This window comes from Ruegeria sp. N8 (assembly GCF_056531325.1).
Map to the genome: position 1 here is coordinate 1 of NZ_JBQFLQ010000011.1, position 56614 is coordinate 56614.

Annotated in this window: 56 protein-coding genes and 1 pseudogene (1 of these 57 cut by a window edge); 25 read left to right on the plus strand and 32 right to left on the minus strand. The window is 56.0% G+C overall.

From position 1 onward, the window contains the following. The 4 genes from ACR0C5_RS16935 to ACR0C5_RS16950 all read right to left on the minus strand — a co-directional run. A partial coding sequence (locus ACR0C5_RS16935; RefSeq protein ID WP_480878049.1) for a class I SAM-dependent methyltransferase occupies positions 1 to 604 on the minus strand: 604 nt, incomplete at its 3' end. Positions 605 to 1169: 565 nt separating this feature from the next. Next, positions 1170 to 1511 (minus strand): copper-binding protein, encoded by a 342-nt coding sequence (locus ACR0C5_RS16940; protein ID WP_170417920.1) that lies wholly within the window; start codon positions 1509 to 1511, stop codon positions 1170 to 1172. A gap of 29 nt (positions 1512 to 1540) precedes the next feature. Continuing rightward, on the minus strand, positions 1541 to 4720 hold the full coding sequence (locus ACR0C5_RS16945; protein WP_170417917.1) for an efflux RND transporter permease subunit: 3180 nt from the start codon (positions 4718 to 4720) through the stop codon (positions 1541 to 1543). Next, positions 4717 to 6912, minus strand: coding sequence for an efflux RND transporter periplasmic adaptor subunit (locus tag ACR0C5_RS16950; RefSeq protein ID WP_170417912.1), 2196 nt, complete (start codon positions 6910 to 6912; stop codon positions 4717 to 4719). The genes ACR0C5_RS16945 and ACR0C5_RS16950 overlap by 4 nt, the downstream gene beginning before the upstream one ends. Positions 6913 to 7035: 123 nt before the next feature. Between ACR0C5_RS16950 and ACR0C5_RS16955 the strand changes: the two genes are divergently transcribed. After that, a complete protein-coding gene (locus tag ACR0C5_RS16955) occupies positions 7036 to 7227 on the plus strand; it encodes a hypothetical protein (RefSeq protein ID WP_170608328.1) in 192 nt (63 codons plus the stop codon). Between the two features lie 302 nt (positions 7228 to 7529). Here the strand turns inward: ACR0C5_RS16955 and cueR are convergent, their stop codons facing one another. Both cueR and ACR0C5_RS16965 read right to left on the minus strand, forming a co-directional pair. Then, a complete protein-coding gene (gene cueR / locus ACR0C5_RS16960) occupies positions 7530 to 7916 on the minus strand; it encodes a Cu(I)-responsive transcriptional regulator (protein WP_152460772.1) in 387 nt (128 codons plus the stop codon). A gap of 15 nt (positions 7917 to 7931) precedes the next feature. After that, positions 7932 to 10442: a heavy metal translocating P-type ATPase gene (locus ACR0C5_RS16965; protein ID WP_170417908.1), complete on the minus strand. Its 2511-nt coding sequence runs from the start codon at positions 10440 to 10442 to the stop codon at positions 7932 to 7934. A gap of 173 nt (positions 10443 to 10615) precedes the next feature. On the opposite strand from ACR0C5_RS16965, the gene ACR0C5_RS16970 reads away from it, so the two are divergent. Continuing rightward, a complete protein-coding gene (locus ACR0C5_RS16970) occupies positions 10616 to 10813 on the plus strand; it encodes a heavy-metal-associated domain-containing protein (protein WP_170417905.1) in 198 nt (65 codons plus the stop codon). A gap of 37 nt (positions 10814 to 10850) precedes the next feature. On the opposite strand, the gene ACR0C5_RS16975 is transcribed toward ACR0C5_RS16970, so the two are convergent. The 9 genes from ACR0C5_RS16975 to ACR0C5_RS17015 form a co-directional block, all read right to left on the minus strand. Next, the gene (locus ACR0C5_RS16975) at positions 10851 to 11579 is read right to left on the minus strand and encodes a DsbA family protein (RefSeq protein WP_414478956.1); all 729 of its coding nucleotides are present in this window, start codon (positions 11577 to 11579) and stop codon (positions 10851 to 10853) included. A gap of 1 nt (position 11580) precedes the next feature. Then, a complete protein-coding gene (locus tag ACR0C5_RS16980; RefSeq protein WP_170418019.1) occupies positions 11581 to 12054 on the minus strand; it encodes a c-type cytochrome in 474 nt (157 codons plus the stop codon). Further along, positions 12054 to 13424: a multicopper oxidase family protein gene (locus ACR0C5_RS16985; protein WP_170417903.1), complete on the minus strand. Its 1371-nt coding sequence runs from the start codon at positions 13422 to 13424 to the stop codon at positions 12054 to 12056. Before ACR0C5_RS16985 ends, ACR0C5_RS16980 begins: the two co-directional genes overlap by 1 nt. A 39-nt stretch (positions 13425 to 13463) precedes the next feature. Further along, positions 13464 to 14363, minus strand: coding sequence for a c-type cytochrome (locus ACR0C5_RS16990; RefSeq protein ID WP_480878054.1), 900 nt, complete (start codon positions 14361 to 14363; stop codon positions 13464 to 13466). A gap of 9 nt (positions 14364 to 14372) precedes the next feature. Beyond that, entirely contained in the window at positions 14373 to 14942 is a 570-nt protein-coding gene (locus ACR0C5_RS16995) for a c-type cytochrome (RefSeq protein WP_170417895.1), read from the minus strand. Between the two features lie 60 nt (positions 14943 to 15002). After that, positions 15003 to 15155: a hypothetical protein gene (locus tag ACR0C5_RS17000; RefSeq protein WP_170746572.1), complete on the minus strand. Its 153-nt coding sequence runs from the start codon at positions 15153 to 15155 to the stop codon at positions 15003 to 15005. Between the two features lie 183 nt (positions 15156 to 15338). Then, positions 15339 to 15788, minus strand: coding sequence for a c-type cytochrome (locus ACR0C5_RS17005; protein WP_170417891.1), 450 nt, complete (start codon positions 15786 to 15788; stop codon positions 15339 to 15341). Positions 15789 to 15855: 67 nt separating this feature from the next. Then, positions 15856 to 16446 carry a L,D-transpeptidase gene (locus ACR0C5_RS17010; protein WP_170417888.1) on the minus strand — a complete coding sequence of 197 codons (591 nt, stop codon included), beginning with the start codon at positions 16444 to 16446 and terminating at the stop codon, positions 15856 to 15858. Between the two features lie 634 nt (positions 16447 to 17080). Further along, complete coding sequence (locus ACR0C5_RS17015) at positions 17081 to 17734, minus strand: L,D-transpeptidase (protein WP_050605720.1); 654 nt, start codon at positions 17732 to 17734, stop codon at positions 17081 to 17083. A 374-nt stretch (positions 17735 to 18108) separates the two neighbouring features. Here ACR0C5_RS17015 and ACR0C5_RS17020 point away from each other — a divergent pair, with 374 nt between their 5' ends. From ACR0C5_RS17020 to ACR0C5_RS17030, 3 genes are all read left to right on the plus strand, one after another. Continuing rightward, a complete protein-coding gene (locus ACR0C5_RS17020; protein WP_255612174.1) occupies positions 18109 to 18420 on the plus strand; it encodes a DUF2933 domain-containing protein in 312 nt (103 codons plus the stop codon). A 39-nt stretch (positions 18421 to 18459) separates the two neighbouring features. After that, positions 18460 to 18633 (plus strand): hypothetical protein, encoded by a 174-nt coding sequence (locus tag ACR0C5_RS17025; protein ID WP_170417885.1) that lies wholly within the window; start codon positions 18460 to 18462, stop codon positions 18631 to 18633. Positions 18634 to 18750: 117 nt separating this feature from the next. Next, positions 18751 to 20847 carry a protein-disulfide reductase DsbD family protein gene (locus ACR0C5_RS17030; RefSeq protein ID WP_170418009.1) on the plus strand — a complete coding sequence of 699 codons (2097 nt, stop codon included), beginning with the start codon at positions 18751 to 18753 and terminating at the stop codon, positions 20845 to 20847. Between the two features lie 9 nt (positions 20848 to 20856). On the opposite strand, the gene ACR0C5_RS17035 is transcribed toward ACR0C5_RS17030, so the two are convergent. From ACR0C5_RS17035 to ACR0C5_RS17055, 5 genes are all read right to left on the minus strand, one after another. Further along, positions 20857 to 21315, minus strand: a complete 459-nt coding sequence (locus ACR0C5_RS17035) for an ATPase (RefSeq protein WP_170417881.1) — start codon at positions 21313 to 21315, stop codon at positions 20857 to 20859. 114 nt (positions 21316 to 21429) lie between these two features. Beyond that, entirely contained in the window at positions 21430 to 22578 is a 1149-nt protein-coding gene (gene ccmI / locus ACR0C5_RS17040; protein WP_170417878.1) for a c-type cytochrome biogenesis protein CcmI, read from the minus strand. Further along, entirely contained in the window at positions 22575 to 23063 is a 489-nt protein-coding gene (locus ACR0C5_RS17045; RefSeq protein WP_170417876.1) for a cytochrome c-type biogenesis protein, read from the minus strand. Before ACR0C5_RS17045 ends, ccmI begins: the two co-directional genes overlap by 4 nt. Then, on the minus strand, positions 23060 to 23629 hold the full coding sequence (locus ACR0C5_RS17050) for a DsbE family thiol:disulfide interchange protein (protein ID WP_170417873.1): 570 nt from the start codon (positions 23627 to 23629) through the stop codon (positions 23060 to 23062). The genes ACR0C5_RS17045 and ACR0C5_RS17050 overlap by 4 nt, the downstream gene beginning before the upstream one ends. A 4-nt stretch (positions 23630 to 23633) precedes the next feature. Continuing rightward, positions 23634 to 25628 (minus strand): heme lyase CcmF/NrfE family subunit, encoded by a 1995-nt coding sequence (locus ACR0C5_RS17055; protein WP_170417870.1) that lies wholly within the window; start codon positions 25626 to 25628, stop codon positions 23634 to 23636. 326 nt (positions 25629 to 25954) lie between these two features. Between ACR0C5_RS17055 and ACR0C5_RS17060 the strand changes: the two genes are divergently transcribed. Beyond that, positions 25955 to 26974: a transporter gene (locus tag ACR0C5_RS17060; protein WP_170775027.1), complete on the plus strand. Its 1020-nt coding sequence runs from the start codon at positions 25955 to 25957 to the stop codon at positions 26972 to 26974. 4 nt (positions 26975 to 26978) lie between these two features. Here ACR0C5_RS17060 and ACR0C5_RS17065 read toward each other — a convergent pair whose 3' ends face one another. Continuing rightward, positions 26979 to 27644, minus strand: a complete 666-nt coding sequence (locus ACR0C5_RS17065; RefSeq protein WP_050605729.1) for a hypothetical protein — start codon at positions 27642 to 27644, stop codon at positions 26979 to 26981. Between the two features lie 230 nt (positions 27645 to 27874). Here ACR0C5_RS17065 and ACR0C5_RS17070 point away from each other — a divergent pair, with 230 nt between their 5' ends. Continuing rightward, complete coding sequence (locus ACR0C5_RS17070) at positions 27875 to 28930, plus strand: tyrosine-type recombinase/integrase (RefSeq protein ID WP_170702624.1); 1056 nt, start codon at positions 27875 to 27877, stop codon at positions 28928 to 28930. 84 nt (positions 28931 to 29014) lie between these two features. Here the strand turns inward: ACR0C5_RS17070 and ACR0C5_RS17075 are convergent, their stop codons facing one another. Together ACR0C5_RS17075 and ACR0C5_RS17080 are read right to left on the minus strand one after the other, a co-directional pair. Then, positions 29015 to 30067 carry a ParB N-terminal domain-containing protein gene (locus ACR0C5_RS17075; protein ID WP_170702625.1) on the minus strand — a complete coding sequence of 351 codons (1053 nt, stop codon included), beginning with the start codon at positions 30065 to 30067 and terminating at the stop codon, positions 29015 to 29017. Further along, positions 30064 to 31374: an AAA family ATPase gene (locus tag ACR0C5_RS17080; RefSeq protein ID WP_170702626.1), complete on the minus strand. Its 1311-nt coding sequence runs from the start codon at positions 31372 to 31374 to the stop codon at positions 30064 to 30066. Before ACR0C5_RS17080 ends, ACR0C5_RS17075 begins: the two co-directional genes overlap by 4 nt. 373 nt (positions 31375 to 31747) lie before the next feature. Between ACR0C5_RS17080 and ACR0C5_RS17085 the strand changes: the two genes are divergently transcribed. Beyond that, positions 31748 to 32446, plus strand: a complete 699-nt coding sequence (locus ACR0C5_RS17085) for a DnaA N-terminal domain-containing protein (protein WP_170702627.1) — start codon at positions 31748 to 31750, stop codon at positions 32444 to 32446. A gap of 55 nt (positions 32447 to 32501) precedes the next feature. On the opposite strand, the gene ACR0C5_RS17090 is transcribed toward ACR0C5_RS17085, so the two are convergent. Both ACR0C5_RS17090 and ACR0C5_RS17095 read right to left on the minus strand, forming a co-directional pair. After that, entirely contained in the window at positions 32502 to 33521 is a 1020-nt protein-coding gene (locus tag ACR0C5_RS17090) for a nucleotidyl transferase AbiEii/AbiGii toxin family protein (protein WP_170702628.1), read from the minus strand. Beyond that, positions 33512 to 34108: a DUF6088 family protein gene (locus ACR0C5_RS17095; protein ID WP_170702629.1), complete on the minus strand. Its 597-nt coding sequence runs from the start codon at positions 34106 to 34108 to the stop codon at positions 33512 to 33514. The genes ACR0C5_RS17090 and ACR0C5_RS17095 overlap by 10 nt, the downstream gene beginning before the upstream one ends. A gap of 386 nt (positions 34109 to 34494) precedes the next feature. Here ACR0C5_RS17095 and ACR0C5_RS17100 point away from each other — a divergent pair, with 386 nt between their 5' ends. Next, a complete protein-coding gene (locus ACR0C5_RS17100) occupies positions 34495 to 36156 on the plus strand; it encodes a caspase family protein (RefSeq protein ID WP_170417841.1) in 1662 nt (553 codons plus the stop codon). 122 nt (positions 36157 to 36278) lie between these two features. Here the strand turns inward: ACR0C5_RS17100 and ACR0C5_RS17105 are convergent, their stop codons facing one another. Next, complete coding sequence (locus ACR0C5_RS17105; protein ID WP_093037018.1) at positions 36279 to 36911, minus strand: tyrosine-type recombinase/integrase; 633 nt, start codon at positions 36909 to 36911, stop codon at positions 36279 to 36281. A 520-nt stretch (positions 36912 to 37431) separates the two neighbouring features. On the opposite strand from ACR0C5_RS17105, the gene ACR0C5_RS17110 reads away from it, so the two are divergent. From ACR0C5_RS17110 to ACR0C5_RS17125, 4 genes are read left to right on the plus strand one after another with little or no spacing between them, the layout of a single operon-like run. Beyond that, positions 37432 to 38490, plus strand: a complete 1059-nt coding sequence (locus tag ACR0C5_RS17110) for an ABC transporter substrate-binding protein (RefSeq protein ID WP_170417838.1) — start codon at positions 37432 to 37434, stop codon at positions 38488 to 38490. A 60-nt stretch (positions 38491 to 38550) separates the two neighbouring features. Further along, positions 38551 to 39639 (plus strand): ABC transporter ATP-binding protein, encoded by a 1089-nt coding sequence (locus ACR0C5_RS17115; RefSeq protein ID WP_170417835.1) that lies wholly within the window; start codon positions 38551 to 38553, stop codon positions 39637 to 39639. Beyond that, positions 39636 to 40538, plus strand: coding sequence for an ABC transporter permease (locus tag ACR0C5_RS17120; RefSeq protein ID WP_170417832.1), 903 nt, complete (start codon positions 39636 to 39638; stop codon positions 40536 to 40538). The genes ACR0C5_RS17115 and ACR0C5_RS17120 overlap by 4 nt, the downstream gene beginning before the upstream one ends. A 10-nt stretch (positions 40539 to 40548) precedes the next feature. Continuing rightward, the gene (locus ACR0C5_RS17125; RefSeq protein ID WP_170417829.1) at positions 40549 to 41352 is read left to right on the plus strand and encodes an ABC transporter permease; all 804 of its coding nucleotides are present in this window, start codon (positions 40549 to 40551) and stop codon (positions 41350 to 41352) included. Between the two features lie 8 nt (positions 41353 to 41360). Here the strand turns inward: ACR0C5_RS17125 and ACR0C5_RS17130 are convergent, their stop codons facing one another. Further along, entirely contained in the window at positions 41361 to 42068 is a 708-nt protein-coding gene (locus ACR0C5_RS17130; protein ID WP_170417827.1) for an IclR family transcriptional regulator, read from the minus strand. A 178-nt stretch (positions 42069 to 42246) separates the two neighbouring features. On the opposite strand from ACR0C5_RS17130, the gene ACR0C5_RS17135 reads away from it, so the two are divergent. The 8 genes from ACR0C5_RS17135 to ACR0C5_RS17170 are packed head-to-tail and all read left to right on the plus strand — an operon-like array spanning position 42247 to position 49627. Next, the gene (locus ACR0C5_RS17135; RefSeq protein ID WP_170474326.1) at positions 42247 to 42924 is read left to right on the plus strand and encodes an arginase family protein; all 678 of its coding nucleotides are present in this window, start codon (positions 42247 to 42249) and stop codon (positions 42922 to 42924) included. Further along, a complete protein-coding gene (locus tag ACR0C5_RS17140) occupies positions 42917 to 43591 on the plus strand; it encodes a hypothetical protein (RefSeq protein ID WP_170417821.1) in 675 nt (224 codons plus the stop codon). The genes ACR0C5_RS17135 and ACR0C5_RS17140 overlap by 8 nt, the downstream gene beginning before the upstream one ends. Next, positions 43591 to 44466 (plus strand): arginase family protein, encoded by an 876-nt coding sequence (locus ACR0C5_RS17145; protein ID WP_170417818.1) that lies wholly within the window; start codon positions 43591 to 43593, stop codon positions 44464 to 44466. The genes ACR0C5_RS17140 and ACR0C5_RS17145 overlap by 1 nt, the downstream gene beginning before the upstream one ends. Further along, positions 44463 to 45473, plus strand: a complete 1011-nt coding sequence (locus tag ACR0C5_RS17150; protein WP_170417815.1) for an agmatinase family protein — start codon at positions 44463 to 44465, stop codon at positions 45471 to 45473. The genes ACR0C5_RS17145 and ACR0C5_RS17150 overlap by 4 nt, the downstream gene beginning before the upstream one ends. Further along, positions 45470 to 46165 carry a hypothetical protein gene (locus tag ACR0C5_RS17155; RefSeq protein WP_170417812.1) on the plus strand — a complete coding sequence of 232 codons (696 nt, stop codon included), beginning with the start codon at positions 45470 to 45472 and terminating at the stop codon, positions 46163 to 46165. The genes ACR0C5_RS17150 and ACR0C5_RS17155 overlap by 4 nt, the downstream gene beginning before the upstream one ends. Next, positions 46162 to 47607, plus strand: coding sequence for an aldehyde dehydrogenase family protein (locus ACR0C5_RS17160; RefSeq protein WP_170417809.1), 1446 nt, complete (start codon positions 46162 to 46164; stop codon positions 47605 to 47607). Before ACR0C5_RS17155 ends, ACR0C5_RS17160 begins: the two co-directional genes overlap by 4 nt. After that, the gene (locus ACR0C5_RS17165; protein ID WP_170417806.1) at positions 47607 to 48803 is read left to right on the plus strand and encodes a CaiB/BaiF CoA transferase family protein; all 1197 of its coding nucleotides are present in this window, start codon (positions 47607 to 47609) and stop codon (positions 48801 to 48803) included. Before ACR0C5_RS17160 ends, ACR0C5_RS17165 begins: the two co-directional genes overlap by 1 nt. Then, the gene (locus ACR0C5_RS17170; protein WP_170417803.1) at positions 48800 to 49627 is read left to right on the plus strand and encodes a citryl-CoA lyase; all 828 of its coding nucleotides are present in this window, start codon (positions 48800 to 48802) and stop codon (positions 49625 to 49627) included. The genes ACR0C5_RS17165 and ACR0C5_RS17170 overlap by 4 nt, the downstream gene beginning before the upstream one ends. 464 nt (positions 49628 to 50091) lie before the next feature. Here the strand turns inward: ACR0C5_RS17170 and ACR0C5_RS17175 are convergent, their stop codons facing one another. Further along, entirely contained in the window at positions 50092 to 51003 is a 912-nt protein-coding gene (locus ACR0C5_RS17175) for a homocysteine S-methyltransferase family protein (RefSeq protein ID WP_170417800.1), read from the minus strand. Between the two features lie 84 nt (positions 51004 to 51087). Between ACR0C5_RS17175 and ACR0C5_RS17180 the strand changes: the two genes are divergently transcribed. Continuing rightward, positions 51088 to 51387, plus strand: coding sequence for an MBL fold metallo-hydrolase (locus tag ACR0C5_RS17180; protein WP_170417797.1), 300 nt, complete (start codon positions 51088 to 51090; stop codon positions 51385 to 51387). Between the two features lie 482 nt (positions 51388 to 51869). Here ACR0C5_RS17180 and ACR0C5_RS17185 read toward each other — a convergent pair whose 3' ends face one another. The 4 genes and pseudogenes from ACR0C5_RS17185 to ACR0C5_RS17200 form a co-directional block, all read right to left on the minus strand. Continuing rightward, entirely contained in the window at positions 51870 to 53276 is a 1407-nt protein-coding gene (locus ACR0C5_RS17185; RefSeq protein WP_174819503.1) for a DUF7986 domain-containing protein, read from the minus strand. Positions 53277 to 53391: 115 nt separating this feature from the next. Then, positions 53392 to 53532: pseudogene (locus ACR0C5_RS17190) on the minus strand (DUF6429 family protein); the annotation flags it as partial. A 155-nt stretch (positions 53533 to 53687) separates the two neighbouring features. Continuing rightward, the gene (locus ACR0C5_RS17195) at positions 53688 to 53990 is read right to left on the minus strand and encodes an SH3 domain-containing protein (protein WP_152460662.1); all 303 of its coding nucleotides are present in this window, start codon (positions 53988 to 53990) and stop codon (positions 53688 to 53690) included. A gap of 102 nt (positions 53991 to 54092) precedes the next feature. Further along, positions 54093 to 54485: a GFA family protein gene (locus tag ACR0C5_RS17200; RefSeq protein ID WP_152460663.1), complete on the minus strand. Its 393-nt coding sequence runs from the start codon at positions 54483 to 54485 to the stop codon at positions 54093 to 54095. Positions 54486 to 54700: 215 nt separating this feature from the next. Here ACR0C5_RS17200 and ACR0C5_RS17205 point away from each other — a divergent pair, with 215 nt between their 5' ends. The 3 genes from ACR0C5_RS17205 to ACR0C5_RS17215 form a co-directional block, all read left to right on the plus strand. Continuing rightward, on the plus strand, positions 54701 to 54988 hold the full coding sequence (locus tag ACR0C5_RS17205) for a WGR domain-containing protein (RefSeq protein WP_237215935.1): 288 nt from the start codon (positions 54701 to 54703) through the stop codon (positions 54986 to 54988). Between the two features lie 527 nt (positions 54989 to 55515). Next, complete coding sequence (locus ACR0C5_RS17210; RefSeq protein ID WP_152460664.1) at positions 55516 to 55920, plus strand: DUF3768 domain-containing protein; 405 nt, start codon at positions 55516 to 55518, stop codon at positions 55918 to 55920. Positions 55921 to 56138: 218 nt separating this feature from the next. Then, positions 56139 to 56614 carry the start of a ParB/RepB/Spo0J family partition protein gene (locus ACR0C5_RS17215; RefSeq protein WP_170417794.1) on the plus strand. The gene runs 1390 nt beyond the window's last position, so the window shows 476 of its 1866 coding nt (coding positions 1-476); its start codon is at positions 56139 to 56141; its stop codon lies beyond the right edge, outside the window.

Consider the following 56614-nt stretch of genomic DNA (forward strand, 5'->3'; position numbering starts at 1 on the left):
GAACACTGAACTGGAAAGACTGACTTTCCCCCCAAGAGGTTTGGTGCAGGTGATGGCGATGCGCGACGAGTTCAAAGTGTTCCTCAAAAAGCACGGCGATATCGCTCGGACTATAGCGGGCGACAGGGAGACCACTGCAAGTCTCCGGCCCATCAAGTGCAAACGTAGCAATGATCACATGGCCGCCAATTTTTACCCCTTTCTTCACGCTTTCCAGATAGGCCGCGCGTTGCGATGTATCCACGAGAAAGTGAAAAACCGCCCTATCATGCCAGACGTCATATCTGCGATCGGGGACCCAAGAAGTTATATCTGCAGAAATCCAAGTGACTGTTTCAGCGGCGCGCCCCAACCTTTCCCGGGCCGTGTCCAACGCGACCTGCGATAGATCGAGAACTGTCACGTCATGGAGCCCCTTCGCAAGCAACGCTCCAGCAAGACGAGATGTACCTCCACCAATGTCGATGACGGATGAAGGCTTAGACACTCTGATCAACTCGATGAGTTCAAGCGATATCTCTGGATCATCCTCGTGCCAACTCAATTGGGTGTCAAACTTCTCGCCATAGACATCGTCCCAGTGCTCTCTTGTGTTAGCTGTCATGTCGTATCGTTTTCCCAAGTCGTCGCCCTGGAGATATCCTCATTTTGACCGCTCCGCGCTGCGTTTTCGACTGAAGCAAAAACCAACAAGGCAACGCCCCAGACAATTCGACGCTGGTCCGTTGAATGGCCGCGTGAAGTCATCTCGGCGACAATGTAGTACACACATTCCAATTGTGAAATGTTTTAGGTGGGATTTGCTTGTCGGTCAGATTTCCACTGGGCTGCGCAAGTAGCTCCAGAATTTTGCGCAGTTTAACTGCAGTGGCGCGGGCCGGAGATACCGAAGCGTTGGCAGTTTGTGTACTGCTTGCCTGGATTGCTCTGTTCAATCAGTATAGCCGGAAGATTTTCTGAGCTTTGGAGCTTCAATCAGTCAACGAATTGCTTAAAGCGCCTTTAACCGACAATGGACTGATAACTTATGAGCAGAGCCACAGATCGTTGAAATACGATTTGGTTCTTGAGTGGCTCCTACTCCATTTCTCTTAGTTCATAGAATTTCCTACAGTCGTTGAAACGGCGAACAATCACATCATTGGTGAATAGCTGCCGCATCAACAGACTCAGTTTTTCATGATCGCGCCGATCGCATACATACCATCATCGCTTTTGACCAACATCAGTGTGACTTCGTCACCTGCGCTGATCTCACCCATCATCTGGGCATTCTCAAGAAGCTGCAAATCCATCGTCATCGCGGGCCACCCGATCTCGGGGATCGGATCATGGCTGACGTTAGCGGTTTCGTCGCCAATTGAGTTCACCAAAGCCTTTGCGTGGACCGCACCTTCCATCTGTTCGGAAGACATGGGCATGTTGGAATGGTCCATGCCGTGGTTCGTTTGCGCGATGCCGGATGTTGTAGACACGGCCAATAGGGCCAAAATTGCAGTCAAAGTTTTCATCAGATGCTCCTGTTTCAAGGTTGTGGGTATTATTCTGCCGGAAGCGCAGGGGGCACTTCCTGGATCGTGTGGGAGATCTCTCGGTTCACGCGATTGAGCGCGAGCCGTTTCCAAATCACGAATATTGCGGGAATGACAAAAAGCGTAAGAAGGGTCGCTGTCACCATGCCCCCAATCATCGGCGCAGCGATCCGCTGCATGATTTCAGAGCCTGTACCGGTGCCGTACATGATGGGTATCAGTGCTGCAAAGATCGTGGCTACAGTCATTACCTTCGGCCGAACCCGAAGAACGGCTCCTTCGAACACCGCGTCTTCGATATCGTCACGTGTCAGCTTTCGCTGTTCCGATTGCGCCAGCCCTCGACGTTTCTCCCAAGCAAGATTGAGGTACAACAACATGACAATCGCTGTTTCCACGGCAACTCCCGCCAGCGCGATGAAGCCCACGAGCACAGCAATTGAGATATCGAAGTTAAGATACCATAAGAACCAAACCCCACCTGCCAATGCGACCGGGAGCGCCGCAAGAATTATCCCGACCTCAATCACCCGATTGAACGCCAAGAAAAGCATGAGCGTGATAATTAGCAGGGTTGCAGGAGCAACGATCGTCAACCTGTCCTGCATTCTCTCTATGTACTCATACTGCCCTGACCAAGTCAGCGAGTAACCTGGAGGCAGGTCGACCTTTTCTGTAACCACCTCTTGTGCTTCGGCCACATAGCCGCCCAGGTCGCGCCCCGCGATGTCGATGAACACGAACCCAGTTCGTCGAGCGTTCTCTGATCGTATCATTCCCGGCCCGTCAACTATTCGAATATCGGCGAGAGCGGACAGTGGCACATGAGCACCCGACGGCGTGACGACAGGAAGATTTTCGAGCCGTTCCGGGCTGTCTCGCCATGCCTGAGGGTACCGAAGGTTTATAGGAAACCTCTCCAGCCCCTCCACAGATTCCGACACTTGCATACCGCCAATTGCGGTCTGCACTACGTCCTGAACTTCTCGAACACTCATCATGTATCGGGAGGCGGCATCTCGTTTGACGTCGATTTCGATGAAACGCCCGCCAACAGGTCGCTCTGCGTAGGCGGAAGCCGTTCCATCAATATCAGCGACCGCACGCTCTACTTCGATCCCTATATCTGTAATGACCTCCAAGTCGGTGCCGGATATTTTGACACCGACAGGAGTACGGATACCTGTCGCAAGCATATCGATGCGGTTCTTGATAGGTTGGATCCAAACATTTGTAACGCCCGGAACCTGAACGATACGATCGAGCTCATTCCGGATTTTCTCCATTGTCATGCCGGGGCGCCATTCTTCTTCCGGCTTGAGTTGGATTGTGGTCTCCACCATCGTTAGAGGTGCTGGATCGGTTGCAGTCTCCGCACGCCCAACTTTACCGTGAACAGTTTCGACTTCTGGCACGGTCGCGATCAGGCGGTTGGTCTGCTGCAGTACCTCACGGGCTTTTCCCGTCGAGATCCCGGGGTAGAAGCTCGGCATGTAGAGAAAATCACCTTCGTTCAACTCGGGCATGAATTCAGAGCCAATTCTCTGGTACGGGTACCACATGGACGTCACCAGAACGCCGGCCAACAGTGTTGTTGCCCATGGCCAGGCAATTGCCGCGTCCAGAAATGGGCGGTACACGAACACAACCAAGCGATTTAGCGGATTTTTTCGCTCCGGTAGAATACGCCCCCTTACAAAGTAACCCATCAAGACCGGAACCAGCGTTATCGAAAGGATGGCGGCTGCAGCCATGGCGTAGGTTTTGGTATAAGCGAGTGGCGAGAAGAGCCTACCTTCCTGATTTTCCAGAACGAAAACAGGCAAAAAACTAACCGTGATAATCGCCAGAGAATAAAAAAGGGCTGGTCCCACCTCAGAAGCGCACTCTTGCACAATCCGCCATCGGTTCTCTGCTGTGAGCTTTTCTTTTTCCAACCGCCTGTGCATCGCCTCGATCATCACAATCGATGCGTCGACCATCGCACCAATAGCGATGGCTATGCCGCCGAGCGACATGATGTTTGCGTTTACTCCTTGCGCCTTCATCAGAATAAATGCGGCAAAGATTCCCAGAGGGAGCGACAGAAGAATTACGAGGGATGACCGCAGATGAAGTAGAAAAGCCGCGCACACAAGAACAACGACAATGAATTCCTGCGTCAGTTTCTTCTGGAGGTTATCGATAGCACGCTCGATCACACCAGATCGGTCGTAGGTCGTTATGATTTCGACCCCCTCCGGCAGGTTTGAGCGCAACTCTTCGATGCGCGCCTCCACCGCTTTGATCGTTGCCAACGCATTCCCACCCCATCGCAGAATGACTACTCCACCAACCGCGTCTCCTTGCCCGTCGAGTTCTCCGACACCGCGCCGCATTTCCGGCCCCAGACGGATTTCAGCGACGTCTCCAAGCGTCAGAGCGGCGCCACGGTCGTTGACCATCAACGGCGCGCTTGCAAGGTCTGACAATTCGTCAATGTAGCCCGAGGACCTGACCATGAATTCGGCTTCCCCCATCTCAATGACGCTGCCGCCCGTCTCGCGGTTGGCCGCCTGAATAGCCGTCCTCAATTGTGCAAGTGTTATGTCATAGGCACGTAGTTTGTTTGGGTCGACGACGACCTGGTACTGTTTGACCATTCCGCCGATGGTGGCGACTTCTGAGACGCCTTCCACGGCTTGTAATTCGTATTTCAGAAACCAATCCTGCAGAGTCCTGAGCTGAGCCAGATCATGATTTCCGGTTCTGTCAACCAGCGCATACTGATAAATCCACCCGACCCCAGTCGCATCAGGGCCAAGTTGTGGTGACACGCCCTCAGGTAAGCTGCCGGTAATCTGGCCCAAGTATTCGAGCACACGCGACCGAGCCCAGTAGAGGTCCGTCCCGTCCTCAAAGACAACATATACAAAGCTGTCTCCAAAGAACGAGAACCCGCGAACGTCTTTTGCACCGGGTACGGCCAATAGGGCTGTCGCAAGTGGATATGTGATTTGGTTTTCGACAACTTGAGGCGCTTGCCCGGGATATGGCGTGCGAACAATTACCTGGACATCCGACAGATCCGGGATTGCATCAACCGGCGTCTCACGAATGGCCCAAATACCCGCAACTCCTATCATGAATGCGAGGGCCAAGATGACGAACCTGTTGGCGAGCGAAGAACGAATGATGGCCGTGATCACTGCGTAACACTCCCATCAAGCGCGACCTCTAACAGCGTCATCGAAAAGTCGGGATTGCGGCGAAGGATCAAAGAAACATCAATCCCTACAGGCAAGTTAGAAACCTCAATCCCCTCCGCAACCGGGAAATCCATGGTCATGCCCGGCATGCCGATCTCAGTCATCGGACCGTGTGTTACGTTCGCGGTACGCGCGTTCGGGTCGATACTGTTAATCCGGCCAGAAACCTGAAGTGGCGGTGCAATAGGCGTTGCCGCAGCCAACACCATTGTCATGCCATCTGCACGCGCGAAAGTCAGAGTCATTTCAGAACCGACTTCGAGCATGCTTGTGTCCAATGTAGGTTCTAATGGGAAATCCATGGTCATTCCGGGCATGCCAATCTCAGTCATCGGCCCGTGAGTGATGGTTGCCGTTCCCGCCTCAGCATTAACGAGGTTGATCGTGCCGGTGACTACAATCGGTGGAGCAGAAGGCGTGTCGGTTTCTTCGGGTTCAACGGAATCCGTCGGCGGCGAGCCCTCTTCGCGAATTGCCACAATCGAGAACATCCCCCCTTCTCCCTCAGCCAGATCAAACTCAATTGGCATGTCGATTGGCACGGTAGTGAGATCTACTCCTACAACAGGCAAATCCATTGTCATGGCGGCCCAACCGAGCTCGGGGATCGGTCCGTGCTCAAGCGTCAATTTGCCGTCTGAAGTGACGGCGCGCGCGATTCCGGCACCAGTTCCGGCAATACCATCGTCTGGTGCAAGCTCCATCAGGCTCAGAAGCCCATCCGCACCCCGTGCGATCACGAAAGCGACTGCGTCGCCTGCACTCAAGCTGTCGAGCGAAACACCAGACCTCACCGGAAACTGCGAAGTCATTGCGGGCCAATCGAGGCTTTCGAGAACATCGTGACGAACAGTTGCCATACGATTTTGGGCATCGAGTGAAACCAGGGTGCCTGCCCCGCGTGCTGGTTCGGTATCCGTTGGTGCCATTCGGGTGAAACCGGCGCTCAAAGCACTTTCACTGTCGATTAGAAACTGTGCGGATGCGACAACTTCCTCACCAGGTTCAAGCCCTTGCAGAACTTCTGTTCGACCCCCCTCGCCGAAACTGTCTCGAAGACCTGTAGTCACCAGTCTCGGGCGAAAAGTACCATCGCCTGTTTTTAAGATGACGCGTTCCGCCGAACCGGTACGAATTAACGCCTCTGATGGAACAGTGAGAACATTTCGGCTTTCATCCGGTATAAGGCTAACACTGCCAAACATGCCCGGCCGCAGCACGCCGTCGGTGTTATCGAAACTAAGCCTTACGGGAAGAGTTCGGGTTTGCGGATCAAGCTCAGGGTAAACATAGTCGATGTCGCCTTCGAAGGTGCGACCGGGTAGGTGCTCGAACCTTGCTATCGCGCGCATATCTTCCGACAAACGTGCAATATCTCGTTCAAATACATCAACGATCAGCCATACTTCAGAAAGATCGGTTACCGAAAAAGCAAGCGTGCCTGGCTGCAGGTACATGCCATCGGCGGCATTCAGAGCTATGACGACACCGTTTTGAGGTGCCTCAATTTCCACATTTCGAACCAACTCACCGCCCGCCTCAATCTCAGCAACCTGACGAGCGGACATACCGTGGCTGATCAACTTATTGCGCGCCGCGTCCAAAATCCGCGGGTCACCAGCTTCGACTGCGCGTACAAGATCGCCGGTCGCAGCTGCGATCAGTGGTGAAAAGAGTTCAAATAAAACTTGCCCCTTCTCAACGCGATCACCGACCGCTCGAACTTTCAGTTGCTCAATCCAACCTTCAACACGCGTATGAACGTGATTGGTCAGGTGTTCGTCAAAGCCGACGAAACCCACCGTTTCGATGCGAGGTTCGATATCAGTCATGCGTGCAACCGCAGTTCGCACACCAATTGCGTTGATTTCCGCAGCGCTCAGGGTGACTTCTTCAGGGTCGCCGGTAGGTTCCTGCCCAGAATAAACCGGGATCAAGTCCATACCCATCGGCGATTTTCCAGGTCCAGGCTGCCGAAAATTCGGATCCATCGGTGCTACCCAATAAAGGACCTCTGGTTCGTTCGACTGGCCCTGATCAATTGGATTCAGGTACAGTCTTTCAAGAAAGACACCTCCACCCAGGCCAATCGCCAAGGCAAGTACTGATAGTGCCGCATATCTTCCACGCATAATAATCTCCTGACGGTCGCAGTGCATGCTCGAACCGAAACAACATGAAAACCCGCGCTGACGGGCCTGTGGATGTTAGGAGATTTGTGGAGGACGATCGGGCGTCAGAGGCGCTTGAGAGTTGTGGATGTCGGAATCCATGTTACGGTTTTTCTGGCCAAAAGCTTCAGCCAAAACCGCAAGTCCTACGTGGGTCGGATATTCGCCAACACAACAGATACCGGAATGACATTCTCCGCTGTGATTTACGTGGCTATCCGTGTGGATTTGGCCAGTCGTCGGATGCAAACCGCTATGGTCGTGTTTGAAGTCTGATGACTTTGCAGCCATTGAAACGCCGTGAGGCTCAGAGGTGCTACTGTTTTTGACGTCACTGCTCGCGACCACAACAGTGCCGACGAAGGTCATCGCCAAGCAGACGCATGTCAGAAACGTCATTCGCAACACTGAGAAAAACTTCCACTTCATCCCGTGCAGTTAGGACGAACGTAACGAGTGTTCAAGCCAGTCGGAGGAAAAAACAGGTGAGTTGGTGCGCTGTATCGAAATGAAGCGGATTCCCGCGAATACACGTAACAAACTGCCAAAATAGGAGGCAGTTCATACGATGAGCGCATCTAAGTTTGGCCGAGGTTCTTCAGGATCGGGCAGTCGGGACGGTGGTCTCCGGCACATTCATCGATTAAATGAGACAGTGTAGCATGCATGGCCTTCAGGTCCGCGATCTTGGCATCTATTTCTTTTAGGTTCTGTTTGGCGATATCCTTCACGTCCGCGCTTGCGCGTTCTTTGTCCTCGTACAACGCCAGTAGTGAACGGCAATCCTCAATGGTAAAGCCCAATGAGCGGGCCCGCCCGATGAAGGCCAGTTTGTGCAGTTCCTTTTCGTCGAAATGTCGATACCCGTTCAGACTGCGCCTGGGTTTGATGAATCCGATATCCTCGTAATAACGGATGGTTTTGGCAGGCAGACCCGAACGTTCTGCTACATCTCCGATATTCACAGCGGTTCTCCTATTCTATTCAGCAGGCGCTGATCGCAGCGCCTGCTCTTCATTCTGCGAGATCTGTTCTCGCCCAACTTTGATCGGCTTAACCCAGCGCAACCGCAGCGCGTTGGTCAGGACAAATACACTGGACAGCGCCATGGCACCTGCAGCCAAAACCGGCGACAGCAACGGGCCGCCAAACGGATAGAGCACCCCCGCTGCAACCGGTATGAGCAGCGTGTTGTAGCTGAAAGCCCAGAACAGGTTTTGGCGGATGTTACGCATGGTGCGCTGACTAATATCGAAGGCGTTGACCACGCCTGTCAGGTCGCCTGACATCAGAACGACGTCAGCCGCCTCGATGGCGATGTCAGTGCCTGTCCCGATCGCAATTCCTACGTCAGCCGCCGCCAGAGCGGGGGCATCATTGATGCCATCACCCACAAAGGCCAGTTTTCCGCCATTTGAGCGCAGATCTTGCAACGCGGATACTTTACCCTCTGGCAGAACCTCGGCCACGACATGATCGATGCCAAGCTGCGCCGCGATGGATTTGGCTGTAGCGGTATTGTCGCCGGTAATCATCGCTACTTTCAGCCCCAGTCCGTGCAAAGCTTCAATTGCGTCTGGCGTGGTGGTCTTGATTGGGTCCGCCACGGCGATGACGGCTGCGATAACTCCGTCTACGGAGGCATAAAGTGGAGTCTTTCCGTTGATTGCGAGTTCAGCGCCCCGATCAGACAACGCGCCCATTTCAACCCCTTCGCGACTCATCAGGCGGTCGGCCCCGATCAGGATTGTATGGCCTTCGACTGAGGCGCTTACCCCGTAACCGGTGATCGACGTGAAGTCTTCTGGCTTCGAAAGCTCCAGACCACGGGTTTCAGCCGCGCGCACGATGGCCGTGGCGATCGGATGTTCGGATGTGACCTCAACGGCAGCAACAAGGCGCAGAACCTCATCCTCGGCCAATCCTTCGGCCACAATCAGGTCGGTCAGCTCCGGACGCCCTTCGGTCAAGGTCCCCGTCTTGTCCACCGCAACAACGGTGGTTTCCTGCAGCATTTGCAAGGCGTCGCCCTTTCGAAACAGGACACCCATCTCGGCCGCGCGGCCGGTGCCGACCATGATTGAGGTGGGTGTGGCCAACCCCATGGCGCAGGGGCAAGCAATGATCAGTACCGCAACCCCGGCTACCAACGCCAAGCTGAGCGCAGGATCGGGTCCGAACAACATCCAAACCAGCACAGTCATTACGGCCACAGCGATCACTACCGGCACGAACCACAGCGTGATGCGGTCAACCAAGCCTTGAATCGGAAGCTTGGCACCCTGTGCTTGTTCGACCATTTGAATGATCTGGGCCAACATAGTGTCTGCGCCGATCTTTTCAGCCCGGTACGTCAATGCGCCCGCGCCATTAACTGTTCCGCCGACCACAGTTGCGCCCTCGGTCTTTTCGGCAGGAACCGGCTCGCCGGTGATCATGCTTTCATCGACATATGACGCGCCGGTCACTACGGCACCATCCACCGCGATTTTTTCGCCCGGTCGAACGTGCACAATATCCCCTACAACGATCTGCTCGATCGGTAGCTCGACAACCGATCCGTCGCGCTCAACGCGCGCTGTTTTTGCCTGCAGACCGACCAGTTTTCGGATCGCTTCACCAGTTCGCCCCTTGGCGCGCGCCTCGAGGAACCTCCCCAGCAATATGAGAACCACGATCACCGCTGCGGCCTCGTAGTAGACGTTTGCGGTTCCGGCGGGAAGAACACCCGGCGCAAAGGTGGAAACAAGCGAGAACCCATAAGCCGCCGAAGTGCCCAGAGCCACCAGAGAATTCATGTCCGGCGCGCCTTTGAACAAGGAAGGGAATCCCTTAGTATAGAACTGCAAACCTGGCCCAAAAAGAACGATCGTGGTTAGAAGGAATTGCAGGTAATAGCTGTTCTGGATGCCGATCGTGCTCGCTATCAGGTGGTGCATGCCCGGAATAACATGCGAGCCCATTTCAAGGATAAAGACCGGCAAAGCGAGCAAGGCGGCAAAGCTTGTTCGCCGGGCCAATTGGCGAATCTCTTTGGCTTTGCGGTCTTGTGGTTCGGTCTGCGTCGCGGATCGCAGGCTCGCCGGATAGCCAGCAGATGCCGCAAGCGCCGCGATGGCTTCGGGTGTTGTGACTCCCTCAGCATAACGTACAGTTGCACTTTCGGTGGCCAGATTGACCGACGCGGACAAGACGCCATCATCTGCTTGCAATGCCCGTTCAACGCGCCCCACGCACGATGCGCAGGACATGTTCTGAATATCCAGCGTTACCTCTTCCGTCCGTGCCAGATATCCGGCGCTGTTTAACGCATCAGCAATGGCCGCTTTATCGGCTGGATCGCGGAAATCGACCTGAACGCTTTCGCTGGCGAGATTAACCGAAGCGGCATCTACCCCTGGCACATCTTTCAACGCGCGCTCAACCCGCCCTACGCAGGACGCACAGCTCATACCCTGAACTTGAAACCTTGCATGTGAAATTTCAGTCATATTGTCACCACCAATGTTCTGCTGACGGGAAACATAAGGGTTCCAGCAAGTGGAAGGTCAAGGGATGGGGCTGACTTTCTTTGCCACTAATTTTGACGATCCAATAATCACGACTTGACCTTCCTGTGCTGGAATACTTTAGCCGGGACGACGGAACACAGGAGCAAACATCCATGACGACCCTAAATATCCCGGATATGAGCTGCGGGCACTGCAAGTCAGCTATCGAAAAAGCCGTTGCCACGGTGGATTCCTCCGCACAGTTGGACTTTGACATGGAAAACCGCAGGGTACGTGTCTTAAGCACCAATTCACTTGATCATATCCTTGCAGCGCTGAAGTCCGAGGGATACGAAGCCACGATCGCATGATAAACTTAGGAGCGCACATGCTGTCGCCCCCTTGGTTCTATCTTGCGTCTCTGACTGCCACGATTAACCGGGTCATTTCATCTTCGGTGATCAGACCCGGGGCAAGCGCATCTCCAATCACAAACGAAGGAGTGCCACTGAAGCCAAGCTGTCGGGCCAATTCCATGGAAATCTGAATATGCGCGTCGACTTCCGGCGCTTCCATATCTGCGCGCAATTGATCCTCGTCCAGGCCAAGTTCCCGAACAACTTTCAGTACACTGGCCTCAGTGGCACGACCGTTCAGAGCCATAAGCGCCCAATGAAATTCTTCGTATTTTCCCTGGTTTCGTGAGGCCAGCGCAGCGCGTGCCGCGAAGTCGGAACCTTCTCCAAGTATGGGCCATTCTCGATAAACAATTCGCACATCGGAATCGCCCGCGATTACGTTCTTCACGACCGGGGCAGCGCGTTTGCAATATGGGCAGTTATAGTCGAAAAACTCGACCACGGTTACATCGCCTTCCGGGTTTCCGATTACAGGCGCATTCGGATCCTGTTCCAGCAATTCACGCTGATTTTCCAAGACGCTTCCAATTGCTTCGGCTTTTGCCTGATCCTCGCGCTGTTGAAGCAATTGAATCGCCTGCATGATGATCTCAGGGTTTTCCAAAATGGCTTCGAGAGCCAGCCGTTTTACATCGGAGTCAGACAGCTCGTCGGCGCGTGCCATAGGAATGCCAATCGACATGGCGATAGCGACTAAGCCTGCAAGTATTCGTTTCACATCAGTTTCCTTCCGTTTGTTCTGCTTCGGTGCGTTGCTCTTGCAGCTTGCGTTCCCGATCCGGCCAACTCTCCTTGATGAAGGCGAGGATGTCCCAGATATCCTGATCCGACAGAGTGTCCCCGAAGCCTGGCATGCCGCTTTTGACGTCAGCGACACCCATCTGTTTCAAAGTTTGGTCCCCGCCAAACTTTGTATAGTCGAACAACAGCTTGTCGCCGTGATGCCAGGTATGCCCGGTTCGGTCATGCGGGGGCGCCCGCAAGACGCCATCCGGATCAGGTGTTTGCCAATCCTGCTGACCCTCCAAATTTGCCCCGTGGCATGACGCGCAGTTTTCGGCGTACAAAACTGCACCACGTGCCGAATCCGCTGATGCACTGTTCTGCGCACGCCCACTCAGGCCCCAGCCAGCGACCGCGACAATGATCACTACAGCAGCCAGTGACACCCATTTCGCCGAACTCTTGTTCATCATGCCACGCTCAGCCAGGTCTTCATACCAGCGGCCTGATGCGACAGCATATGGCAATGAAACAGCCAATCCCCCGGGTTATCCGCAACGAACGCAATCTCCCGCTTTTCTATCCGGTCAACCAGGATTGTGTCCCGCAGCGGCCCTAGGTTGCCGTTTGGCAGAACTTCCTGAAAGTGCGTCCCGTGCAAGTGCATAGCGTGCGGAAAGACGGTGTCGTTCTGCATCTGAATCCGGACTATGTCGCCACGCGAAACGGCAGCAAGGGGGTTTTCAGGTAACCCGGCGACACCGTTGAATGTCCAGATCTGCCCTTCCTGAACCAATTCATTGGTGCTCATGACCTGGCCGTTAAAAGTGCCTTGACGCAGTCCGCCCATCGCCCCGCCTTCCATCACTAATGGGATTGTCAAAGCGTCAGAAACATCTTCGAGAAAGGAAACAGGGTTGGGTGGCAGGGCTTCTATTGCACCGCGGTTTGCGGATGCACCGCTTCCCGAAACCGGGATTTCAGCAATGACAAACGATTCATCGCGTTCGTGAAGAGTTATTTGAACGGCTTCGTTCGATTCCGCTGTGACATCAACAATTAAGTCTGCTCGCTGTGCAGGCCCAAAAACAAGGGTTTCAAAATCCTCTGGCTGCCTTACAGGCATGCCATCATAAGCGACCAGTTTCCCGTTTGCGCCACCTACTGAGACATACATGATCCGATCAGTTGCCACGTTGACCATTCGAAGTCGCAAACGCTGGTTTGTCAGAACTTCTGTCATGGGCGATATGTGTGCGTGAACGTAGTTTCCCATTCGGCCTGCATGCGTCCAGTCATGCATCGCGCCGAAATCATCGACGATTTGGGCGTCCTGACCCAACCTCCAGTCATCCAGCAGGATCGTAATGTCATGATCCGTGTCCGGCGGGTCCATTTCGTCGACGATGAACGCGCCGTAAAGGCCCCTGGCCACTTGTTCCGTTGACTGGTTATGAGAGTGGTACCAGAAGGTTCCTGCATCCTTCAGAGGCAAGTCATACTGAAACTCGCCGCTTGTTGGTACAGCCTCCTGTGTAAGACCCGGCACCCCATCCATGTTGTTTGGAACCCGCAGTCCATGCCAATGGATTGCCGTAGGCTGAGGCAGTGAGTTCAGGAGTGTCCGGCGAACCGTTTCGCCCTGCCGGGCACGAATTTCGGGGCCCGGAACACCGCCATCATATCCCCATATCTCGGTTTCAGGATAGCTGTCGGGGGCAACACGTGCCAATCCTGAACGCGCCTCGATTATTCGGGGGGCGGTAGCCGCCCTCCCGATAGTCGGCACTGCGATTAGTGCCGACGTGCCTGCAACGAATTGCCTGCGATTGAGCTTCATGAGGACTTCCCTCCAAAGAAAATTTGATCTCTCACTCGATTACCCCCCGTCGTGCACATCCAGCAGATAGGTCGCCATTGCCTTCCGGTCTTCGTCTGTCAGAAAGCTGGTGCCATAGTTTACGACCTCTCCCATGGCGCCGCCGAAGACATCGCCATCAGGCATGACGCCGGTGCGCAACGCGTAGGCCAAATCATCTACCGTCCAACCACGCTTTTGCAGGGTCTCAAAGTCGATGGCCGGTGCCTTGTCACCGCCCGGCAGAGAGTCACTTCCCTTGAAGTGTTCCGTGTCCGAATTTCTTGCGCCAGCCAGGTTCCTCCCGGTGTGGCAGGCCGCACAATGTGTGGCACCTTCGACCAGTAGCCGGCCCCGGTTCCACACTTCGTCATTGCCCGGCACGGGATCAGTGCGGGGTGGTTCCAGAAAAGCCGCGCGCCACAGCTTCAGGCCCCATCTCTGATTGAAGGGGAACGCCATTTCCTGTTCTTTTGACGGTTCCGCTACCGGTGGAACTGTTTGCCATGCGGCCCAGAGATCGGCGATGTCCTGATCCGTGAAATTGGCATAGAATGGATAAGGAAAGGCCGGGTAATAGGGTTGTCCGCCGGGTGATACGCCTTGACGCACCGCGCGGGCGAACTCCTCGATTGTCCAATCACCGATCCCGTGATCGGGATCTGTGGTCAGGTTCGGCGAAAAGAGCGTGCCGAACGGGGTATCCAACTCCACCCCACCGGCCAAGGACGCGCCCCCTTTGGCAAAATCTGTGTGGCAAGCGATACAACCACTTGCCCTTGCCAGATACGCCCCGCGGTTAACGTCACCCTGAATGTCGAGAGCTTGTAAGGGCTGGCCAATCGGCCAAGCCATCACAGCAACAAGTCCCGCTGACGCCGCTACGGCGGCAGCAAGGCCCAATCGGAATATCGGTCTCATGACGCATTCCTATTCCGACCGAAATTGCGTGTGACACGCCGAGCATGTCTGGCTCAGCATCATGAACACACCATCTGCCGGCATTTCAGAAAGTTGTGCCTGGTTTGGACTGCCGCCCATCATTCCGGCACCCATCATAGAACCGCCACCCATCATGGATGCGCCGCCCATCATGCCCGAACCATGGCCCGACCCGGACATCATCAACCCGTTGTCCGCCGCAAGCACAAGGCCTTCAGAGTAGGATTCCAACTGCCTGGCTAACTCTGCAAATGAACCCCAATCCTGCCAGATCTCCGATTTGGCCTCCGAGGGTTTGCCATCAGATCCCTCTGGAAACAGCTTTGTCATGCTCTCGCCAGCGTGACGCCCGATTTTCTTGGCCTCGCTTCGTACCGTTTGCGCATTGTAGGGCGTTTTCCCCTGCATCATCGGCGTAAGGATCTTCATGCTGTCCTTCATCGCGGACATACCATCCATGCGTTCTTTGACGATGCCGGTTGCGCCACCATGCGCCAGGGCGGCGGCTGCAAACAGAGAAACCAGGGCAACGCCTGTGGTCATTTTCAGAATGTTCATTGTTTTGTCCTTGTCGTCTGCTTCGACGCGCCCAGGTTGAGCGCAATTCGACTGGTCAGATCAGGACACGCGGCGGTGGTGGGTCAAACGCCGCGATACCGAGAACCCGGTATTGGGCTCGAGGGATCGAGTATCTTTGTTCAGTATCTTGGGGGCCAGGCGGTGGTGGACCCATCGAAAATAGACCAACAGCGTTGCAAATCGTTCCGCCATGACAATGTCCGGGATGACCCTGCTTGACATGCTCAACGTCCGCGGAGTCCGTTTGGTCAATCACGTGCTGAGAACCACTGCCATGTGCATGAGCAGAATCGGCCGTCACAAGCAGCCCGCCAATGGTCAGCACCATTGACAGTATGATGTAACGAATTGCACTGCCCATTCGGCTCGTCACCTTCAGAAAATCCCGTTTTCCTGCTGCAGCTCTCTGATATACGCCACGATGCCCTTCACATCCGCACGGGTCAAGCCATCGACCGGCGGCATATTGCCGAACTTCCAATGGTGTGCCCGAACTCCATTCTGGACTGCCACATAAAATGACTCGTCCGAATGGTGGCTTGGTTCATAGATTTTATGCACCAAAGGTGGTGCAAGGCCTTCCAGACCTGTTGCATTCGCGCCATGGCACGCCGAGCATTTGGCGTCGAATGCCACTTTGCCGACGGCCGCAAATTCGCTTAGCTGGTCCGGCAGAGTGACGTTTTCGATTGGGTCTCCTTGCTCCAGTGCTGACGTATCGGGCGGCGTCATCGAGTGACCTGTTGGTTGCTGATTTAAGTTGTAGACGAACGCGGCGGCGCCTGCGATCACTACTCCGCCGATCAAGAGTGTAAGTTTATCCATCTCTGTTCTTCACATGATTGTCAGTTCTTAGGTTCAACGCGCGCAAAAAAAATCGGCCTGACCAAGGTCAGATCAGTTTTACCTGAGTGCCCACAGTGGCCAGTTCGAACAATTCCGCAATCTGCTCGTTGTACAAGCCAATGCAGCCGTTGGAGGATCTTCTCCCGATCTTGCGCGTGTCGTTGGTGCCGTGGATCCGGTAGTATTGCCAGCTCAAATAAAGTGCATGTGTCCCCAGAGGATTCTCCGGACCCGGGCCCACATAATCGGGCCAAGCGGGGTTGCGCTTTTTCATTGCTGGTGTCGGTCGCCAAGACGGCCCTTCGACCTTGCGAGTAACTGTGGTGTAGCCCAGCCTTGTAAGGTCTTCCGTCAGCGGTACGCTGGTTGGATACATTCGGTAGACGCTTTCGTCTTCCGACCAATATTGCAGGACCTTGGACTGTGTATCGGACAGGATCACACCATTCTTAAGCGTATCAAAGTGGTCCTGCCATTTAGCAACGCGGAATGAGGAAACATTGCGGCGCGTCCCCTCAGTTGCCGTTGATTGGGCCCAAACGGCCGGTGCTGGAAAAAGCGTCGTCGCAGCAAACGCGGCAATCACTCCACGTCGCGTAACAACCTTTCCTTCTTTGCTCCGTTTCATGCCTGCCATCCCAAAGTTTATTCTTTTTTTCCGACTCAAATAACTCGTATGCCCGGTTCCTGCGCTGGAAGGTCAACACGCAAATGACATTTCATATGGGATGTCTCGTCTGAATTGTCGTTGCCGTTGGCGCAGGGATATTTCCTTAGAAGGCGGACCCAAATCATCAAGTCATTGTGGAAAAGCAATTTTTCTTGGACGTAACTCCAGGCTGCTTTAAGCAAAACCTGACTTTCTTGAATCAACCGAACACAAAAAAGCAACGCTAACAATTGCTTAGTTCTTGGTGAATTGATGTGATCACCCGTCGATGCGAGGGTAGCAGGCACTACAAATGACAATCACAGTGGACTAAACACCATGTCCTTCAGGAAAGCTTTCCAAGCACTGGCCGCACTTTTGTTCATCGGCGCTTGTACCGAAACAACGTCAATATCTGCAGATAGCGAGCCCGGAACGCTTTCCCAAGTTCCTGACGCCGTAGCCCAGATTGCTGCTCCGGGCCAGGACCTGAACGCAGTGAAAATCATGCCTGAGGACGGTTGCTATTGGTATCGCTATGTTGGGCCAGTTGAAACAACCTACCTACCACTTAGGACTATTGAAGGGCGCCCAATCTGTACGCGCGCCTGACAAGCGCCTGTCAGCTGGTCGCGGTCAGAAGCCGCTCGGGAGGGTAGAGATGAGCCGTGGACCCTGGCCTGACACGATCATAAAGCCCGATGATATGTGGCATCGCCATCCTTACGCAGCCAGAACTTGCGCGACCTCCGATAGATCTTGGATAAGGCGTTCCGTGAATTCGCAGGTATGTGTCGCGACCACCTTCGAACAGATAAAACGCCCTTGATCCCAATGGGTTTGTCGGCCCACCGGGCACACCATCTGCGAATTGCGCATATTCATCAGGGTCGCGCTCAATCATTTCGGCTGTAGGAGTCCAACGCGGCCATTTGGCCTTTCGCTTGATCGTGTAGACTCCGGGCTCGTAAAGATTGCCTCGGGCAATGGCTACGCCGTAACGCATTGCTGTGCCACCGTCTTCGATGAAATACAGATATCGTGCCACCGCGTCGACATGAATGTCACCCGGAGTAAGTGGTCGATTGGTTTGCACACGCTGAGGCAGGAAACGTGGGTGTAAACCCCAGGGATTGGATGTTGCGGGATCAAAATTGGCTGGAGTTACTTGCGCATCCCACTCCGACCATTGCGAGGCCGCCGCCGACGTCACTCCAAAAACCGGCTGAGAGAAAATGGCGAGCGAGGCTGCAACAAAATGTCGTCTGGTCAGCATTGATAGCGCTCCTATTGGCTGGTTGGTGTCTGGAGTTAGTACCCAGGGGATTAGACAATCCGCGACGGGGGAAGATTTGTCCATTCAATTATTCGTTCGATATCGCTTCGACCCACCCGCGAGTTTTCAAGGCTTAAAGTGACCTAGGCAGCTTCGTGTTTAACCTGAAACTTCACCAGGCGTCGGGACGACAATGCCTGCTGTTCATACCCCTAAAAACTTCCCTGTTCCGGCCGTGTCTATGCACCAAGTAAGGCCCAAGCAAATGCTGGACTGGTTTGACAGCGTCAAATTCGCTTCGCGCCAAAACAGCTTGACCTTCCATCGTGGGAAGGCGTTAGCAGAGGTCTCCAATCCAAATTTTGGAGTTGAATGTGAAAGAAAAACAGACTGCAAACGCGCCGCAGGCGTCAGTACCGGTTAGCGGCGGCAAGATAATGAAATGGGGCATGATGGTATGTTGCATTGCCATGATAACGCCGATCGCTCTCTACTTGATCGCCGGCGGGACGGTTGGTGGGCTTTCTGACTCCTTGGGTCTTTTCGCACCGTTGATCCTGTGCCTCGGAGCCCATTTCTTTATGCACAAGGCGATGGAAAAATCCTGTCATTCGAACAAATCTGAATCGGAAAGACCAAAGGCAACAGACGCCGCGGTCGGACCGAACCCAGTACACCGGCAATAATCTTCAATCATGAAGCTTTGGTGCTCAAGGTTGGCCGCCATGTCGCTGGCCGCTCTTTCGCTGGCGGCTTGCGCACCACGCCCTAAACTATGCCCGCTGCAACCGCCGCAGCCTGAATACGCCCTGCCCCAAGGTTGCCGGGTTCAATGGGAGGGCGCGGATGGCGGGGCCTATTTCATCTGCGAAGACGGGCGCGAAGGTTTCGTGAGCTGATCGTGGGGATGTGACATTCCGGCTCGTTGACCCTCCAGCGCTGGAATCTGGCAGAGACGGGTGCAAAACAACCGATGGCAACGCGCAATGGCAAGAACACTCCTAAATTTATGTATTATGATCTTGGGGTTAATCTTTGGCCAGACTTCCGCCGGGACAAGCCTTGCAGCTACATCCCAAGCGTATGAATCAGAGCCCCTGGTCGCACACATAATTACCGCGCAGGACGGGATCGCGCCTGACGTCAAGACGATCACTGCAGGACTGCATCTGAAACTGGGCGAAGATTGGAAAACCTACTGGAAGTCGCCTGGTGAGGTGGGAATTCCGCCCAAGATCACTTGGAACGGCTCGCAAAACGTCAGCGACGTACAGTTTCACTGGCCCGCGCCGATCCGTTTTCGCGCCTTCGGGATCGAGAATTTCGGGTACAAGGACGAAGTGGTCTTTCCGCTGACCGTCACACTCGAGAACCCCGGAGCGCCAGTTGACTTGAAGGCCGCTGTGACAACGCTGATCTGTTCCGATATCTGTGTGCCGGTCGAGTTTTCGCTGGACTTGTCGCTGACTCAGGGAACGGGTCGGGATCAGGACTCGGCCCGGCTTATAAATGCCTTTCTGTCGCGGGTGCCAACCACGGGAAACACAAGCGGAATGAAGTCCGACGCCGCGACCCTGGATACCGAGTCCGAGATGCTGACGCTGAATTTCACCAGCGACCTGCCCTTTGATGCGCCTGATGTCTTTCCCGACATGGGACGTGACACCGCGTTTGGTGCACCCGACATCCGGCTCGCTGGCGACAGGCGTCAGCTATGGGTGCAGTTCCCGGTCCTCGCTCTGGCACAGGACCCCCCCGCCTTGTCCGTCACGGTTACCGACACCAACCGCGTGGCCGAGTTTTCGCCCCGTACCGACGCTCCCCCTACCCCGCCACCATATGAGATCGCGGCCGCCGAAACTTCAGCCAGCGCGCTGGTCTGGATCATTTTGCTGGCGGTGGGCGGCGGGTTGATTCTGAATGTCATGCCCTGCGTACTGCCAGTGCTTTCGATCAAGCTTTCCTCGGCGGTAAAGGCTCGCGACCGCTCTGCGGCTCAGATTCGCGCCGGGTTCCTGGCTTCGGCAGCCGGAATCCTGACATTCATGTGGCTGTTGGCGGCTATCACCATTGCGGCGCGGTCGCTGGGCTATTCCGTCGGCTGGGGCATCCAGTTCCAGAATCCGCTTTTCCTTGCGGTGATGATCGTGGTGCTGGCGGTTTTTGCAACCAGCCTCGCGGGCTTGTTCGAGATCACGCTGCCGCAGTCGCTGAACACCCGGCTTGCCCATGTCGAAAAGGGCCGCGTGTCGCTGGTCGGGGATTTCCTGACCGGAGCCTTCTCAGCAGTTCTGGCGACGCCCTGCTCGGCCCCCTTCCTCGGCACGGCGGTGGCCTTTGCCCTGACCGGCCGACCGGTGGATATCGTGGCGATCTTCACCGCAATGGGGGTCGGGCTGGCCATTCCTTACCTGCTGGTTGCAGTGCACCCGAAACTTACCGCCGCTCTGCCTAAACCGGGGCGTTGGATGGTGGGATTAAAATGGGCCCTGTCGGCGGCACTGCTGACCACGATCGGCTGGTTGGTCTGGGTGATGGTCGGGGTGGCCGGAGACACTGCTGCAACTGCTACCGTGCTGGCTGCAACTGTTCTGGTCCTGTTGATCTGGAAAAGTACGATGATGCCACCCGTTTTGCGCTGGACAGCCCTGTTGCTGACGCTGACCGCAGCGTTTGCCGCACCGGTTGCGATTGCCGGCAAAGACCGGTCCAGGCTGCTTGAACCAGCCGGAGAGATCCCTTGGATTACCTTCAGCCGCCCCGAAATCGCCCGCCTTGTGTCGCGCGGCGAGGTGGTTTTCGTCGATGTCACAGCCGACTGGTGTCTGACCTGCAAGGCCAACAAAGCGCTGGTGCTGGAACGCGGCGAGGTTCTGGCAACACTGCAATCGGACAAAGCAATTCCGATGCAGGCCGACTGGACCCGCCCCGACGATGTGATCGCCCGTTTCCTTGAGGACAATGGACGGTTCGGGATCCCCTTCAACATCGTCTACGGCCCGTCGGCCCCCGAAGGCATCGCCCTGCCAGAGATCTTGACCACGAACGCCATTCTCGACGCGATGGAACAGGCCGCGCCGATTGCGGGCGGAGCCGTGGAAAGCGGATCCTGACCCCGGAGTTCACATATCCCGGACGCGGTTGCTCTGCTGCGCTAAACGCATGGTCTCGTGCTCTTCCATATCCAGTATCGCCTGAAAGAGTTCGCGTGCCTCGGGTATCTCGGCACGCCCGTGCAAATACCGATATAAGTCGATCACCTGATTGTGAAGATCGAAGACCGCTTCGCAGATCTCATCGACGCTCATCTGTGCGAACGGCCTGTCGCAGGCGCGATGTGGGTCGATCGGCTCATTGCCCAAATAGTCATATACCCAGGTGTTGAGCGCTTTGGGATCGGCTCGTTTCACGAAACCATCGACGATTTTCTCCAGAGCAGCCTCATGATCGGCGAGGTAGGTAAGCAACATCCTGGCCAGCTCCTGCTCTGACTGTGTCGAACAGTGGGCCAAACATTCGGCGAGCCAATGATGCATTTCCCGCGTCCAGACAATTAGATCAGAAAACGTTTCAACTTTCATGGTCTCAACCTCCTAAAGATCGGCATGCGATAGCCTAAACCGGAATTTTCCAGATGGCTCACTGGGCATCAGCGCGAAGTCGGCGCCGGCCCGATCCACGCCGGGCTGCGGGAATCAACCCCCCAGTTCCAGCAATGCCCGGTCGATTGCCACCTTGCGCGGATCCCCCTGCGGCAGGTCATCCGCCAGATCCCTTGCCCTGCCATAGGCGTTCCGGGCGCCGTCGGTCTCGCCCAGCACCGAATAGGCGTTGCCCAGCCGCATCCAGCCGTCCAGATCGCCTGGGTTTTCCTGCATCCGGCTCGCAAGCCGTTCGACCATCGAGCGGATGAAGGCCTGCCGGTCTTCGTCTGACATCTCCTCGGCCGCCGCCACCTGATCGGCAGTTGGGCCGGGCATGGAAGGGGCAAAAGCCGCCAGATTCACCGGAGCCCGTCCGATCGACGGGGCGATGCGGTTAAGCTGGGCCACAAAACTCTCCATCCATGGCCGGAACTCCTCTTCGGCGTCCATCCGCGTCTTCAGTAGGTCATAGGCCTTATCAGGCGATCCAGCCTGCTCCAGACCAATGGCTTTGTAGAATGTCGCTGCTGGGTTCGATGGGTCCAGTTCCAAGGCTCGTTCAAACGCCCGATCGGCCTTGGGCGTAACGACACCGTCATCGGCATAGACCAACGCCTCGCCATATTGCGACACCAGCGCTGAATTCGCATTGGGTCGGTCCAGCAACCCCTCGAACGCGTCTGCGGCATCTCCAAAGCGTCCCATACGCATATAGGTCTGAGCCAACAACACCCATCCCTCGGTTGGCCCGCCGGTTTCATCCGCCTCAAGCCGCGACTTCAGGCGCACGGCAAGGTCGGCGATTTCACGGGCTTCGGCCTGCTCCCCCTCGCGTTGGGCAAATGGCTGGCTGGGGATGTAGGGACTACCCAGTTGCCAATAAAGACCGGCTCCGAGCGCTGGAACTACCAGCGCGGCAAGTAAAATCAGCGCACGCCCGGAATGGCCCATTATCGCTTTGTCGTCCGATTGCCGGTCAATCGCCTTCAGGCGACGTTCTATCTCGGCTCTGGCGGCCTTGGCCTCTTCGGCTGAGATAATTCCTCGTTCCAGGTCCTTCTCCACTTCGCCGATCTGGTCGGAAAAGATGGCAGAGGCGCTTTCGCGTCTCGACAAGTCCGAGGTCTTGCGCCCCAGGCCGGAGAGGGCGAGCGTCAGAAACACCGCCACGGCCATGAATGAAAAGATAATCCAGATCATGCGTGCGGCTCCGTGAGTGAATGGTTTTCGGGATTCCGTTCTTCGCTCGCGCCGCGTTCCGTCTCTTGTTTTCGCGACTTCCGATATCGGCGCGCATTTTGGGTCAATACCGCTGCAGTCGCGATACCACCCAGCCCCAGGATGACGATAGGCGCAACCCACAGAATGTAAGTTGATGGCTTCCATGGCGGGTTGAACAGAACATAGTCGCCATAACGCGCAACCAGAAAGTCCATAACCTGCTGGTCCGTGTCGCCTGCCACCAGCCGTTCGCGCACAAGCAGACGAAGGTCGCGCGCCACGCCAGCGTTAGAACTGTCGATGTCTTGGTTCTGGCACACCACGCATCGCACCTGTTTCGAAATCGCCCGGGCCCGCTCTTCCAATACCGGATCTGCAAGTATCTCGTCGGGCTCAACCGCGAATGCCGGCTGCGACACCAGCATCGCCAGAGTGACCGCGGTAATTACAATGCGACGTATCATGACGCCTCTCCTCCGGCCGCCCGCGCCTGATCCAGCGCGGTGCGCATCTTTGAAATTGCCTCGTCGCCCAGCACCGGGCCGACAAAACGGAATACGACCTTGCCCGCGCCATCAATCACAAAGGTCTCCGGCACGCCGGAAATCCCCCATTCGATCCCGGCTCGGCCGTCCAGGTCGGAACCGATGCGCTCATAAGGGTTGCCCAGATCGTCGAGCCATTTCCGCGCGTCCTGCGGCTTGTCTTTGTAGTTAATGCCCATCAGGCGAATGCCCTCATCGCGTACCATACGCGTCAGCACCGCATGTTCGGCCCGGCAGGGCACGCACCAGGACGCAAACACGTTGACCACGATCGGAGCTGACCCGTCATTTTCCACCAGATCGGTACTGGACAGCCCGTGGGTATCCAGCCCTTCGACCGGCGGCAAGTCGAACTCAGGCACCGGCTGCGAGATCAAAACAGACGGGATTTCGTTTGGATCGCGATCGGGATTCAGTCCCCATAGCAGGAAGGCACCCAGGATGCCGGCAATCGTAATTGGGAACAGTGCAAATAGACGTTTCATTGCCCTACTCCGCCGCCACCGCAACGGAGCTCTGCCCAGTCCGTTTTCGTGGTGCACCGACGCGTAGACGCCGATCGGAGAGTGACAAGACACCACCAAATGCTAACAATCCTGAACCTATCCAGATCCAGACCACCAATGGCTCATACAAGATACGCAGGGTCCATTTGCTCTGTTCTGATTCCGCCGCCGGTTCCGATATTGAGGCGTAAAGGTCCCCTGCCAACGTCGTTCGAATTGCTGACTCGGTCGTACTGGTACCCGCCACGAGATAGGCCCTGCGCTCGGGTTGAAGCGTGGTGACATAAGCGCCATCGCGAAATACCGTCAGTGTGGCCGCGCGAGACAGATAGTTCGGACCGCGAAGCTGTTCCACACCGTCAAAACGCACGTCGAACCCTGCTATCTCAATCTGTGTTCCGGGCTCGGCAAAAGTCACGACCTCGGATTTCCAAGCGCTGGACCCGATAAAGCCGATCATACAGACAGCCAACCCCGCATGGGCCACGACCATGCCGTAATGAGAACGCGGTAGGCTGCGGGCCCGACGCAGGGACTCGGCCAACGGTGCCTCACCCAGCTTAATTCGGCTGGCCCACTCTGTCAGCACAGCGCCCAGCAACCAAACCGCAAGGCCGATCGACACTACCGCCAAGGCTGGGCCGCCGGTATCCAGATACCACACAAGCAACGCTACGAGCAGGCTAACCCCGGCCACCCATTTGAGCCGGGACAGAACACCGCGCAAATCCGCCCGCTTCCATGACAACAGCGGCCCAATCCCCATTACAACGACTAGAACCAGCATGATCGGCACGAAACTGGCGTTGTAATAAGGTGGTCCAACCGAAATCTTTTCACCTGTCACAGCCTCAAGCAAAAGCGGATAAAGCGTACCGAATAGAACCGTCGCCGTTGCGGTGGCCAGCAGCAGGTTGTTAATAAGCAAACCGGCCTCGCGGCTGATCGGGGCAAAAAGACCGCCGCCCTCCATCTCCGGTGCGCGTATGGCAAACAGCGTCAATGAACCACCGATCGCGACAGCCAACAGCGCCAAGATGTAAATGCCGCGTTCGGGATCGACCGAAAACGCATGGACCGATGTAAGCAAGCCTGAGCGGACAATGAATGTCCCCAACAAGGACAACGAGAAGGTCAAAACGGCCAGTAGGATCGTCCAACTTTTGAAGCTGCCGCGCTTTTCGGTCACAATGGCCGAATGGAACAGCGCTGTGCCAGCAAGCCAGGGCATAAACGAGACATTCTCGACCGGATCCCAGAACCACCAGCCGCCCCAACCCAGTTCGTAATAGGCCCACCAGCTGCCCAGAACGATACCAAGTGTCAGAAACACCCAGGCCGCCAATGTCCAGGGTCGGACCCACCGCGCCCATGCCGGATCGACCCGCCCCTCAATCAGGGCAGCCACGGCGAAAGAAAATACGATAGAGAAGCCGACGTAACCCAGGTATAGGAACGGCGGGTGCATAGCCAGGCCGACATCCTGCAACAGCGGATTTAAATCCTGACCATCCAGCGGTGCCGGAAACACCCGGTCAAACGGGTTCGAGGTGAACAGCATGAATGACAGGAACCCCGCGCTGATCCAGGCCTGCACTGCCAGAGTGCGCGCCTTGAGTTTCAGTGGGATGTTCCGAGCCAACAGAGACACACCCAGCCCGAAAATCACCAATATCAGAATCCACAACAGCAGCGACCCTTCGTGGCTACCCCAGGTCGCAGCCACCTTGAAAAGCATCGGTTTCAGCGAATGAGAATTGCTGGCCACATTTAGCACAGTGAAATCGCTGACCACGAAGGACCACATCAGAGCGGCGAAGGCGATAGCAACCAGCGCTGTCAGTAGGACCGAGGTCGCAGATGCCGATCGCATCCACATGACATTGTTCCGTGCTGCTCCAATCAAGGGAAATACGCTTTGCACCAAGGACACGGCCAGGGCAAGCGCCAGGGCGAACTGCCCGATTTCCGGTATCATTCCAATCCCTCCGGATTTCCGGTTTTGCGGCCTTGTCCGACAATCCAGCGCTGGAGGGTCAAGCGCATTATTGCCGCACCCCCTTCGGCTGATGCATGCTTGACGAGCGCAAATCTGGCCGGCGGCCTTGACCTTCCAGCGCTGGAGACCCCCACCATTTCGACTTCACCGATGGACGTACCGAACACTTTGTTTTCAGGGCAGGGACTCAGGAAACAAACGAACACGAGGGCATCATGACACGGAGCAACAGCAAGATTACGTGCGTCTGGCAACGCCTCCAGGCTGTAATACTGGCTGGGGGGCTGAGCCTTGGGTCAACTGCCATGGCCCAACCGGAAACCCGTCCGGCTGACAACGTGGCGATGAACCCGCAAGCCTCCAGCAACATGTCAGGTATGGGAAGCATGTCCAGGATGATGCGCCCCGACGCGGTGCCGCCAACGGGTGTCGTTGGCGGTATGCATCCACCCGAGGGTGTTTTGATGCCTGTGTTCTCTTACATGAACATGGAGATGGACGGAAATCGTACCGGAACGCAGTCGCTGTCTACCTCGAACGTTCTGTCGCAGTATCCGATCGCGCCGCTCAGCATGAGCATGAACATGGCGATGGTCGGCCTGATGTACGGTGTGACCGACGAGATCTCGGTGATGGCGATGCTGCCCTATACCCGCAAGACGATGAAGCACCAGACCCGCATGGGCCAGACCTTTAAGACCAGGGCACAGGGGTTTGGCGATCTGAAGATCATCGGCGGATATGATATCTACAAATCCGACGGGCAGGTGCTGGAACTATCTCTTGGCCTCAGTCTGCCGACTGGCTCGATAGACGAGACCGACACCACGCCAGCTGGGCCGGACCAGCTGCTGCCCTACCCCATGCAACTGGGTTCAGGCACCTACGACCTGCTGCCGGGCGTCACCTATACGGGCCAGAACGCGGATTGGTCTTGGGGCGCCCAGCTGGCCGCCGTGATCCGGATGGGTGAGAATGATGCCGGTTACACCTTGGGTGACGTCTATTCAGCAACAGTTTGGGGTGCACGGCGCTGGAATGACCAGTTCAGCTCCTCGTTGCGGGTGGTCGGCGACATCGTGGAAAACATTGACGGGTCGGATGCGCGCCTGAACCCAGGCATGGTGCCCACCGCTGATCCGACCCTGCGCGGCGGCCAGTTTCTGAGTATCGGAATCGGAGTGAATTACCTTGTGCCGGGGTCGGGCGTTTTGGCGGGCACGCGCCTGGGTATCGAGGGCGTGATCCCTGTGTATCAAGATCTGGATGGGCCCCAGCTTGAACGCGATTACGCAGTCTCCTTCGCGATACGCAGGGCGTTCTGACCCTTCAGCCCCAAACCGACTGTAAACGGACAATCAGCGCCGCCGCGGTGGTCAGAACGACCACTGACACCGCCATCAGTAGCAGGGCCAATGTCACAGGTCCGCCGCGCCCAGGTACGCGACGTGCCAGTTGGGCTGCAAATCCAGTACCGTGGGCGATCTGGCTCTGAACGACGGATAGGTATAGCGGCAGCGCTCCGACCAGCGTGGCGTACAGGTAAACGCCTGAGATGTTCTCGAAGTAGGCGGAGCGTACCAGCGTCGGACCGACTACCCGCAACGCCACTACGGGATCACCGCCGAAAGACCCGAACCAGTCTGCCGAAAGCGCGTAGATCAGCGCGTGCAGCGCGATGAACAGGACGGCCCGTAGCAGCAGGTCAATTAGCAGATACCGGGCCGGGATGGCCCCCCTGCCCCGCGCCCTTACCCCAACGGCGAAAAGAAAAAAGCTGAGATAATTTAAAAGGAAAACGACCGGCAACCCATTCGTCACCACCTGACGCAAAAACCGAACAAACGCGGGACCACTGTTCAGGAGGTGCGTCGCAAAGCCCGGCGTGCGCAAAACGAAGATGGCCAACAGCGGAAACAACGCAAGGCAACTGACGATCAGCGTGTTTCTGGCAAACTTCCAGAAAGGCAATTCAGTGGCAAAATATCTGTTCATTTCATTTAGTTTGCCAACGGTTCCAGCGCAATGTCGATGCCAATTGGTTTACAGACCTGCGACAGAACCTCCGATTTTATTATTCCGCAAGCCCTCTACCTACTTTACGCGCAAAATCTGTTACTTTTGCTCGTTACTTTTGTTGCGCTATCAGTTTCAAGTTACACTCGATAAGTATCCCTTATCATGACTGATTGATTTCGCCGGAAAATGCGCGCAGAATGTGCCTCATGAAGCCCCTTGCGCCTTACCTCCCCAGCCCCTCCCCAGCCCTCTCCGCAGAAGATCAGGAGGCGCTCACCGATCTTTATGTGCGCGGCACGCCAGCCAATACGCTGCGCGCTTATGAGCGCGACCTGCTCTATATCACCGCCTGGAAGTCCGCGCGGTTCGCAGCGACGCTGGACTGGCCGGAATCTGAGGCCACCGCTCTCACCTTCATTCTCGATCACGCTCGCGATCTGAATGACGCACCAGAAACGGATGTGGCGCGCGAAACCGCAGAAGCGCTGATTACTCAGGGGCTGCGGAAGTCCCTCGCCTGTCCTGCCCCTTCGACGCTGGACCGGCGCATCGCCTCCTGGCTTGCCTTTCATCGAATGAAGAACCTGACCAGTCCTTTCGGTGCGCCGCAGGTGAAGCAGGCCCGTGCCAAGGCGCGCCGGGCTACAGCCCGGCCCCCTGCCCCAAAATCGCAGCACCCGATTACCCGCGATGTTCTCGAGCAGTTGCTGACCACCTGCCGGGGGTCGCGGCGCGATTGCCGCGACCGGGCGATCCTGATGCTGGGTTGGGCTTCGGGCGGGCGGCGAAGGTCCGAGATCACCGGATTGATGCGGGAAGATGTGTCCTTGAAAGAGTTCGAGGCCAAGGGTCTGGTGTGGATCTCGCTGCTGGAAACCAAGACCACCCAAAAGAGGGAAACCCCGCGGCTGGTGCTCAAGACCCGCGCGGCACAGGCGCTGGTGCATTGGATCGAGGTGGGCCAGATCAGGGATGGGCCGCTCTTCCGACCCATCTCCAAGGCTGACCGGGTGCTCAAGCGCCGCCTCAGCCCGGATGCGATCTACCAGATTGTTCGGCACCGGTTGAAACTGGCGAGGCTGCCCGAAGGCTTCGCCTCGCCCCACGGGCTGCGCTCGGGTTTTCTGACCCAGGCCGCACTGGACGGTGCCCCGATCCAGGCCGCCATGCGCCTGTCCCTACACCGCTCCATGGCACAGGCGCAGAAATACTACGATGACGTCGATATCGCCGAAAACCCGGCCGCAGACCTGTTGGGGTAAGCTGGTGCTAAACGAAGAAAGCGGTAACCCGTGGGTTACCGCCATTAAAATTAAGAAATCTGAGCATGGGTAACCCGCGGGTTACTACTCGTTCAAAACAGCTTCGAAAGCCTCAACCGCTCTCTGGAGCTTTGACCGGTCAATCGAACTAAAGTCCTGACCAGACAATATCCTGCACTCTCCCTTGCGCGCAGTGATTTTTGAAGCGCCCACGTGGAACTCATACTTCACGCTCTCAACCTTCTCACGCCGCTTGCCGCTAGCTGGTTCAGCATCAGAACTTGCCACGAAAGCATCAAGTATTTCGTTTTGCTCACCGGCTGTGGATGCGCGCACTAACACATCTCTTAATGCAGCAGCTGAAGCCGATGACGCTCGAAGTTTCCGCGCAACCTCAACGCCAAGGTTTCTGGAAACACTCTTTGGAAACGGCAACGCACCCTCAAGTTCACTGAGCAGGTAAACAAAGCTACGAATATAGGAGCGTTTCATCTTGTGCAGGGATGAGTACAGCCTTCCGACCAAAGCTTCTGCATCCCCTGCCCCCAACTCTGAATCTTTAGAAGCAAGAATTGCCACTTGCGCCATCTCAGCAAACGTCAAGTCTTCCCGAACAACGTTCTCTTCAACCATGTCAATATAGAGGTCGATGCGATCACTCTGGGATTTGGCAACTCGCGCCGTAACACTGGAAAAGCGTTCATCACCGGTCTCTTCATAAAGCTGCTTAAGAGCAGTTACTCGTCTCCAACCTTTTTTGAGTTGGAAGCGTCCATCTGAATCCTTATAAAGCTCTATGGGCTCCTTCTGGCCGCGTTCCTGAATTGAAGCCTTGAGTTCATCCATCTCGTCGGAACTTGCGACAGCCGAAAGATCCAAGCGATCTCGTGGCAGATCTGTCGTATGAATTTCATTGATGCCAACCGCAACCAAGACTCGCCCCTCATCACGAGCTTTACGATACTCCTTAGCATCGGAGGCATTTTGCCGTCGCTGTTCGACACGGTTCTCAGTGCTTTCATTTAGGCTGTTTGCTGTCTCGCGAACCGCAGCCCCCATCGGCCCCACTTCGCGGCGGCGTGTTTTCTTGAGGTCATCTTCATCAATTGGAGTGAAGCCAAATTTATTCCCGCTCATTCTACCCGCTCCTCAATTTTAGTACGTGCCTCCCAAGCCCTTAGGACGACATCCCTAAATTCGCTGTATGCATTATCAAATGACTGACGCGCCCGTTTCCATGTGTCCCGAGTCATCTGTCTGTAGTCCTGCTCGTAAACAGACATCTGGAACCTACCAGATTGCTCGACCGCACGTGTCATTTCGATGGGATTTTGACAGACATCGGCGCCGAAGACATTTTTGAAAGCATCCATCATCGCGACGTGCAAAGAGTTGCTAGCCTCGAAGCGAGTCATGAGAACACGTATGTCATCGAACCTTTTAGGAAGCGTGATACCAGCATCCTGTGCAATACGTTCGAACCCGCTGGTTATGTCTTCCAAGGCATCGCCAAGCTGACCAAGATAACTCGTTGTGCTGTCATACTCCCAATAACCAGGACCAGACGGAATATAGAGGATGTCAGCAGCAAAGGCCGCATTCAAAGACTGGTATCCAATTGCCGGCGGGCAATCGAAAACAATCAAATCATATTGGTCGTCAGGCAACTCATCGAGATATCTTGCTACGCATCCAAAAAAACTCCATGCCTTATGAATGGACCTGTACTGAGCGGACGCAAATTCAACGAAGGCCGCGTTCGCACAGCTCGGGATGATGTCGATCGTCGACCAAGAAGTTCTTTGAATGAAGTCTTGTACACGTTGCGCGCCAATCGACTGAACATCTTCAGGCAATTCGTCGGCAGTAGGGTAGGGGCAATCTGCGGGATCATCATATTCGTCCGCGATCCGGTTCGCCTCACGGCAGAGATCGCGGCACATAATGCCCCAGACAGTATTCCACTCTCTAACTTCAGCCAGACCCATCGAATGCGTGAGTGTCGCCTGGGGGTCGAAATCCACCACCAGAACACGGTAACCATCAAGCGCGGCCGCATTCGCCAAGTGCTGGGCAACGACAGTTTTGCCGACACCACCCTTAAAGTTCGAAACCGCTACTCTCATAGCCCGGCCTGCCGGCCTTTGAGGCAGAAGGCTTTTACCTCTAAATCTCAGGCGCCGTCTCAACTCATTTATCTCAGCCAGAGAAAACCATCTTTGCCGCCCATCATCTTCAGTCGCCCCTTGCGGAAGAGACGGATCTTCGGCCAACTTCTTTCTCAAGGTGTCCGCCGGGACATCAAACATGAACTGGCTAATTTCCCAGATCGAGAATGGTCGAAGCACTTTCTCGTCAGCGGGCGAGAAAGTAGCGCGGCGGACGGCAGCCTGTTGGGCCAGGCTTCGTTCGTTCATAGCTTGAAGGTCGGTGTGGTCACGCATGGTGCTGCTCTTGTTATATCACGGATGTCTTCTAATAACGCGATTTTGGAAAACTGCAAAACGTAAAGAATGGAATTTCCGCTTTTTCGCCTCCGACTCGGTAAAAACGGGAGGTATTTCGAAAGCGAAGCTATGTTTTGGTGACAGGCAGCGACCAATTACCAGATATATGGTGACACTCGACCCCCAATATGGTGACAGCATAGTGTCACCTATAACCTATTAACCGAATTTTCTTTTGATTTTGAAGAAAGAGGCGGTCATCCTGTTTTTCAAAGCCCGTTGACAAACTACGGGATTTCATCACACTGAACCCAATTGATGGAATCGGTCAGCGAAACCGATCCGCTCGAGGCACAGTGGCAGTATCAAAATGGAAATAAAACGATTTACAGGATTTCAGGCCGGTTCTCAGAAGTACGATCTTTTGACTGCAATCTCTGTTGCGGGATTGAATGGCACACCCGGTTTTCAATGTTCGATGATGCGGCTCATTGCGTTGATAACGGCCCGATACAACTGGCGCACTGATGAGCTGACGGTCGGACAAAAAGAAATGGCCCGCCTCTGGTCTGTGGACGAACGAACCGTCAAGAGAGAAATTAAGCGATTGACGGATTCAAGTATACTTCTCCAGCTTAGGCCTGGGGTTAGAGGCCGCGTCGCAGCGTACCGACTCAACTACACGGAAATTTACCGTCTGAGCGAACCGGTTTGGCGAAATGTTGGTTCTGATTTTGTATCGCGCATGGAGACACAAACTCCAAAACCGACCGAAAAGGTTGTTCATGTACAATTTGGCCAAGAAAAACCAGAAGCTGTTGAACATGAGGGACAAGACCTTCAGGATCCGTGGGGCAGGGCGCTTCGGCGCCTATCAGAGTCTGAAGCACTATTGTTTAAAAGTTGGTACTGCGATCTCAAATTTGTTGAAATACAAGATCAGACAATCACCTTGCGCGCACCCAGCAAGTTCATCGCACAGTACATTCAATCTCACCATTTGAAACCTTTACTTGGAGCGGTCCAGCTCGAGTTCGGGCGAATTCAGAAAGTGTGTTTGCTCGGCTAACAATCCAGATTTGTAAGTCGCACGCTGTGCCGTGAGACAACCGAAATTGCTGATTTCAACCGTTGAGTTTGGCCTCGAACATCCCGATGGTTTTCAGAATGTTGTCGAACAAGGGGGGATCCCCGATGATCATTTCTTGCATCCCCACATAGTCCCGGCGCAGCGCTGCTTTCAGCTCAGGGTTCGGTAGCAATCTTAGTGATCCGGGCCTGGCATTCTCGTAGTTAGCCCAAGCCGCTTTGAAGAAGACGGACTTATGGTGTGCAACCTGATCCAGCAAATCGATCTGTTCGATAGCGCGAGAATGGGTCTCGTGTTTGATCAACTGAGCCATGTCGTAATAATGGCGCGACATACGGTCAGCCAGAGGTTTGGTGATGTCCTGATGATAGAGCATATGCAGGATCGTGGCTTTCTCCCAGAATGTGCGTTCAACACCCAAGACCTTCACATCGACGTCGCTCGCCTCCAACAGGTCTGGAAATGCCTGATGCACATAAGGTGATATCCTGCGGGACTCGGCCGGAAGGTGAACCCCACGGGCGCCAAATTCGAACCGCACTACCGGCTGGATGTAGCCGCTGGCCGCACTTGTCTCGGATGGATAGGCGAAAAGCAAGGTTTGTGCATCATTAGGATCGACCGAGAGGGAAAAGTGCTGATCAAGCACGGCGCCAAACTTGATCTTGGTTTCTTTCAGAAGCGGTCCTGAGACTACTTTGGTGGCCGTATCCTGAAGCTCCTGCAGCAGTTGCTTTTGTTTTTTGCCTGAAAGGGCAGGGTGCTCGGGGTCACGTGTGCCGTCGAAACCGAGCTGTGCCCGGTCGAGAGACAGATCCACGTCTTCTGAGAACCGATGGATGATGTCATAGACCTTGGATAGCGATGTCCCACCCTTGAAGATCATGTGAGTGCCAAAAGAGGGCAGGGCGAATAGATGTTTCAGCGACCAGCAGACCCAGAAATCCTTCTCAACGATTGCCTTGGAAATGCCAAGCTTTGCGGCCGTTTCCTGAAACGCTTCTTCACGGTTCTTTGGAGTATCGTTGGCAAACTGGTCCAAGATCAGACCCATGCCACGATTTGCTGCACTACCGGGTGCATCCAGGCCGGAACATATCTACTTTGTCTTGCGAGCAATGCGCGGTCCTTAACATCCAGATTGCGGGCCAGCGTGTCGACAACACGGCTATCCACCCGGTTTTTGCCAACATAGCGTAACGCCTGAAATACGGCGCCGGTTTTCTGGCCTGCACCAACTAGCGTTTTGGATGATGCATTCCGGAACTGGATGACTTGTCGACCAACTGTCTTGGTGCGGGTCGGGCCGTCGGTCATGTAAGTCGGCTTGGACGGCACTTGGGTCGACAGCCCCAACTGGTTGGCTGCCATGGCAGGGGAGGGCTGTAGAACCTGATTGTCTTTGCGTGCAATCGCTTTGGCAATGTCATCGGCTGACGGAGACAACAGCCCTAATCGGGCGCTCTTTCTCGGATAGTCATAAAGCCCACGCGTTAACCGTCGGATCATCCCTTGATCTGCCAAACGCGACAATGCCTGATCCACACTTGCGCGGGAGCCAATATCCAGAAAGTCGGTTGGCGCAAAGATTGCGCCCCGGCCTTTTCCGATGATGCGTTGTCTAATCGATGAAGTGATCATAGTTTTCTCCTTGTCAGAAAATATAATACTTTTTTCTGACTTACAAGTTAGCAGAGTATCTGGGTGATTTTGTAAGTTGAGCGGGAAGTGGAAGTTCGCTGCAGTCGCTACGCATGCTCGCAGGAAATGCGGAAGCTGACGTTTAGATAGCTTCCCAAGCGAGCATCTTTCTGTCCCGCCGCAAGGCGGCTCCGAGTTCGTACTTCATATGAATGGTCCATGCCGAAACTGGCGCAATGGGCGGGAAACGAACCTTCGTCGTGTCAATCCCGAACTCCGCTATGCGGCCTAAGCCGAGCTAGAGCTTGTCCACGCCGGTCATATTGATTGAATTCCGAAAGTGTGGAAACGTTCATATGGTAGACGCGTTAACGGCGATATTTCACATGAAGCGTATCCTGTTCTCAGTTGTGTTTTGTTTTCTGCCTGCGATGGTGCTGGCGGACAAAGTTGCCTTGGTAATTGGCAATGCGAACTACCAACATGTCAGCAATCTCAAAAACCCGTCGAATGATGCGATCGACATTGCAGAGGCATTGCGCAGGATCGGGTTTGAGGTCACAACAGGTCTTGATCTGGATTACCGCGACATGCGCCTTGCCATACGTGACTTTGGAGAAAAGGCAAAAAACGCCGAGTCGGTCATCGTATACTTCGCCGGCCACGGCATCGAGTTGGACAACACGAACTTCCTGATCCCTGTCAGTGCGGAACTGCGGAGCGACCGTGACATCGAACTCGAGGCAATCCGCCTCAACACATTGATTAGCTCCATCGCGGGCGCACCCGGCTTGAAGATCGTGTTGGTTGACGCCTGCCGCAACAATCCATTCCTCGCGACTATGGAGCGCACAAACAGCACCCGCTCAATTGGACGCGGACTTGCACGTATCGATCCGGGAGGTGTGTTGGTTGGATATGCTGCAAGGAGCGGAACGCTGGCGCTTGACGGCGATGGCCGCAACAGCCCCTATGCTCAGGCTCTGCTCAACCACATCGAGGAACCCGGACTTGAGATTGGCAAGTTGTTTCGGCGAGTCCGCGACAGGGTTTACACTCTGACAGAAGGCTATCAGGAGCCATTTACTTATGGCTCGCTTCCCGCCAGAGACATTTTTCTTGTTCCAGATGCGGCTGCAGGCTCGACGCCAGAGGAAGAAATTGAGCGTGTCGAAGACCAGATTTATGCGGACTTTGAACTTGCGCGTTCGCTCGGAAGGCTTGATGCGATCGAGATGTTTCTGGAGCGATACGAAGGCGAAAGGGATCATTTTGCAGTCGCGCTCGCCCTTTCGTTGCGGGACGACTTGCTTGCTGAGCACCAGAAGGACGAAGTGCCGGGCAACAGTAGTACTGCGCGAGACAAAGTAGCAGCTCTTGTGCCGACATCGCCTCAAAGCGCGAAGGATGATACAGAGACGCGCAGCCTGATCCGTGATATACAAACTGAGCTAAATCGCGTTGGCTGCAGCGCTGGCACAGCGGACGGTGTTGCGGGCCCACGCACGAGATCTGCTTTCTCTCGGTATATCAGCGCTAGAGAGAATCTTGGACTGACGCCTGAGAGCCTCGAGACCAGTGAAACTCTTGCCGCACTTCGAGGAGAGCAAGGAAGAGTCTGTAATCAGTTGGTCGCGCCGTCTTTCGCGACTTTTGATGGTGACTACATTGTCTTAATCAGACGCAGATGGGACGATGATTATTGGCAAACAACCAGTCGGCCCGACAAGGCCTATTTCCCCGGAAAAATCGAGCCACTTGCAGCCTTGCGCATCAATCGCAATGGAGACAAGCTGACCTTGCTATCTGCCCAAGGCTTTGCGGCCGAAGGGCCTTGGTTTAGGGACTTCACTGGCAAATTCGATGACTCCGGTCAGTTGAAATTGCGCTTCACATTGAGTTCGCATTTCGGGCAGGCGACACCCTATAAGGTCAATATAAGCGTCAAACTGCCCGAAGGACTTTCGCCAGGAAGAAGGCTTGTCTACGAGCCGCGCAGGATTGACGGGCAGTTTTTTCTGAATTTTCTAATACGCCGTGTCAGTTGAAACTTTAAAGCGATGTCCTTGCCTGCTCCGCAAGAAGACCGTCGCTCTGGGCTCCTCGTCGCTGTTCGCCGCAGATTTCGCCAAGGTCTTGTTTGGGCCGTCCGCGAAGACGGCCCAAGTTGTTAGATTTCAATGGCCTCTGCGATCGCAAGCGCATCTTCCAGCTCAACACCGAGATACCGGACGGTGCTGTCCATCTTGGTGTGCCCAAGTAGCAGCTGGACCGCCCGCAGGTTGCCGGTCTTCTTGTAGATCTGTGTGACTTTTGTCCTCCGCATCGAATGCGTTCCGTATGCACTGGCCTCCAGACCGATCGACGTGACCCAATCCCGGACGATCCGGGCGTACTGGCGTGTCGAGATGTGCAAGCGTTCATGGAAACGACCCGGCCATAGGTACTCCGAGCCGACCATGAGCTCATCTTCCATCCACTTTTCAACCGAGGCGCGTGTGCCTTCGGAGATTTCAAAACGAACCGGCTTCTGCGTTTTGCTTTGCAACACCGAAGCTCGTTCCTTGATCTGGCCGGACGCCATCACGTCGACGACTTTCATCTTCACGAGATCGCAGCCACGCAGTTTGCTGTCGATTGCCATATTGAACAGCGCCAGGTCCCGATGGTTCTCGGCGAGTTCAAGTCGAACACGGATTGCCCAGACGTGTTTTGGTTTCAGTGGCCGTTTTTGCCCAACGATGCGCCCTTTGTTCCAAGCCGGGCGAAGCGCACGAATGGCCGGTAAGTTTGGTGTTTCCATGACTGATCCTCCGATCCGCCATGCCCTCCCACAACGACAACCTGACGTTGACGATGCCTCCATATCACGGGATGCTGCGTCGCATCCGAGGTCGGGGCTGAGCCCAAATTGACCAATTCTGTCGTCAGGATCAATTGGCGCATACTGTCAAGAAGCTGCCACTCAAATTCGCGGATCAACGCAAAGCGAGTGAGAGTTTGCGGTCCGCACGTTCCACCAAATGCTTCAATCGGTGGCAGTTAACTTCGGGTCAGACGAAGATCGCTTCAGACGCCATATGTGCAAGATCGAACCCAGATGAATGCTGCACCAATGCGCGAATTGCGAGATTTTCCAGGCTCTGATGCTCAGGAAACGGGAGTGTGAATCCTACGGGGCAAAAGAATCCTTGACCAATTCCAACATCAGCTCTAGTAAAACTGAAATGACGTTTTGCTAGATGAAACGATTGCGAATGATTATGTGGAGCCGCGCATGTCGCGAAGCCACAAACCAACCAACAGTTCGGGAGGAGCCTGACATGATGAAAGATAACCAAAAACTGAAGCTCACCACGGCGCTAGTGGCAGGTGGCCTGGCCATTGCTTCGCCTGCCTTTGCCGAGGGAGAGGTCGTGTTTGCGTCCTGGGGAGGCTCGTTTCAGGATGCCTTGCGCTCAGCCATGCTGGAACCTGCCGCTGGTGCGCTGAATATCACTGTCAAGGAAGATACGACAAACGGCATTCAGGACGTGCGCGCGCAGATCACGGCGGGTGCCGTTGCATGGGACGTTACAGAACAGGATTTGCCTTCGTGTGAAACCCTGAGCCGGGAAGGCAGCCTTGAGCCGATCGACTATTCGATTGTTGACACCACAGGCATTCCGAAAGAGCTGATCCATGACAATTACATCGGCTTCATCAACTTCACCAAGGTGATTGCCTATCGCAAGGATGCATTTGGCGACAATGGCCCGTCCAATTGGGCAGAGTTCTGGGATCTGGAAAACTTCCCCGGCAAGCGCGGTATGCACGGCAAGGTGAACTATAACCTCGAAGCCGCGCTCATGGCGGATGGTGTGCCGATGGCCGAGATCTATGACACGTTGGCCACGAATGAGGGCAAGGCGCGCGCATGGGACAAGCTGGGTGAGATTGCCCCCGAAGTTACCGTTTGGTATCGCGGCGGGTCGCAATCGGCGCAGTTGCTGCGTGACGGCGAAGTGGACGTGATCCATATGGGCCATAACCGCGTAGAAAGCGTGATCGCGTCGGGCATTGATGTGGCCTATGCCTTTGATGGCGGCACGATGGACGTGGACTGCTTGTTGGTTCCCAAGGGGGCTCCGAATAAAGACAACGCGATGCGCCTTATCAACGAATTGCTGAGCGCCGAAGCACAGGCGAGGCTGGCGGTGACCATGCCGTTGGGTCCGGTGAATTCGGGTGCCTTCGGCACCGGGATAATCTCGGATGAGATGGCAGTGAAGGTCAACACACATCCCGACAACTATGGCAAGCAGCTTCTGGTCGATCCGAACTTTTACATCGGCCAGCTGGGCGAGTTGACCGAAGAGTTTGACACGCTGATCCAACAGTAAAAAATATCTGGGCGCGGCACATCTTGTGCTGCGCCCATTTTTGTCAGGTTAGGAGCCCCCATGTCACCTGCAGCCCACTCCCTTCCCATCGATATATCCAACCTGTGCAAGGCCTACGGATCGGTCAAAGCGCTGAATGACGTGTCTTTGAACATCGCCGCGGGCGAGTTCCTGACATTGCTGGGGCCATCAGGCTCCGGCAAGACGACGCTTTTGATGGCGCTGGCCGGATTTGTGCGTCCTGATGGCGGGTCGATCCGGTTTGGCGAACAGGAAATGATTGCAACGCCGCCCCACAAGCGCGGCCTTGGCATGGTGTTCCAAAGCTATGCGTTGTTTCCGTTCATGACGGTCGCAGAAAACGTGGCTTATCCGTTGAAAATTCGCGGGGTGTCCAAAAGCGATCAGAAGGCCCGCGCCGAGCGCGCGCTGGAGACCGTGCAGCTGGGCGGTTATGGCGACCGGCGCATCACGCAATTATCCGGGGGACAAAGACAGCGCGTGGCCCTTGCCCGCGCCATGGTTTTTGAGCCGCAGATCATTCTGATGGATGAGCCGTTGTCAGCGCTCGACAAGAAGTTGCGCGAACATATGCAAATCGAATTGAAGGCGCTGCATGAAAAGCTGGATGCAACTGTCGTTTACGTGACCCATGACCAGCGCGAAGCCCTGACGATGTCGGACCGGATTGCAGTGGTCAATCATGGGCGGATCGAACAGATCGCGACGCCTGAGCGGCTCTATCGCCAGCCGCATAGTTTCTTTGTGGCGGATTTTATCGGGGAATCCATTTCCCTGCCGGTTAGTGTAGCGAATGACACGGCGCAGCTTGGCGAGCGCGTTCTGAAATCCAATACGCCTATTGCGCTGGGCAGCGGAGGCCATCGTCTGATCATCCGGCCCGAGTTGCTGGAAGTCACAGCAGGCGCGGTGCCAGACGCCGCCAATGACCTGTCCGGCCAAGTGCATGACATCATTTATCAGGGCGACAGCGTTCTAGTGATCGTTCAGCACGACAGCGCTGGTCAGATCAATGTGCGTGTGCCTGCCAATCGCGCGGGCCAAACCGGGTTGCCGTCGAAGGGAGAGCAAATCGGCCTTGCCCTGCATCCCGAAGATACGATCATCGTACCGGAACATGTGGCATGAGTATCGCCGAGACGTATGAAGGTGCTGGGACTCTTCAGAATGCCAGCACGCTCAAATCCGAAGAACGCCGCGAAAAACTGACGTTTCTTGGGCTTTCGATGCCTGCGGTTTTGACGATCTTGATCGTCGTCTTCCTGCCGATTTTCTGGCTGTCTTCGCTGTCGTTTTTCAATGCGGCAGGCGAACTGAGCACGGAAAATTACACGCGCATCTTTAGTAGTGCTCTCTATCGGCGAACCTTTGTCGTCACGTTTCAGATCAGCATTGCCGTGACGGTGATTTGCGTCCTTCTCGGCTACCCGCTGTGCTACTGGCTGACAAAGATGCCGAACAAAACAGCGGCCATTCTGATGGTGTTTGTGCTGGTCCCCTTCTGGACCTCGGTTCTGGTGCGGACCTATGCGTGGCTGGTGCTTTTGCAGCGCAATGGGATCATCAATTCGTCGCTGATGTCACTTGGCATTATCGAAGAACCGCTGCAACTGGCGCACAATCTGACCGGCTCCATCATTGGCATGGTGCATATCATGCTGCCTTTTTTGGTTCTGCCGCTCTACGCCACTATGCGCAATATTGACGGCGACCTGGTCCGAGCCGCCGTGGGCCTTGGTTCCAGCCCGCGCGGGGCCTTTTGGCGGGTATTTTTCCCAATGTCCCTGCCGGGCCTTTTTGCCGGCATCGTGCTGGTTTTCATCCTGTCGCTTGGGTTCTTTGTCACACCGGCTTTGCTGGGCGGTGGCCGGGTTCAGATGCTGGCGCAGCGTATCGAAAGCACCATCACAGTCTATTCGAACTGGGGGGCCGCATCAGCCCTGGGCGTGGTCCTGCTGTTGCTGGCGCTGGCGATGATCTGGCTGATGAACCGTGTCTTCGGGCTCGACAAACTGTTTATGCGCTGAGGATCTGAAAATGGAACAAGTCGGACAACGTAAAATCGACGGCCTGTGGCTGACAGTGGTCGGCATTGCTGTGCTGTTCTTTCTCATCCTGCCCACGCTGATCGTTATCCCGATGTCGTTTTCGGGGGCATCCTATCTGGAATTCCCGCCGACATCGCTCTCGTTTCGCTGGTACGTGGCCTATGTCACGTCGCCGGAATGGATGAGCGCAACAAAGACCTCGCTGATCGCGGCGGCGCTGACCACGGCAATCGCGACGCCCCTGGGCTCACTTTGTGCCTATGGTCTGCATTGCTCTGCGCCTCGTATCAGGAGCGCGGCTCAAATCCTTGTGATCATGCCGATTGTCGTGCCAGTGATCCTGATCGCTGTTGGAGTGTTCAGCCTCTATGCCAAGCTGGGGCTCAATTACACACTGACCGGGATCGTGATCGCCCATACTGCGCTGGCGCTGCCATTCGTGATCGTGACGGTGATGTCGGGATTGCAGAATTATGATTTCGATCAGGAGCTTGCAGCGCGCAGCTTAGGGGCGTCCCGTGCATACGCATTGTGGACAATCACCGTACCGCAGGTGAAATTCTCGATCCAGACAGGGGCTTTTCTGGCATTTATCACGTCGCTGGACGAGGTTGTGATCTCGATGCTGGTCTCGGGCGGGGAAAACGCCACAATCACCCGGCGCATGTTCAATTCACTGCGTGATCAGCTTGATCCGACAATCGCGGCGATCTCGACCTGTCTGATTGTCGTGTCCATCACGGCGCTTATCGGTGTGCAGATGATCGGGCGTCGGAAAGACAAGGCACAATGATGCGGGTCTTATTTTTCGCCAAACTCCACCCGAATCTGGCGGGCGGCATCAAGGACCGCCGCGCGATACTTTTCGACGGCTGTGTCATTGAAGCGGACGCGCAGGCCGGACAAGCTGATCGCGCCCAGCAATTCATCTTCGAACCCAAGAACAGGAACCGACAGTCCGGCGACGTCAGGATCGCGTTCACCAAGGCTGAGATAATACCCGGCCTTTCGGATGCTGGCCGCCTGTTTTCCCTGCCGGATGGAATAAGCATCCAGCACCTGACCCGAAGAGCCCATGCTCAGCGGAATGATCTCGCCCTCCTGAACGTGATCCCGCGCAAGCCTTGGCGAATTGACCCGGTAGAGGCACACGCCAGAGTTGCCGCGTTGCACATAAAACGACGCACTTTCGCCGGTCGCATTCACCAAATTCGCAAGCACCGGTCGCACAATTGGCCCCATCCGCAGGTTTTGGCGAAACACGGATCCAAGACGCCACAAAGACGGCCCGAGGTGAAACAGACCCTCGGCGTCTCGCGTAATATGACCAAACTTTTCAAGCGACACGCTCAGACGCAGAATTGTCGCCTTGTTGACCCCGCTGCGGTCCGCAACCTCCTTCAAAGAGAGGCCTGCATCGCCCGGCTCAAAGATGTCCAGCACACGCAATGCGCGCTCTACCGCTTCGACACCACCATTGGCGTCAGGGGATCGGGGCTTGTCGGGCATAGGCAGACCTTTCGACGCAAATCCGTCGCTTTTTATAGCCGGTTTGAGCGCAATTGGAAATCGCAAATAACGAAGGCGTCTGGCAATGAATAGCGCGCGGAAACAAATGATAACAGCTGGTTATGCGGACCTTCCTTTTGGCATTCATTCGCAATGTAAGGCTGATTGTGTTGGGGTTATGGGCGTTCCGAGCGAAGTTAACACCGGGCCCCGATCCGGCACCTCTCTGGCACCCGATGCGCTGCGCAAAATGACTGCCCAACTTGGGATCGGACTGCCTGTAGATGGTCGGGATCTTGGCAATCTGGACCTGTCAGGGGATTGGCCTGCCGCGTTGGAACAACTTGTGACGCAAATGGTGGATCACGGTGTTGTACCCGTTGTCTTGGGTGGCGCGTCTGATGTCGCCTCGGGTGTGCTGGGGGCCTTGCCTGATCTGCCAGTTGTCGCGGCCATGCCGTTGGCCCGGCGTGATATCGCGACGCGAACAGCCAACACGATCTGGGTGGGATTGAACGGCGATCAACCTGCTGGTGTCTGGGATCTGATCAGCCAGCGCAAGATGGATTGGCGCACCGCGCGGCAGTTGGATGAAGGGCACGGCGACTATTCTGACACGCCCGAGCGCGCTGTCTTGTGGATCGACATATCGGTCATTGATCTGGGGCATGCAGCTGGCAGCGTCGGCCTAAATCCCGGCGGGATGAAACCTGAAACGCTGGTTTCCGTCATTGGTGCCATGTCCTGTAAATGGCAGGCGATTGTGATCACCGGCCTTGCGCCTGCGCGCGACACCAGGGGAATGTCGGAACTGGCGGCGATCGAAACCCTGAACGCGGCGTTGCACAATGAGTGAAGCGGCGCAAATACAGTTTGACGCGATCCCCAGTTTTCTGGGCGCATCCATTGGCGATCTGGAAGATCTCGTGCCCGGTCAGGTCGCGATTGCAGGCTATTTTTGTGACAATCTCGCCCGGCCATCGGCAGGGCAACGCTATCTCGCGCGCCAGCTTCGGTATGCGTCCTGCCCCACAGTAACACCCGCGAATGCAATTGACCTTGGGGACGTGAACGTCTTTCCGCTAGAACCTGACAAGCATTTTCTCGCAGTTGCCTCGCAATGTGAATCGGTTCTTGAAACCGGTGCCCGCATGGTGTTGGTAGGCGGCGATTCCAGCGGTTTGGAAGCGCTTGACGTCGCCGCAAGACAGGTCACAGGTGCGGATGTTCCCATCATTGGGGTCAATGGCGGCGCAGTGAGCCATTTGCCCCGCACCCAACCGGTCATCCTGTCTGTGGATTTACAAGAGCTTGCGGGCAAATGGGTATCGCACCCGCATCGCCTGACGGGAATGTCACCAGCACAAATGATCGCGCAAATTGACGCCACCCCGGGCGATACCATCGCGGCTGCGGTTTTTGGGCTTGCCCCGGAACTGGACAACCGTGGCAAGGCTGAAACCCGCGCTGCACTGGCGATCCTGCAAGCGGTCACAGCTCGTCTTGAGAAAGGAGCAGGCTGATGCCTCTACGTTCGGCCCCGTTGCCGCGCATGGCAGGGCATCTGTCGTTCATGCGCTCTCAGACCAAAGCAATCGGCGACGTCCGGTCTGGAGATCTGGCCGTACTGGGCATCCCGTTTGAAGATACAAACGCACCTCATGCAGGGCAATCTCTGGCGCCGCGTGCATTACGCGAAACCTCGGTCTATTTCGGTTGGCACGCAAATCCACAATTCAGTCACCCCGTAGATATCGATGCGCGTCAGGATATCAGTACCGATGGCCTGCACGAGCGGCTTTGTGATCTCGGAGATATTGCACCGGGGTCCGAAGATGCGATCCACGCGGCCTTGAAGGCGGCCATGCGTCAGATCAGCGACAATGGCGCCTGTGCAATCTTTTTGGGCGGATCAGATCGCATGTCCGAGACGGCGCGGAGCGCGCTCCCTCATTGTCAGACAGTGCAGCTTGGCGGTACACCAGCCGATGCGCGCGATTTTCATATTGCGCCCTTGCCGAACGGAACGACCACGCCGGTAAATAGAGATACTGCCGCGCAGCGTGCCGCGTTTTCAGAGTGGCGGGATCCATCAAAGCCGTTGTTTGTTCGGTTTGATCTCTCGGTGTTTGAAACATCGCTCAGTGCGCTTTGTGATCGGCCCCGTTTGGGGGGCTGCGATCTTGCGACGGTGGTGCAATGGCTTGAGCTTTTGGGACGGCACGAGGTCAGCGCCATTATGTTGACCGGTCTGAATCCGAACCGTCCCGGAATGGGTGTCGTGAAGGTTGGCCAACGCCTGATGGTCACGGCTCTTCTGGCGTTTATCTATGCGCGCCTCGGCTTTGGGATTGATTTTCCGCGCCGCCAAACTTCCAAGGAAAAAGTACTGACATGACTGCAGCGATAACGACATTTCTCCCGCCTCTGGCACAACCGGGGTATCGGCTGTTTGATGGGCCTCTGCTCGATGCCGCCGACGTCCGTCCGGGCCAAATCGGTGTGGTGGGTATGCCCAGCGATTGGACACATTCAAGCCGGCTCGGAACCAGGTTTGGTCCCGAGGCGCTGCGTAAGGCAACGACGGTATTGCAATCCATGCGACCGCAGGGGGTCAGTTTTGATCCAGATACGGGCCAAAGAAGCGCAACGGCCAGCGACTGGCTCGTGGATTGCGGGGATGCAGTGATCACCCCTGAGGATGTAGACGCAACCACCGAGGCCATTGCCGCAATGACCGAGGCGCTGAGCGTTGGAGGGGCGATCCCTCTGGCACTGGGCGGTGATCACTATAATAGCTTCCCGGCCTGCCTTGGCTATTCCCGTGGGTTGGCCAAACGCGCACCAAATGCACGTTTTGGGTATATCCAGATCGACGGTCATCTGGATTTCTCTGACCGGCTTGGCGCGTGGGGCAGCCATAACCACGCAACCAATGCCCGTCGGATTTCCGAACTGCCCAATGTCGACGTGTCCAATATGGTTTGGGTCGGGATCACCGGTTGGGTCGACAGCGGTGAACTCGCCTTGATCGAAGAGCAGGGCGGTCGGGTGTTTTCGGCTGGCGACGTACATAAATTGGGGACGGCAGAGGCAATTCGTCAGGCGTTGGAGCATGCCATGAAGGGATGTGACGAACTGTATCTGTCAATCGACATCGATGCGATGGACGCTGGCTACCTCCCCGGCACCGGCTCAATCGTTCATAGCGGTATTACACCGCGTCAGTATTACGATCTGCTGGATGGGCTGGCCGAGGCCCCGTTGGGTGGACTGGATATTGTTGAGGTGTCCCCTCCTCTTGATCCGTCGGAGCGTACCGAATTTCTGGCTGCAGAAATGTTGTTCCGGATCCTGCGTCGCTTCCGCACACAACCTGTGACCGGGGCGGTGACAGAGCAATGATGGACTACAAAGGAACAGAGCAGCTGGGTGGGTTTTCCCATGCAGGAAAAACACTTGCGCCCGCGACACGGCCCTGGATCACAGACCTGTCAGCGCTTTGCCCTTACGAGGGCCTGCAACCCGGGAACCTACCGGAATTTGAACGCGACCCGAATTGGGACAACTGGGCGCTCACCGACAGTCCCAAAGACCCGAACCTGCGCCTGAACTGGCATCTATTTGAGGACGGTGGAAGAAGATTGATGGTCGCCGACCGGATGCTTATGAGCCGCGTCAGCTGGCAGGATCTGGATGATGCGGGGTATGTCCATGGCACAGAGCTGTCGATTGATGGACGCCTGTTTCGCTGCCGGTTGCTTACGGGGGGGGATACGCCCTGTAGTGACCCTTTTCAGGGGGCGACGCGCCCCAATGAATGGGATGCGCTGGTGGGGGGCAGCGGGGCGTTGAACGCTCCGCAACCGGACCCGGCCAATAGTACAGCACCGCTTTGCCCGGATCATCTGACCTCGCCTCATAACCGTTTGTGGAACTGGTTCGGCGCGGTCAGCTGGACCGCCGAACCGGTTGCCAGACGGGCCGATGGGCGGGTGTGCAGGGGCTATCATGGCCCGACCTATTTTTACGTGAATACTGTGGACCACCGGCATGAAGATATCGGGTGGCGACCAGTTCTTGAGGAAGCGCTATGACTGCAAACCCCTTTGCCAACTTTATCGCCGGATCATGGGTTGCTAGCAGCGACGCGGCCCCCAATGTCAACCCGTCCGACCTGAACGACACGATCGGCGAGTATGCCCGGGCAAGCGCCGATCAAACGGTTGACGCAATCGAGGCCGCGGCCGCGGCCCTGCCGAATTGGCGCAAGACATCGCCTCTGGTCCGGTTCGAAGCGCTCGACCGGATCGGGTCGGAAATCCTCGCCCGTGTAGACGAGCTGGGCGATATGCTGGCCCGCGAAGAGGGCAAAACCTTGCCCGAAGCCAAGGCCGAAGCGCATCGCGCCGGGCATTTGTTCAAATATTTCGCGGCTGAGGCGTATCGTGCGACCGGCGACACCTACCAATCTCTGCGCGAAGGTGTGTCGCTAAATGTTGTACGCGAGCCAATCGGCGTTGTGGGCGTAATCACGCCCTGGAATTTCCCACTGGCGATCCCCGCATGGAAAATCGCACCCGCTCTGGCCTATGGCAATACGGTTGTGTTCAAACCTGCCGAACTGGTGCCCGGATCGGCATGGATGTTGTCCGATATTATTGCCCGTGCGGGCGTGCCTGAGGGGGTGTTCAACCTTGTGATGGGAAAAGGCCGTGAGGTTGGGGAGGCAATCGTTACGCACCCCAAGGTGTCCGGGGTCACATTCACCGGTTCCACACCCGTCGGTCGCCATATGGGGGCGGCGCTGTTTGCGCGAGGAGCGAAAATGCAGCTGGAGATGGGGGGGAAGAACCCCTTGATCGTGCTGGATGACGCCGATCTGGATCTGGCGGTGCACTGCGCCGTTCAGGGCAGCTTTTTCTCAACCGGACAACGCTGCACAGCGTCTTCCCGCCTGATTGTGACCGAGGGCATTCACGACGCATTTGTTGACCGTCTTTGCGCGGCAATGAAAGACCTTCGGATCGGTGATGCGCGCGCTCCGGAAACCCAGATTGGTCCGGTCGCCAGTGAAGCGCAGCTCGCCATCGACAAACGATACGTGTCTCAGGCTGTGGATGACGGTGCAACGCTTGCCGCAGGTGGTGGCGAGGTCAAATCCAAAACAACCGGCCATTACTTTGCGCCTGCGTTGTTTACGGATGTGTCACCCGACGCAGCCGTGGCACGAGACGAAATCTTTGGGCCCATCGCCGCCGTGTTACGCGTGCCGGATTACGACGCCGCCCTGGCCACGTCCAACGACTGCGAATTTGGATTGTCCGCAGGAATTGTCACGCGGGATCCCGCCAAAATCGATCACTTCTCGCAGAACGCCGAAGCAGGCATGATACAAGTCAATCTGCCCACCGCCGGCATGGATTTCCACGCACCCTTTACGGGCCGAAAGGGATCCTCTTATGGTGCACCGGAAAAAGGCAGCTATTGCCGCGAGTTTTTCACGGCGGCCAAGGTTGTACACGCGGGGCGCGGATAATGTCGCAGACACCTTTGAAGGGCATTCGTGTTCTTGATCTGACCAATGTCCTTGCCGGTCCGTTCTGTTGTCATCATCTGGCGCATCTGGGCGGCGAGGTTATCAAGGTCGAAGCCGTCGGTCGGGGCGATCTCGCCCGCCAACTGGGGGCCGACCCAGAGCTGAACAAAGTCAACATGGGCGTGTCCTTTCTCGCCCAGAACGCGGGCAAGAAATCGGTCACGGTCAACCTCAAGAACCCACGGGGTCGAGAGATTTTTCTGAAACTGGTCGAAACTGCAGATGTCGTGGTTGAAAACTTCCGGCCCGGCGTCATGACGCGCCTCGGCGTGGGCTACCAGACCCTGAAAGAGGCCAATCCGACCCTCATCTATTGTGCTATCTCCGGCTTTGGCCAAGAGGGCCCGTGGATACGCCGCCCGGCTTATGACCAGATCATACAGGGAACCTCGGGTGTGATGTCGATCACCGGGGATAGCGACAGCGCGCCGCTGCGCGTTGGATATCCGGTGGCAGACACTGTGGGGGGCATCACCGCAGCCTTTGCGATTTCATCTGCTCTGAACGCCAATCCGCGCGGCACCTTTATTGATGTGTCGATGCTGGAATCGGTGCTGGCGACAATGGGCTGGGTGGTGTCGAACTATCTGATCGCCGGCGTCAATCCGACTGCCAATGGCAATGAAAACCCCACTTCGGCGCCTTCCGGTGCGTTTGAAGCGAAGGGCGGGTTGATCAACATTGCCGCAAACAAAGACCAGCAATGGGAGCTACTGACGGACCACCTGGGATTGGCCGCGCTGCGCGAGCGGCCTGAATATGCCACGCGCGAGGATCGCAAACGCAATAGGCTGGCTCTGAAAACTGAGCTGGAGACCGTGTTGAAGACCCGGTCACCGCGCGACTGGGCCAAGGAACTCAATAGCATTGGTGTGCCATCAGGAGCGGTTTTGACAGTGCCGGAAGTATTGGAAATGCCGCAGGTTGCAGACCGCGGTTTCCTCGACCAGTTTGAAAACGTCCCCGGCGTCGGACGCGACATTCAGGTTGCCACGACCGGGATCAAATTGGACGGCAGCGCGCCCACCGTCGATGCACCACCGCCCACATTGGGGCAGCACAACTCTCAAATCTGGAGCGAGTTAGGTCTTTCACCGGAAGACATTGAAAAACTGGCAAAGGATGGCGCGATATGACGGACCCCGCAGGACGCAATGACGCCGATGCCATTTGCCACTGGTGGCGCACCGAAATTATCGACATGGCTCCGGGGCGGATCGCCTTTCGCGGCCACCCGATCCAGGACCTGATCGGAAACGTCAGCTTTGCTCAGATGATCTGGCTCATGGTGCGCGGCAATTTGCCCACGCCAGAACAGGCGGCGCTTTTTGAATGCGCGCTGGTGGCGGGCGTGGATCATGGTCCGCAGGCGCCATCGATAGCCGCAGCGCGTATGGCCGCGACCTGTGGGCTGGGGCTCAACAACGTCATGGCCACCGGGGTCAACATGTTGGGTGACGTGCATGGCGGCGCCGGTGAACAATGCGCCGAGCTTTATTTCGACGTCGCCAAACGGATGGATGACGGCGCTGAACAGGAAGTTGCCGTCCGCGACGGTATCGCCGCCTGGTGTGAGGAAAATGGCAAGATCGTCTCGGGTTTTGGCCACCGTTTCCACAAGCCCGTCGATCCCCGCGCACCGCGATTGATGGCGTTGGTACGCGAGGCCGCGATGTCAGGCACTGTAGAAGGGCGATTTGCCGATATCGGTGAAGCTATACAGACGGAAATCGGACGTAAGCGCGGTGCCGATATCGCGATGAATATCGATGGGGCCACGGCTGTTATCTTTTGCGAATTGGGGTTCCCGGCACCGCTTTCCCGGGGATTGTTCTGTCTTTCCCGCTCGGTTGGCGTCTTGTCTCATGGCTGGGAACAGATTCAACAGGGCGGGCGGAACAAGGGGCCAATGCCGCCGCGTTATCTGCCGGAATATATTGGTGTCAAATCGGAGCGCTAACCCGATGACCATTGATGGTGCGAACGCCTAAATTCACACCGAACTTGGCATTGAAGCGCCACTGGCGTGTGGACTGTTTTGCCGGTCTCGGTCATTGGGCATCCCCCCCTAGAAGCAGACCCAACATGTTAGTCTGAACAAAGATTCACTTCTTTGGTGTTGTCTTTGAAGGTATTTCAATCCAGGCGAGAATCGATACATTTTCACGCTTGTTCTGACGTCAGCGAAGCGCACCGAGCTGCCATCGCGACAAGCGCGGCGAATTCACACTTGGTCCGCGATGCGTGAGTTTGTCGATCGCTGGATTTCGCAGTCGCAGCTAAAGTCCGGTCTGGTGGGCCGCACCGCAGCGATGCGCGCCCTCGGTCAACGGCAGCAAAGGGCCGATCTCCTAACAAGTTGTGGAAAGAAATTACGGGATCACCTTAGATCTCAGCGTTATCGCTCAGATTGAACCAAGTTGGCTATGCTAGTTCGCTGATCATCGATTTCAGATGGCGCATGTCGGTACCGCAGCATCCTCCAAATACTTGGATCGACGGATTCTGCCTCGCAATCGCGGCAATCTGTTTACCAAGTTCAGCTGGATCGCCTTCGTCCAGCTCATCTGCTTCGTCAAGTTCCGCATGCGAGCAACTCGAAGCGTTCGCCACAAGGCCTCTCAGCCGGGGGTGGTTGCCAAGCGCTCCGGCGAAATGGGTAGGGTGAGCGCAGTTGACCATAAAAAACAGCGCCGCCGAGTCGGTTGCTGCGTCGATCTGGTCAATTCCGTCCACAAGTTTGGTCCCGTCTGCCAGGCACCCGTCTGTCTCAACAACCAGAGACATGATGATCGGCAGTTCAGCGTCCCGGGCGGCGAGGATGCATCCCGCTGCCTCGCTTGGGCGGTTGAATGTATAAGCGGTGACCAGATCGAGGCTTGTGTCTTTCAGGCTGTGCATTTGAGCGGCGTGGTATTGACGTGCATCTTCGACGGGTACCGGCGGGATGTCGGCGTAAGGATCATGGCGCGGGCCGATGCAGGCCGACACCAGTACATCATCGCGAGCGGCAGCTTGGCGCACGTCTTCCATTAGACTGACCGCATCTTTGTTTACTTCGGCGAGCCGCTCTGCATCGTACCCCAAGGGCGCTGCCCGGTCGGCGTTCGCCATCCATGTGGGCGCATCAAGGATGCATCCGACATTCATTTCACGGGCCAGATCGACAAGAGCCTGCATTTGACCGGCCAGTATCACCCTGGTGCCAGGTTCTTCCAGCAATGGAAACGACGCGAAACCGGGAAGCTCAATTCCATGATTGAAAATCAGGTCGGTGCCAGTGCCGGCGTAAACCAGAAAGGGCTTGTTACCTTCGAGTGGGAGCTGTCGCGCCATTCTGATCCACGCCTATTGCCGTTACCTCTGCACAAGAAACCTACTTTGTCTCGGGCCTCCTGTGAACCTTAGGACTGCGACAGGGTGTATTCCGTCACTCTGATCCCCACGCCAGGCCAAACACCAGGTCATGTCTCGGTCGAAATCACCAGTGGCGACCGGCGCGCTCTGATTACAGGTGATGCAATCCATACAACCGCCCAGTGCTGGCATCCCGAGTGGCATTTTATGTTTGATTCCGATGCTGAGATGGCCGTGACATCCCGTCGGAAACTGTTGGAAAGCGCCTCGGAAACGGGATGTATTGTGCTGGGAAACCACTTCGCTTTGCCGTCTATTGGTCGGGTGAAGGCGGACAACGACGCGTTTCGCTGGGAGGACTAGCCCAGGTTGTATTTTGATGTGCGCGGGTCTGTTGTGGGATGGCGGCTGACGTGAAAGTTCGACGCGCCGCGCAGCTTACAGGCAATGATCGGCGAAACTAAATCTCGAACCCATTGGGCTATGTCACATTCCCTTGAATTCTTGTTTCACAAGCTTTCTCTCTTCACCATTTTGTGAAAGCCTGAAGCAGTTATGAGTGACAGAGTGTGCAATTTTCAGAAAACAGTGGTTCTTTCTGAACTCCAATCAGCTCTCTTGGACGGAATTTGTGATCACTGCGAGGTGACAAGTTCGGAACTGGCCAAGAGTGGAGAGGTGCTGGAAATATGTGGACAAGAGTACTGTTTCGATTATGAAACCGGTGTGTCCACGGAGACTGAAATTTTGTTGTGCCCCAGCTGTCACGAGGCAAACCATCTGGACGCGCAGCGACAGCATAACCCTTGCCACATCTCTGCAAGACGCAGCCGGGAAAACATGGGTTAGTCGATGGGTTCAGGAGGCGAAGCTTTGGAACGGTTTTTGCAAGAACCATCGCTGGTCCAATTTCGGTAGTCTGACAGACCAAGCTCGTCCCACATCCAGCCGAAATCATACTCAGCCACCGGAGAGCCGGTCTGGCGCGCGCTGCGGTTTTCGATTGTCTTCAGCCAGTCTATGACTTTCTTCCTGCCCGCCGTGCTGCGAACGGCCTGGCGCGGGGTCTTGCCATCCAGGGCAGGAATCGGCTGGTCAAGCGTATCGCGGTAATGCTGTTCGAGATATTCGTGGGCCATCTGACGGGCAAGGGCACGGGGGATGTCCTCTTCTTCTGCCACTCCGTTACTCGTGCTGTCATCCGCCATCATCTGTTCGGCGGTCTGGATTGATGTCAGCGGAGATTTCACCAGGTCGCCCAGGAGGTCCCGGACCAGGGCTTCGCCGCGTTCAGCGCGCGCTGTAGAGCTCACAGAAAGTGTGAGTGTCCGACCTTTCAGATCTAGGGACCCAAGCACGGAGGCCCCTGACATTGATTTGTCCAACACGAGGCCGGTGCCGTGCTTGGTGCCGGACGGGGTGTCGAGGTCAAGCCAGGTCCAATCCTTCTGGCCTGAGATCACGAGTTCTGCGGACTGTGTTAGCTTTTCAGATACCTGGCTTTGCGTCACTTTGCTGGCGAGGGGGAAGCGCATGTCGTGAAAGAGCAGGTTGTCGCCATCGCTGTTGCTGATTTGTGGTGGTTCCGGATCCAGTAGGTTCGGCAGATGTGCGAAGAGCCAGGCATTGGTGAAGAGGGGTGCGGAACGGTGTAGCTGATCCTGTGTCAGCCTCAGTTCAACGTCGGGGTTCAATTTCAACACGGAGCGGAGCCCGTCTTCAAAAAACGCGACGGTGTCGGGGTCGAATGGGAGCAGCGCCCCCGAGATCACGTTATAATCCCCCTGTGCGACAACCCGAGCTGCGATGCGATCCCATCGCTGCAGCATCTGCGTCGCGCTGTGTTCCCGGACGGTAACCGGCTCTGCGTCCGAAAGCATGTTGCGCAAGACCATGGATCTGCCGGGGTCTACCTCGCTCACCTCATAAAGGCTGACCGACGCGTCCCGCAATCCTTTGATATAGGCGCGGGTCTGCGCACTCTCCTTGGAACCGCTCCCTTTCAGATAAGCATCCGCAGCGTTTTCGGCGTCCGCTCCGAATGTCCTGCCCAGCAAATCTTCCAGGCCACCACCCCACAGGACCATCGGCCAATCCTCGCCCAGCAAGTCGCCCAGATCCTCGAACTCAAGATCGAAGGCCTCGAGCGCTGGCAGAAAATGCTCGTCCAACACATCAGCGAGCCGCTCATGCCAAATCTCGTCACGGGTGATAAACCCGATGAGCCCACCAAGATCGTTCCCCGTTGTCATCTTCAGCTTCTCCCTGTTTGCCGGACAGGGGCGATTTAGCGCAGATTGCAACCGCCAGCCAGCCCACACGCGTATGCAGACCTGCGTTACATGGAGGGACTTGTCATGGCGAATGCTATGTCTTTGGCTCCCGCCCAAAAAGCTCTGTGAAAAGCTTTTCGGAGCGGCGCAGGCCTTCATCGGTCAGTACCACCGATTTTGCCTTTCCAACCGGGTCCAGGATCAATCCGTTACGGTGCAGGCGATCAAGCGCTCCCCAGTCAAAGCCTTAGGGCCGTCCTGAACCCAGCGAATTCGGGGATGTTGCGAGCCGCTTCGACGACGGGTGTGAGCCCAACTAGTGGATTCGTCAGGGCGTTTCCGCCGGTATTCTATGATTGCTAAAAGATGGTGGTGCTGATCGCTGTCGTATTAGATTTTCCGCAAATATGCCCAAGAGACGTATCCCTTAAGCTTGCGCGCGCGCTCCAAAGAGACGCGGCACCAACGGGTGCCACCGGTCTGCTCACAGCCGTGAACTCGTAGTGCGGTTCCATTTGGAAGACCAACGATCACATTGAACCCTGTTCCAGGCCCACTGCGCATTTTTAGCATGTCACCGTCTTCGACGCCAAAAACCTCATATGTTCCGAGTGACGCGGCCGCCGCCGGTTTAACGTCCATGACGACCCCCAGGAACAAAGCCATTAGGGGTAAAAAGATTGCATTGCGCATCGCGATGTCCTGCTTATTGCCTCAACGACAATCGTAGCAACTCGGGTCACCAAGAGGAACAACTCCAAGACAGAAATGTAGGTGATACCAAAGCTTCAAACGCTACATTTCTTCCAAATGGTGGGGAACCCTGGCCCAGTTGGGGGCATCTTTCACAAAAACCTTGCTCGTTGGCTTGAAGTTGTTTGGCTCATCCAATGTCCCAGCCGCAATGCTCGTCAATCCGAAGGCTGTCACGCCCCACAGGCCTGATCCGCAGGTGCCACAAAAATGCTTGATGACAGGTCGACCTTCCTTTGAGGTCTTCTCAAAGGTCCGTGGTTTGCCTTTCAGCAGCTGCAGGTCTTCCGACTTTATCATGTACCCGGCATAACCGTCCGTTCCGGTCATCGATAGGCAATCACTGCAAAAACACATGAGTTGCATTACTGCGCTGCCAGTGACCTGGTATCGAACCTCACCGCAAAAACATCCGCCTTCCAAGATTTCAGCCACGTTGCCTTCATCCTTCTATTTCGTTTTGCAAGATATGAGAAAACCGTACCTACTCTGGCCAGTGGTCACAACGGTTCCAGCAGCGGAATGTGGAATGGTGCCAATATGAGCTCCTGTACCTGGATGGGTACGAGGCAAGCATCAGACAGATTGAGTTGTCGAATGTTTTCATCACGGTTCTGAATCCTTGCCAATTGACTGTTCCAGCAAAGTCATTGGACAGACGAGCTTTATTGATCGACAATCGCGTCATGGAGCTGACAGACACCACACCTGTGCACCTGATCCATGTGGACCCTGAGATCAACATGGCGCGGTTCTATGGCATCGAGTTGCAGCCGACGTTGTTTGGGGAGGTTTCAGTGCTTCGTACCTGGGGGCGTATTGGCACGAACGGGCAAGCCATGATGGTGACGTATGATGACGAAGCCCTGGCTAGTGAAGCGCTCCACAATCTCGAAAAGCAAAAGCTCCGTCGAGGGTATGTTCCGGTCGGTGAGTGACTTCGGGCTGCAGTCTGTTTCTGTGGCAAATCCCGAGCCTTTCGGCTCGTGAGCAGGCTCTAGGTTTCAGCCGACGTATCGGCTTCCACCCAGAACACCCCAGAATGATCTCCCTGTCCCAGTAGCCCCTGACCCGTCTCTTGCGAGCCGGGGCAGGGGCTTTGGGTCATGGTCGGTCCATGCCGTGGTGATCTGCCCATTCGGGTGACGGTCCCTTTTGCGCTCACGCAGGATCAGAGATCCTTTGTCCTTTCCTTGTGGGTCAGGCGGGATTTGGACAAGCCAAACGCTACCTTCCGTAAGGGGGAAGGCGCGGCCTCCCCCCTCGGACAAGACAAATAGACAATACCGTGTCCTCGCGCGCCTGCGCTGCGGGCCGCACCACTCTTGTCGATTGGTCCTGTCTCGCCCCTCTCCGCGTTCGCCACGGGGCAGGTTTTAGAGACGACGCCCTTTCAGGGCTCGGCTCAAAACCAGCACCAAAGGGGATCAACCCCAGAGGTCGCACCACAAAAGGAGAGACGGTTTTGGACATTGAAAAGACAAAAGACATCGACACTGACACCAGCCTGCAGGCGGCAGAGATTGCGACCCAGAATGACCTATTTCGGAAAGCGCTGATCGATCCGACTGCGGCAATCGAGATGCATTCTAAGGGAATTCAGGGTCAGGTATTTGTCACGCCCGGCGTGTCAGGTGAAGGGATGGAGTTCCAGACTGCAGCTTTGGCAGCGGTGGCGTCGGATGACCAGTTTGACGAGGGCAATGACCCCTATGGCGATCACACCTTTGGGGCGGTGACAGTCCGTGACCAGAAGCTGTTCTGGAAGATCGATCTTTACGACACGGACTACACGTATGGGTCCGACCGGCCGTTTGACACGTCAGTGACGCGCCGCGTTCTGACCATCATGTGCCCCAGCGAATACTGATCTCAATCCCAAACCGGAAAGGAGGTGAACACCATGAGCAATGAAATCTTGCAGCAACGTATCGCAGAAGCGTGGGCGCTAATCAGGAAGGGCGACAATTTCCACATCGCGCGCCGCTTCCTGATCCAACACGCAGCCATCTAAACGGCTCCGCTCTACCCCGGAAGGGGTAGGGCACCCTTAACACGATCTCAAACACTCAAACAAGGATTTGCCCCATGAGCAAAGTCGAAACATTCACCGCACCGGAAACCATCGAAACCGTATCCCTGTCCGATCTCTACCTGTCTGACATCAACCCACGACAGGAGGTTGGTGAGGAAGGTATTGCACTTCTGGCCGACAGTTTGGTTATGTGTGGCTTGATCCAGAACCTCAGCGGGTTGCGCGATACCGATGGCAAAGTCGCAATCGTTGCCGGTGGTCGCCGCCTACGGGCTCTGAACATCGCCGTGACTGAGCGCGCTGATCTGGCACAGGTTCCCGTTAAGGTCACGGACAATCCCTTCGTGGCTGAGCAATGGGCCAATGCGGAGAACACCGCCCGTGAAGAACTGGACCCTGTGGACGAGGTCCGTGCTTATGGCAAAATGGCCGAGAAATCTCTGTCTATTGCCAAGATCAGCAATGCGTTTGGCGTGACCGAATCCCATGTGCGCCGCCGCCTCGCGCTTGCCAGTCTGCCCGCCGCCGT

What these genes read in the sequence shown, in the direction of transcription:
- ACR0C5_RS17005 (WP_170417891.1), bottom strand. Translation starts at nt 15,788, where the DNA reads ATGGATAAACTTACACTCTTGATCGGCGGAGTAGTGATCGCAGGCGCC.
- ACR0C5_RS16970 (WP_170417905.1), top strand. Translation starts at nt 10,616, where the DNA reads ATGACGACCCTAAATATCCCGGATATGAGCTGCGGGCACTGCAAGTCA.
- ACR0C5_RS17060 (WP_170775027.1), top strand. Translation starts at nt 25,955, where the DNA reads ATGGCCCAACCGGAAACCCGTCCGGCTGACAACGTGGCGATGAACCCG.
- ACR0C5_RS17150 (WP_170417815.1), top strand. Translation starts at nt 44,463, where the DNA reads ATGACTGCAGCGATAACGACATTTCTCCCGCCTCTGGCACAACCGGGG.
- ACR0C5_RS17045 (WP_170417876.1), bottom strand. Translation starts at nt 23,063, where the DNA reads ATGATACGTCGCATTGTAATTACCGCGGTCACTCTGGCGATGCTGGTG.
- ACR0C5_RS17120 (WP_170417832.1), top strand. Translation starts at nt 39,636, where the DNA reads ATGAGTATCGCCGAGACGTATGAAGGTGCTGGGACTCTTCAGAATGCC.
- ACR0C5_RS17015 (WP_050605720.1), bottom strand. Translation starts at nt 17,734, where the DNA reads ATGCTGACCAGACGACATTTTGTTGCAGCCTCGCTCGCCATTTTCTCT.
- ACR0C5_RS17145 (WP_170417818.1), top strand. Translation starts at nt 43,591, where the DNA reads ATGCCTCTACGTTCGGCCCCGTTGCCGCGCATGGCAGGGCATCTGTCG.
- ACR0C5_RS16990 (WP_480878054.1), bottom strand. Translation starts at nt 14,363, where the DNA reads ATGAGACCGATATTCCGATTGGGCCTTGCTGCCGCCGTAGCGGCGTCA.
- ACR0C5_RS17110 (WP_170417838.1), top strand. Translation starts at nt 37,432, where the DNA reads ATGATGAAAGATAACCAAAAACTGAAGCTCACCACGGCGCTAGTGGCA.
- ACR0C5_RS17105 (WP_093037018.1), bottom strand. Translation starts at nt 36,911, where the DNA reads ATGGAAACACCAAACTTACCGGCCATTCGTGCGCTTCGCCCGGCTTGG.
- ACR0C5_RS17010 (WP_170417888.1), bottom strand. Translation starts at nt 16,446, where the DNA reads ATGGCAGGCATGAAACGGAGCAAAGAAGGAAAGGTTGTTACGCGACGT.
- ACR0C5_RS17170 (WP_170417803.1), top strand. Translation starts at nt 48,800, where the DNA reads ATGACGGACCCCGCAGGACGCAATGACGCCGATGCCATTTGCCACTGG.
- ACR0C5_RS16965 (WP_170417908.1), bottom strand. Translation starts at nt 10,442, where the DNA reads ATGACTGAAATTTCACATGCAAGGTTTCAAGTTCAGGGTATGAGCTGT.
- ACR0C5_RS17175 (WP_170417800.1), bottom strand. Translation starts at nt 51,003, where the DNA reads ATGGCGCGACAGCTCCCACTCGAAGGTAACAAGCCCTTTCTGGTTTAC.
- ACR0C5_RS16995 (WP_170417895.1), bottom strand. Translation starts at nt 14,942, where the DNA reads ATGAACATTCTGAAAATGACCACAGGCGTTGCCCTGGTTTCTCTGTTT.
- ACR0C5_RS16980 (WP_170418019.1), bottom strand. Translation starts at nt 12,054, where the DNA reads ATGAACAAGAGTTCGGCGAAATGGGTGTCACTGGCTGCTGTAGTGATC.
- ACR0C5_RS17130 (WP_170417827.1), bottom strand. Translation starts at nt 42,068, where the DNA reads ATGCCCGACAAGCCCCGATCCCCTGACGCCAATGGTGGTGTCGAAGCG.
- ACR0C5_RS17085 (WP_170702627.1), top strand. Translation starts at nt 31,748, where the DNA reads ATGGAAATAAAACGATTTACAGGATTTCAGGCCGGTTCTCAGAAGTAC.
- ACR0C5_RS17070 (WP_170702624.1), top strand. Translation starts at nt 27,875, where the DNA reads ATGAAGCCCCTTGCGCCTTACCTCCCCAGCCCCTCCCCAGCCCTCTCC.
- ACR0C5_RS17140 (WP_170417821.1), top strand. Translation starts at nt 42,917, where the DNA reads ATGAGTGAAGCGGCGCAAATACAGTTTGACGCGATCCCCAGTTTTCTG.
- ACR0C5_RS17025 (WP_170417885.1), top strand. Translation starts at nt 18,460, where the DNA reads ATGTCGCTGGCCGCTCTTTCGCTGGCGGCTTGCGCACCACGCCCTAAA.
- ACR0C5_RS17095 (WP_170702629.1), bottom strand. Translation starts at nt 34,108, where the DNA reads ATGATCACTTCATCGATTAGACAACGCATCATCGGAAAAGGCCGGGGC.
- ACR0C5_RS17160 (WP_170417809.1), top strand. Translation starts at nt 46,162, where the DNA reads ATGACTGCAAACCCCTTTGCCAACTTTATCGCCGGATCATGGGTTGCT.
- ACR0C5_RS16985 (WP_170417903.1), bottom strand. Translation starts at nt 13,424, where the DNA reads ATGAAGCTCAATCGCAGGCAATTCGTTGCAGGCACGTCGGCACTAATC.
- ACR0C5_RS17035 (WP_170417881.1), bottom strand. Translation starts at nt 21,315, where the DNA reads ATGAAAGTTGAAACGTTTTCTGATCTAATTGTCTGGACGCGGGAAATG.
- ACR0C5_RS17195 (WP_152460662.1), bottom strand. Translation starts at nt 53,990, where the DNA reads ATGCGCAATGCAATCTTTTTACCCCTAATGGCTTTGTTCCTGGGGGTC.
- ACR0C5_RS17135 (WP_170474326.1), top strand. Translation starts at nt 42,247, where the DNA reads ATGGGCGTTCCGAGCGAAGTTAACACCGGGCCCCGATCCGGCACCTCT.
- ccmI (WP_170417878.1), bottom strand. Translation starts at nt 22,578, where the DNA reads ATGATCTGGATTATCTTTTCATTCATGGCCGTGGCGGTGTTTCTGACG.
- ACR0C5_RS17100 (WP_170417841.1), top strand. Translation starts at nt 34,495, where the DNA reads ATGAAGCGTATCCTGTTCTCAGTTGTGTTTTGTTTTCTGCCTGCGATG.
- ACR0C5_RS17155 (WP_170417812.1), top strand. Translation starts at nt 45,470, where the DNA reads ATGATGGACTACAAAGGAACAGAGCAGCTGGGTGGGTTTTCCCATGCA.
- ACR0C5_RS17055 (WP_170417870.1), bottom strand. Translation starts at nt 25,628, where the DNA reads ATGATACCGGAAATCGGGCAGTTCGCCCTGGCGCTTGCCCTGGCCGTG.
- ACR0C5_RS17075 (WP_170702625.1), bottom strand. Translation starts at nt 30,067, where the DNA reads ATGAGCGGGAATAAATTTGGCTTCACTCCAATTGATGAAGATGACCTC.
- ACR0C5_RS17115 (WP_170417835.1), top strand. Translation starts at nt 38,551, where the DNA reads ATGTCACCTGCAGCCCACTCCCTTCCCATCGATATATCCAACCTGTGC.
- ACR0C5_RS17165 (WP_170417806.1), top strand. Translation starts at nt 47,607, where the DNA reads ATGTCGCAGACACCTTTGAAGGGCATTCGTGTTCTTGATCTGACCAAT.
- ACR0C5_RS17050 (WP_170417873.1), bottom strand. Translation starts at nt 23,629, where the DNA reads ATGAAACGTCTATTTGCACTGTTCCCAATTACGATTGCCGGCATCCTG.
- ACR0C5_RS17000 (WP_170746572.1), bottom strand. Translation starts at nt 15,155, where the DNA reads ATGGCGGAACGATTTGCAACGCTGTTGGTCTATTTTCGATGGGTCCAC.
- ACR0C5_RS17030 (WP_170418009.1), top strand. Translation starts at nt 18,751, where the DNA reads ATGATCTTGGGGTTAATCTTTGGCCAGACTTCCGCCGGGACAAGCCTT.
- ACR0C5_RS17065 (WP_050605729.1), bottom strand. Translation starts at nt 27,644, where the DNA reads ATGAACAGATATTTTGCCACTGAATTGCCTTTCTGGAAGTTTGCCAGA.
- ACR0C5_RS17125 (WP_170417829.1), top strand. Translation starts at nt 40,549, where the DNA reads ATGGAACAAGTCGGACAACGTAAAATCGACGGCCTGTGGCTGACAGTG.
- ACR0C5_RS17185 (WP_174819503.1), bottom strand. Translation starts at nt 53,276, where the DNA reads ATGACAACGGGGAACGATCTTGGTGGGCTCATCGGGTTTATCACCCGT.
- ACR0C5_RS17090 (WP_170702628.1), bottom strand. Translation starts at nt 33,521, where the DNA reads ATGGGTCTGATCTTGGACCAGTTTGCCAACGATACTCCAAAGAACCGT.
- ACR0C5_RS16950 (WP_170417912.1), bottom strand. Translation starts at nt 6,912, where the DNA reads ATGCGTGGAAGATATGCGGCACTATCAGTACTTGCCTTGGCGATTGGC.
- ACR0C5_RS17080 (WP_170702626.1), bottom strand. Translation starts at nt 31,374, where the DNA reads ATGCGTGACCACACCGACCTTCAAGCTATGAACGAACGAAGCCTGGCC.
- ACR0C5_RS16940 (WP_170417920.1), bottom strand. Translation starts at nt 1,511, where the DNA reads ATGAAAACTTTGACTGCAATTTTGGCCCTATTGGCCGTGTCTACAACA.